Here is a 57,671-nt window from a genome sequence, read left to right on the forward strand (position 1 = left end):
AAGATCATGTAAAAGTCATTACCAGACATGTATGGGAAGAATACATGGAGAAAGCAGAAGATATTCGCCATACAATAGGTAACAAAGAAATATATCAACAACGAAAGGAAACGATTGAGCGACTTTTCGGAACAGCAAAAGAACAACATGGTTTCCGTTACACTCAATACATAGGAAAAGCACGGATGGAAATGAAAGCCGGGCTTACGTTTGCGTGTATGAATTTGAAAAAGCTGGCAAAAATTTTAGAAATCAGGGAATCTAAAATGAAAGAATCTTGGAGTTTTTTAAGATTTTTATTAAAACAGAGGCTATTTACAGAAAAGTGGTGCTGGGGATAACTCCCAGCACCAACTTTGTCTACAGTCTGAAATGACTGCGGTTTTAAAGAAACCGCAGTCATTTTTATATATTCTTATTGATAATCAAATACGTCAATCCATTTCATCAAGAAATCTTTTTCCATCTCATTATTCTTTGTCAGCTGAGCTGCCGCCACGATCGGAAGCCACTGTTCTACATACTGTCTTGCCGTATCACTCTTCTTACAGAACAATTTCAAGTATAAATCAGCTGTCTCCTGATTTTCCAGCGCAAACAACAGATAGGTCTTCGCTGCATCTGCACTTGCATTTCCCTGTGTCGCATGTGCCCAGTCAACGATTGTCATTTTTCCATTCTTTCCAACAATAACGTTACTTGGATTGAAATCTCCGTGACATACTTTATCATGTTTTGGCATACTCTCCAAACGTGTCAGAAGCTCATACCTTGCTGTCGCATCCAAATCTTTCAGACTATTAATCTGTCTTGCCAATTTGTCTTTCAGTTTATTCAATCTAGGTGCTCTCTTGCTGTGCATCTGTAATTGAAGCTCTACAAAGTCTTCCATATACTTCTCTATATTGGCTGGATCTGTCTTCATCATCTCTCCAAGTGTCTTTCCGTCTTTGTATTCAATAACAACCGCCCATTTTCCATCAATCTCTGTTACACTTTTTACCTTAGGAATGTCAAGACCGGCTTCTTCTACTCTTGCCGTATTCAACGCTTCGTTAAACACATCTGCTTTTGAATGCGTTTTCTCAAATACTTTTACAATACCTTCGTCACATTTGTACACTTCTTTATATGCACGTTTCACGATTAAGTTGCTTTGTTCTAATTTCATATGTCCTTACCTCCTATAAGTATTACACCTTTTCTTATTTGATAAGTTTATTATACACCTTATTTGCAATTTTGCAATAGATTTTTGAATATTTTTTAACAAAGTTTTTTACTATATTTTTATTGTCTTTTTCTTAACAAATTTAAAAAAGGGACAGGGGTAATGTCAATTGGGGACGTAGTAAAATTCAATTTTACTACGTCCCCAATTTAATAATTATTTTCCGTAATATACTTTTAAGTACATTTCTTTGATTTCTTTCATCAGTGGATATCTTGGGTTAGCACCCGTACACTGATCATCGAATGCCTGTTCAACCATGTTATCTAATGTATCTAAGAAGTATTTCTCATCTACACCATAATCTTTGATTGTTTTCTTGATTCCTACTCTATCTTTTAATTCTTCGATTTTTACTAAGAATTTTTCAAATGTATCTTTGTCATCTTTTCCTACAACGCCGCAGAATCTAGCACATTCAGCATATCTTTCTAATGCATGCGGATACTGGTATTGTGAGAATGTTCCCATCTTAGTAGGTACATCTGTTGCATTGAATTTCATAATTTCTGTGATTAACAATGCATTGGCAACACCGTGTGGCAAGTGATGGAATGCACCTAATTTATGTGCCATTGAATGGCATACTCCAAGGAATGCATTCGCGAATGCCATACCAGCCATGCAAGAAGCATCTGCCATTTTTTCTCTTGCTTTTGGATCATTTGCTCCGTTTTCATAAGCTGATGGAAGGTATTCAAAAATGTTCTTCATTGCTTTTAATGCAAGACCATCTGTATAATCTGTTGCCATGATTGATGCATATGCCTCTAAAGCATGTGTTAAAGCATCGATACCAGAAGCACTTGTCAGTCCTTTTGGCTGGCTCATCATATTGTCAGCGTCGATGATCGCCATCTTAGGAAGTAATTCATAATCTGCTAACGGATATTTTACTCCTGTTTTTTCATCTGTGATAACTGCGAATGGTGTTACCTCAGAACCTGTTCCTGAAGATGTAGGGATTGCTACAAAGTAAGCTTTCTCTCCCATCTTAGGGAATGTATATACTCTCTTACGGATATCCATGAAACGCATTGCCATATCCATGAAGTCTGCTTCTGGATGTTCGTACATTACCCACATGATCTTTCCGGCATCCATTGCTGAACCACCACCAAGAGCGATGATTACGTCTGGCCCGAATGCTCTCATTGCCTCAGCACCTGCTTTTGCACATTCAAGTGTTGGGTCTGGAGCTACTTCGTAGAAGCATGTGTGCTGGATTCCCATTTCATCTAATTTTTCTTCGATACCTTTTACGTATCCATTGTGATATAAGAAGCTGTCAGTTACGATAAATGCTTTCTTTTTACCCATTACTGTTCCTAATTCATCAAGTGCAACAGGCATACATCCTTTTTTGAAGTAAACCTTTTCAGGTGCTCTAAACCAAAGCATATTCTCTCTCCTCTCAGCAACTGTTTTGATATTGATTAAGTGTTTTACACCAACGTTTTCAGATACAGAGTTTCCACCCCATGAGCCACATCCTAATGTAAGAGATGGTGCTAATTTGAAGTTGTAAAGATCACCGATTCCACCGTGAGAAGAAGGTGTGTTTACTAAGATACGGCATGTTTTCATTGCTGCTGCATGTTTTGCAAGCTTCTCTGTCTCTGCTGGATGAACATAGATAGAAGATGTATGTCCGTATCCACCGTCAGCTACAAGCTGCTCTGCTTTTGCAATTGCTTCATCAAATGTTTTTGCTTTGTACATAGCAAGTACCGGAGATAATTTTTCATGAGCAAATTCTTCAGAAATATCAACAGATTCCACTTCCCCGATTAGAATCTTTGTCTCTTCCGGTACTTTTACTCCTGCCAGTGCTGCGATTGTATGTGCTGACTGACCTACGATTTTAGCGTTTAATGCACCGTTGATGATGATTGTCTTACGAACTTTTTCAATCTCATCTTTTTTCAGGAAATAGCATCCTCTGAGTGCAAATTCATCTTTTACTTCTTTATAAACTTTTTCCAAAACAGTTACAGACTGTTCTGAAGCACAAATCATACCATTGTCAAATGTTTTTGAGTGGATGATTGAGTTAACTGCCATTTTAACATCAGCTGTGTCATCGATGATAACCGGTGTGTTACCTGCACCAACACCAAGCGCCGGTTTTCCTGAAGAGTAAGCTGCTTTAACCATTCCAGGACCACCTGTTGCAAGAATGATGTCTGCGCTCTTCATAACTTCATTTGTAAGTTCCAATGAAGGTACGTCGATCCATCCGATGATTCCTTCTGGTGCTCCAGCTTTTACAGCTGCTTCCAATACAACTTTTGCTGCTGCAATTGTCGCATTTTTTGCACGTGGATGTGGGCTGATGATGATTGCATTTCTTGTCTTTAATGCGAGCAATGTCTTAAAGATTGCTGTCGAAGTTGGATTTGTTGTAGGGATAACCGCTGCGATCAAACCGATTGGCTCTGCAATCTTCTTAATTCCATAAGCTTTATCTTCTTCAATAACTCCACATGTTTTTGTATCTTTATATGCATTGTAAATATATTCTGCTGCGTAATGATTCTTGATTACTTTATCTTCAACGATACCCATACCAGTCTCTTCTACTGCCATCTTTGCCAATGGGATACGTTGTGTATTTGCTGCTACTGCTGCTTCAAAAAAGATCTTATCTACTTGTTCCTGTGTAAATGTAGCAAATACTTTCTGTGCTTCTCTCATTGCTTCCATTTTTGCTACAAGAGCTTCTACGTTATCAATAATTCCTGGTACATTCGTTTCCTTCTTTGACATATCAATATCCTCCGTAAGTGTTGTATTTCTTTACTACGAGGCTTAGTATACTGCCTCGTTAAATATTTGTCAATATATTATCTTCCTTTTTCTCATTTACGACTTTTTACACAACATTTTTTGATTTTTATTCGGTTCATTATGCATTTTATACAGTTTTAAATCCGATAATTTTACTTTAAAAATGCAGAATACGTTGATTCATTGGCTCTTCAGAGATATGACCATTCTTTTCTCCTGTATTTTGTCTATTTTTATTAGTTTAATTGAAGATATATTATCGTTAATATAATAACAATTTTATGCAATAGTAACTACAATCAAATAAATGACTATTCTTTCACACGATTTACAAACTTACAAAATCGCTCTGCATAAGGCATGAATATCTGGGCAACCGGTCCTACCACAAACACACAGATAATGGTTCCAATCCCGAATATTCCGCCTAACAAGAATCCAATCAATACAAAACATCCGTCAGTCACCATACGTATGATTCCAAATGACTTCTTCCATTTATCACTCCAGACAACTGCGACAAGGTCATTCGGACCTGTTCCAGCTTCGGATTTGATCACGATGGTCATTCCCATTGAAAGAATCACGCACCCAATTACAACCATCAACACTCTCCATGGTAGCGGAATACTCTGATTGATATAGTCTCCAATCCAAAAAGTAAACCCGTCAATAATCGGTCCTCCAAGAAACATACAAAGCAACGTACCAATTTTGATGTATCTTTTGTCTACAGACAGAAGCACAAGGATAATTAGAAAGGAAATTAGCATGTGGGTTCTTCCATGAGTCCACGCAAGTCCTTCCGGCCATGGTACACTTCTAAAAATTCCCTGGATCAGCACATTAAACGGATCCGAGCCAAGATTTGACTGAATAAATAACGTCACTCCAAGGTGAGCAACAGAAAGTCCGCAAAGTAATAGAACAATTTGTCTCAATTTCATTTTCATCTTCATTCGTAAATCCCCCTATTTTACAGCTTCAACTTCGCGAATGCATCCGCAAATGCAGTATTCACCGGCTCTTCTTTTTGCTGTTTCAAATACCTCTGCACATCCTTTTTGCTCACGCCTGCGCCTTCTTTTTCCCGTCTCACCTTAAATGCTGACATCTTTTCTTTATGACCGCAAGTATTACATACGAATTGTTCTTCGTCGCCTTTTTTGATAATCTCCATCTTCTTATGACATTGCGGGCATCTTGCATTGGAAATCTTTGCAACTACCTCTTTATGTCCGCACTCTCTGTCCTGACATACAAGCATCCTTGCATTCTTCCCATTTACCGCGAGCATCGGTTTTCCACAATCCGGACACTTTTTATTTGTCATGTTATCATGTCGGAATGTTCCGGTTCCACCTTTGATCTCGTCGATGATCTCCACCGTATATCCTTTGATCTCCTGAAGGAAGGTTTCTTTTCTTAGTTTCCCTTTTGCAATATTGGAAAGCTTCATTTCCCAGTCTGCTGTTAATTCCGGTTTCCGTAAATCTTCCGGCACAAGCTCTAACAACTGTTTTCCCTTCGAAGTAATATAAATCTCTTTTCCGCGCAATTCCATCAGATAAGAATGGAATAGCTTGTCGATAATGTCCGCTCTTGTAGCAACTGTTCCAAGCCCTCCGGTCTCGCCTAATGTTTTGACCGCCTGTTTATCACGGGACTCCATATACTTCACCGGATTTTCCATGGCAGACAATAATGTCGCCTCATTAAATCTTGCCGGCGGCTTTGTCCTTCCACTAGTCATCTGCACCTGTTGTACGGAAAGCGCTGCCCCTTTGTTCACTTCCGGAAGTGACTGTTCTGACAACTGTTCTTCCACATCTGTCTCATCACCGTCTCCCAGTTCATAGACTTCTTTCCACCCCGCATGTTTTACGATTTTTCCTCTCGCAGCAAATCGTTCTCCTACCGCTTTTCCGAGCAGTGTCGTCTGCTCATACTCAAACGGCGGATAGAGAACACTCAAAAATCTGCGGACAACGAGATCATAAATTTTTCGCTCCTCATTTGTCATATGCTCCAGCTGCACAAACTGCTCAGTCGGGATGATCGCATGGTGATCGCTTACTTTCCTGTCATCCACAAATGATTTGTTGACCTTGATCGGCTTCATAATCAGGCTTCCCGCAAGCTTTTTATATGGACCTACACTTACCGCTCGCAGTCTGTCTTTCAAAGTGTCAACCACATCATTTCCGATATATTTGGAATCTGTTCTCGGATAGGTCAATACTTTATGGTTCTCATACAGGCGCTGCATAATATTCAATGTCTCTTTTGCCGAGAAGCCAAATCGTCTGTTGGCATCTCGCTGCAATTCTGTCAGGTCATATAATCCCGGCGCAAATAATTTCTTCGCAGATTTTTCCACCTGTTCCACGACCATAGTTGCCCCATTCAAATCTTCTGCCAGCTTTTCTATTCGTCCTTTTGAAAATGAACGGTAGCTTCCCGACTTTTGATCCTGCCATGTCCACTTGATTTTTCCTGCCTGCACCGTCACACCGTAGTATTCTTTTGGCTGGAATGTGCGAATCTCTTCCTCCCGCTTTGCAATCATCGCAAGTGTCGGTGTCTGTACACGCCCACAAGACAGCTGCGCGTTGTATTTGCACGTTAACGCTCTTGTTGCATTGATTCCTACAAGCCAGTCCGCCTCTGCTCTTGAGACTGCCGCCGCGTACAAGTCATCGTACTTTCTTCCATCCACAAGCTTTGCAAATCCATCTCGGATTGCCTTATCTGTCACGGAAGAGATCCAAAGTCTTTTGATTGGCTTGTGGCAATTTGCTTTTTCCAGAATCCATCTTGCCACAAGTTCTCCTTCACGTCCGGCATCTGTGGCGATAATAATCTCTCCCACATCTTTCCGAAACATCTGTGCTTTCACCGCATTGTACTGTTTTGCCGTTTTCTTAATAACAACCAGTTCCATCTTCTTAGGCATTATCGGAAGCACCTGCATGTTCCACTCCTTGAATTTTTTATCATACCCTTCCGGATCCGCAAGTGTTACAAGATGTCCTAATGCCCATGTAACGATATATTGATTTCCTTCAATTGCCCCGGAAATATTTTTATTACACTTCAGTACTCTGGCAATATCTCTTGCCACAGACGGTTTTTCTGCAATTACTAATGATTTCATTTTGTTCTCCTTTTTCTTCGATCAGCTTTTGACACTATTGCGGTACCCGACATAGGTTGCAGCCAGATATAAAATATACACAAGGAAAAATAGTCCAAGTGATGCACTGATCGTGCTTATCAGCATTCCCGGTCCTGTGTACGCTTGAAAGAGCTGATTGAGGGATAGTGTACAGCAGATACTTAGTGGAATCGGAAGCACCAACGGCATTAGAAAATATACTCCGACCTGCCTTCGTATAATTTTCTCCACTCCCTCTTGGGGCATCCCAAGTTCTGATAAAATCCGGTATCGTTTTCCATGTTTTTCTGATTCGCTCAATTGTTGAACTGCCAACACGGTAAGTGCTGTACAGCAAAAAATGAGCGCAATATAAAACATAGAAAAAGAAATAATCGTAAACATAGTCCGGTTTTCCCCCAGCACTGCTCCTTTTACATTCACATTTCCGACCGGAATGTAATCTTCGCTGTCCATCTCCTCTCCGTCTTCCAATGGTTCTATAATTCTGCACAGATTCTCATAATCTTCCGGTGCTGACTTTTTCTCTGTATCTGCCGCGTACACAGCTTCGTAAATATCCAGTTTCTCAGCATACTCATCCGGCAAAACAAGGATGAGATAAGCCCCCAAATCTCCCTCCAGTGCAAAACCTTCTGTATAGCATGCCTGATAAGAGAGTGTCTCCCCCTCTATCTGAAATTTAGGCTGTTCCTTGTCAAGAACTGTTTTCACACCGCTGACTCCCTGCACAATAAAGTGTCCTTTTTTCAAATCTATTTTTTCATAGCCAAGCTGCTTGCGCATCTTGCAGTAATCACTGTATGCCATGACCGTATCATTTCCCCAAAACGACATTTCAACCGGTGTTCCATCTAAATATTTCCCGACCTGATTTGCTCCGCTATCATAAACCATAAACGAATGTTCCTGAGTTACACCGCCAAGTTTTTCATCAAGATACTCTTTTTCTTTTATAAAAGAAGGATCCCCTTCTCTATCCCACATCATAATTTCATATGGACATACGGAATTGCCCTGCATATCAAAGAAATTTTTAAACAGTGTTGCAATCTGAGAGAACGAAAGCGTCAATGTAAGCAATAACGCAAGTGTCCCAAGCGTCATACTCATCGTATTAATCTTAGACGAAAGATTTCGGACGAGCACAAGTGTACCTGCATTCTTCTGTTTTGCCTTTCGATTCACAAAAAAACGGATCAGTATATGAGAAACAGAGATATAAAAACAATAGATGCAGACGATAAAACAGGTGAAAAAGATTCCGATTGCTCCCATCTGCACATTGTCTCCGTTTTGAAATGTCAATTTACATACAATCGCCCCTGTGATGCCTGTGAGCAAGGCAATTGTCATCAAAATTATATCACCTTTTTGATGTTTTACAAACACAATTTCGTTCTGCTTTTCTGCGTGAAGTAAATCATATATTTTCATCTTCCCGATTTTACGTTTCATGCGCAAAAGAGAAAAACAGTAGATCAATATAATATAAAAAATTGTCAGCGCAAATTCTTTCACAGAAAATACAAGTTTCACTTCATATACTGCCTCAAAAATATGCATGATGATCATTGTGAGCACCTGATATAAAAATGTTCCGAATATCATCCCCAGCAAAAATGAGATTCCACCTATTATGATATTTTCTGCCAGAAACAATCTTGTAATTGCACGATTGCTGATTCCGAGCACCATATATGTGCCGAGTTCTTTGCTCCTTCTGTGCAGCATGAATTTTGTCATATAATGTACAAGCCATCCTATTACGAACACAACAAGAATTGAAATAAATACAACCATATATGCAAATGTGAGCATCATACGATTGAGCATCATGATATCTTCGGAAAATACAATCATATTGAATGCGTACATCAAAGCAAATGCGATTGTAACTGTTATGATATAGATACGATAATCCCGAATGGAACGGAACGCATTTCGAATTGCAAGTTTACCTAACATCAGTCAAGTCACCTCCCAAAAACGTCATCACATCCATGATTTCGTGGAAAAATTCTTTTCGTGTCCGCTCCCCTTTATACAGCTCATTGAACAATTTCCCATCGCGTAAAAATAGAATTCTGCTACAGTAGCTAGCCGAGAAAATATCATGTGTCACCATCAGAATCGTCGTCTTCATAGTACGGTTGACTAACGCAAAACTTTCAAGCAGCATGCTTGCAGATCTGGAATCCAATGCACCCGTCGGCTCATCCGCAAGAAGAAGTTTTGGCTTATTTATCAACGCTCTTGCACATGCACATCTTTGTTTCTGCCCTCCGGATACCTGATATGGAAATTTTTTCAAAACATCTCCAATGTCGAGTCTCTCAGCAATTCCACGCACCTGTTGTTTTACAGCTTTTTCATCCACGCCGGAGATCATCGGCGCTAATGCGATATTCTCTTCCAGCGTCAGCGTGTCTAAAAGATTGAAATCCTGAAAGACAAACCCTAAATTTTCCTGACGAAACACAGCCATCTTCTTATCCTTTAATTCTGTGATATCCGTATCTTCAAGATAAATGTGTCCGCTTGTCACACGGTCAATCGTCGAGATGCAGTTCAGCAGCGTACTTTTTCCACTGCCGGATGCTCCCATGATTCCGAGAAATTCCCCTTTTTGCACCTCAAACGAAATATGGTCTACCGCCTTTGTAATATACGACTTTGAACCATAATATTTCTCAATATCCTGTATCCTTAATAATGTTTCCATAGAACCACTCCTTTTCTTTTTCTAAATTCACTATACCATTTTAAAAGGAGTTTTTTTACTTACAAAACTGTAAGGATACTTTTGTGCCGACACCTTCCTTTGATGTGACCGACAGTCCGATTCCAAGGCGTTCGCACAGTCTTTTTGCCAGATACAGTCCCATTCCAGTTGATTTTTTCTTTGCCCTGTTCCTTCCTGTAAATCCTTTTTCACACACACGTCCAATGTCACTTTGTGCGATTCCGATACCATTATCTTCCACAGTCAGATATTTCTTCCCATCCACTACCTGGCTATAGATATGAATCTTTGCATTATCTTTTCTGGCGTATTTGACCGCATTTGACAAAAGCTGTTTTAAAATAAACTGTATCCACTTTTCATCTGTGTAAACACAAAGCTCCAGATCATCTGCTACAATCTGTACACGGTGTTCCAAAAGCATTGTCCGGTACTCTAAAATAACCGGATACACAATCTCCGACAAACTGATTTCTTTTATAAAATAATCTTTCTCCACCACTTCACTTCGCGCATAATACAATGCCTGTTCGACGAAGCGCTCAATCTCCTGCAGTTCTTTTTGAATTTGCAGAATCTCCTCTGTGGGATGATTTTTACATATGAGATCAATTGCTGTAATCGGTGTCTTCACCTCGTGAATCCATTCTTCGATATATTCTTTGTAGGAACTAAGAGCATTCCTTTTCTCATTCACTTCCTCAACCATGGATTTACTTCCCACCCGCAGCATATTTGTGTATAATTTTTCCATCTGCGTCTCCGGTTTTCCAAGTAGCTCACAGATTAAATATTTTTTGTCCAGTTCCTCAAGCTGTGATTCTATCTCATCATATTTTCTCTTTTGGCTCCAATATTCACGTCCCCCAACAGCAATCAGTATAATGCCCCAAACAATCAAAATCAGGCCTAGCGCTCCACCTTGTATTCCGACTAATTTTAGAAATACAATCAACGCAGTCGCTGCAAACAGATTTACTAGAACCATATTGAGTTTTTCAAACAAAAATTCCCAAAAATTCATCTATCTCTCACTTTCTGTCTCAATTCGGTATCCGTATTTTGGCACCGTCTGAATCAGTGTTTTTAAGCCGATATCTCCAAGTCGTTTTCTAAGTCTTGACAGATTCACATTCAAAATATTTTCATCCACAAGAAATTTATTCTCCCACAAATATTCAATCAGCGCATCTTTTGCAACAGCCTCTCCTCTGCTACGAAAAAGAAAATACAAGATTTTCAACTCATTTTTGGATAATTCCAGCACCTGTTCCCGATAGCAGATCTGTGCCTGCACAATATGCAGATGCACTTCTCCCACCACAATTTCTTCTGCCATACTGTCTGCTCTTTGTAACATACGTTTGACTTTGGCAAGAAGAATTGCAAGGCTGTACGGTTTTCTTATATAATCGTCGCCTCCACATTCCATCGCACACAGTTCATCCACATCACGCTCTCTTGCTGTCACGAACAAAATCGGCGTATCCGACCATTTTCGGATTTCCCTACACACATCAAATCCACTGATCTCTTCCAAATTGATATCAAGCAAAATCAACTTTGGCTCTGCTTTTCTGACTGCTGCAACAACTTGTTCAACTGTTGTAAAGTCTCCCGTCTCCACTGGCGTAAACTCATTTTTCTCAAAAAACACACAAAGTTCTCCTCGGATTGTCCTATTATCCTCGATGATCATAATCTTTTCTTTCATATCTTACTTGCTGTGACAATCAATTCTTTTCTGTTAAAAATCGTAATCATAGTTTTCCTCCTTTGCACTGCCTTTGTATTCTCAACAAGTTCTTCCGAACTTCCTGAAACATATTATCCTCCGGATTTACCTGCAAAATGTAATTCACCTTTCCCATCAGATGCTGAAGGTACCGCTCTTCTCCTTTTTGCAGCCACATTTGCGCCCCAGTTCTCTGTAAATGCTCCTGTACTCCATATTTTCCACAGTAATAGACAGCCTGTCTGACATCTCTCCGATATGTTTTAGACACCTGCGCTTTTTCATTGACAACGATTCCGGTCACAGATTGTCTGTTATATTGTTTCAGCACTTTCGTCTTTTTCAAATTCAATTCAAATCCAAGTACCTGAAGGTAACTTCTTACTTTTTGTTTTACTTCCCGCACATCAAATTTCCCGGAAAACGTCATGTCATCACAATATCTTGTATAACAAATTTCCCGCTCTTCACACCATTTTCCCATATATTGGTCAAAGGAAAACATCACCAGATTTGATATCATCGGTGATGTCGGCGCTCCTTGCGGAAGATAGTCCCTGTAACAGCAAAGTTGGGTCAGCAGTGTACGCACTGTCGGCGGATAGTATTCTCCCGAAAAAACACACTGGTACACCATAATATATGTAATATTTTCAAAAAAATCTTTGATATCCAACTCCAAAATTGTTTCTGCACCGACATGTGCAAACGCATTGTCACGAATCCTTCTCCCCGGACAATAGGCTTTTGCGTACTTTGAAACTTTCTCTTCACTTAATATTGTTCGCAGAATATTTTTCTGCATCGTATGCAAAAGATAATCTGGAACAAGCAGTTTGCGCCTGCCACCTTTCTTTTTCAGAATAAAAACTTCACGATAGTGTTCTTCTATGTGATTACTGACCGCATAGATACATTTCAACGTTTTTTCTTTCGGAACATTTGCCCTTTCCAGTAAGTTCAAAGAAAGAATTGCCTCTTTGTCTTCCTCTTTCGAGCGATGCTGCCATAATCTTTGATTATCCATAATCTATCCTTTTCTCTCTAAAAGTAATCTGTCAATATCGTCAAAAGCATTTTGAAGATGTTCGATATGGTAAATTTCATACATTTCATAAATATAATCTGTTACCCCCAATTCATCCCATTCAGCAATTATCTTCTGTGCATCTGTTCCTTTTTGCTCTGCATACCGTTCAAGCAGATAAATAAAAAATTTTAGCTCTTTGCTCAATTCTATTCTCTCCTTAAATATATAGAATTTCTTGGATTTCCTGTAATTTTCTCATTCTCCCACATTTCAAATATTGCACTTGCTCCAAACTCCCACATCTCCAATTCTGAATCTGTCATCATAGAGTATGTTTCTGACTGTAGATACTCTCGCAACGCTTTCATTTGTTCTAAATTATATTTTTCAGAAATCATTTTTACTACTTCTTCATCATAATAATCTAATATTTCTGCTGACGTTTTTCTCATATTTTTATCACCTCAATCAACTTCAAGATAGACACAGCTTCTTCTGTTTTAAAAACATATTGATCTTTCAATTTCTGTGGCATCAGCCTTTTAATTGCTTCATCTTCATTATAAGCACCTTTCAAATAAAGATTTAACACAGGCATTGTATTATCATTTGCCACGGGTCCTACAACAATATCTCTACGATCATTAAAATTCATACTTTTTCTATTTGAGCTGACATATCTCAACCATTCTACATTCGGACCATCAAATCTCAATATTTTTAACTGATTTAATTTTTCTTCATCCACTTTAAACACTGATACAATCGGACTCCCCTCTCCTCTTCGTTTCACGGTTAAAATTGACCATTTTTTTGCTTGTTCAAAATCCGAAGTAAGATAAAATCCATTTCCAAAGTCTAACGCCCTTGCAGCAGGAAATAATTTCGGTTTCTCTATCCCCTGATTGCTTCCATGATATAATCTCAAATTCATACCTCCCGCATATTACTCTAAATAAAAAAAGCAGGAACAATACAATAAAGTGATTCCGTAAGATGCGTAGACGTACTCGGACCGCAAGGTCCATGCACACGAAGTGTGCAGAAGTACCTCGAAGCAGCTTATCGTTTCATCGTTTCATCTCCTGTACCGGGCAGCGACTCGCTCCCCTGCCAAAACATCTGTCTTGGATATGCTATCGTTCCTGCTGTTATTCAATTATAATACTATTTCTTCTCTTCCGCAAGATATGCCGCACCAAGTGCCCCCGCAAATCTTCCAAATTCTGCCAGCATCACATGTTTTCCCAATCTTTCTGACAAACGTGCCGTAAAGTAAGTGCTGTGGCTTAGGCCCCCTGTCAATATGATTGTATCTGCCAACGCCTGTCTCTGCGCAAGCTGTGCCACCTTTGCCACAACGGATTCAATCACACCGGCCGCAATATCCTCTTTTGCCCGTCCTTCTCCGATATAACTGATCACTTCTGATTCCGCAAACACGGTGCACAAAGAACTAATAGGGATACTCTTTCCTTGTTTTGCCAAGTCAAACAGCTCATCCAGCGTAATACCCAGTCTGTTTGCCATGATCTCTAAAAATTTTCCAGTTCCCGCAGAACATTTATCATTCATAAGGAAATCCATCACCACACCGTTACTTACCTGGATAACTTTTGTATCCTGTCCCCCCACATCGATGATCGTACAGTCTCCACCGGCAAGCTCCCGCCCGCCTCTTGCATGGCAGGTAATTTCTGTTATGACTTTGTCTGCAAAATCAACCGCAACTCTTCCGTAACCGGTTGCTACCACTTTAGTCTCCTGTGCTGTCACATCAACCCCTGCATTTTTCAGACGTTCTCGTATGATGTTTGTCGTCTCCTTACTGCTCCATCCCGTTGGCAGTACAAAATACATCTCATTGTCTCCACGCACTACGACCTTGGATGCAGTAGATCCAATGTCGATTCCTACATAGTTCATACTCTTCCCTCCTCAAGCATACTTTCTATTCATATCGAATCTCTGCCAGTATCAGACCATGTGGAGGTGCCGTCACTCCGGCAGCCTTTCGGTCTTTCGCCTCTAAAATCTCTTTCACCTTTTCCGGCTCATAAAATTCACGTCCGACACGGATCAGTGTTCCCACGATAATACGAACCATGTTGTAGAGAAAACCATTTCCGCTGATTCGGATCGTAATCTCCTCTCCATCTTTCAAAATCTCAAGCTCAGTAACTGTCCGCACCGTGTCTCCCACATCTGTACGCACATTGCAGAAACTGACAAAATCATGTTCTCCAATCAGATATCCTGCCGCCTTTCGCATCTTTTCAACATCCAAATCATAGGATACAAAATAATTTGTAAGCCGTTTTGTCGGAATCGGAATCCTCGTATTTAAAATATGGTACTCGTAAGTCTTACTGCAGTCACAGTACCTGGGATGAAAATCTTCTGCTACCTCTTCTGACTTTACAATAACGATATCCTCCGGCAATCTCTGATTCAATGCATAGGAAATCCGCTCCGGCGGAATCGTCGTATGCGTGTCAAACACCGCAACATTTGCAAGGGCATGCACTCCTGAATCAGTCCGACTTGCCCCAATCACCTGAATATCCTCCCCAGTCAACTTTTTTAATGCCTTGTTTACTACTTCTTCTACCGTAATTCCGTTCGGCTGTACCTGCCAGCCACAATAATTTGTGCCGTCATAGGCAATTGTCAACTTTATTCGCTTCATACTTTAAAATATCCACACTTTAAATGGAACTAACCTCCCTATTACGATCACAGCCACCATATACACAATGGTAATGGCATATGCGATATAGTCTCTGCTTTGATATACAAGCGGTTTCATCTTTGTACGTCCCTCACCGCCGCGATAACATCTTGCTTCCATTGCCATCGCCAGATCATTTGCCCGTCGAAATGCTGACACAAACAAAGGCACCAAAATCGGGATCATGCTTTTTGCTTTTTGAATAATATTTCCGCTTTCCAAATCCGCCCCTCTTGCAATCTGCGCTTTCATGATCTTATCTGTCTCTTCCAAAAGAATCGGAATGAAACGAAGCGCAATTGACATCATCATCGCAATCTCGTGTACCGGCATCTTGATTTTATTGAATGGCCAAAGCAGTTTTTCAATTCCATCAGTCAGTGCATTCGGTGTTGTTGTAAATGTCATAAGCGACGAACCGATGATTAGGTAAATGAGACGCACCGCCATATAAACAGCCGTCCGAAGCCCTTCTTCCGTCACTTGAAAAATCCAGGCTTCAAACAAAACATCTCCACCTTTTGTCAAAAACAAGTTGAACACAACCGTGATCATCAAAAGCATGATGATCGGTTTCAAACCTTTCAGGATAAATTTCAGCGGTACCTTGGAAATACGGATAACTGCTGCCAAAAACACAGTTGCAATCGCATACCCCAAAACACTTTTAAATAAAAACAAAGAAATCAAATAGAATAAAGTACACATTATTTTGACCCGCGGGTCTAAGCGGTGCAATTTACTATTCGCCGGGTAATATTGCCCAATTGTAATATCTCTAATCATTGTTTCTCCAATCTTATATCTCTTTCATAATCTCATCTACTGCTTCTTCAATCGTCGTTACCTCCGTGTTCACATGCATTCCTTTCTCAGAAAGCGCGTGCATAATATAAGTCACCTGCGGTGCTGCAAGCCCTACTTTTTCCAGCTCTTTGTAATGTGCGAACACTTCTTTCGGCTCCCCGTCATACATTTTTCTGCCTTTGTTCATCACGACAATACGATCCACATATTTCGCAATGTCCTCCATACTGTGCGACACAAGAATAACTGTCAGATTCCGTTCTTTTTGAAGATACGCAATCTGATCCAATATCTCATCGCGTCCTTTCGGATCAAGTCCTGCTGTCGGCTCATCTAAGACAAGCACCTTTGGGCGCATAGCAAGCACTCCCGCAATAGCCACACGACGTTTCTGTCCTCCCGATAAATCAAACGGAGAAGTGTCATAATATTTTTCAGAAAGTCCTACAAGTTCCAGTGCCTCAATCGCACGCTTTTTGCATTCTTCCTCCGTAAGTCCCTGATTCTTCGGTCCAAAACAAACATCTGTCAAGACATCGATCTCAAATAACTGATGTTCCGGATACTGGAACACAAGTCCTACATTATTCCGAAGTTGTCGCAGATTATACTTCTCATCATAAATGTTCTCGCCATTATAGTAAAGCGCTCCGCTTGTCGCTTTCATCAGTCCATTCAAATGCTGGATCATCGTCGATTTTCCAGAGCCGGTATGCCCGATTACCCCGACAAATTCACCCTCATAAATGTCAAGATTGATATCCTTCAGCGCTCGCTTTTCATATGCAGTCCCAGAACTGTATACATACTCGATATGCTCAAGTTTTAAGATTGGATTCTCTTTTTTCTCTTTTTTGACAACCGTTTCTGCATGACCAACATATGTCTTCTTTTGATTCTGCCGCCAGTCTCCTGCTTTCTCCAATGCCTCAATCAGCTCGTTTGTCGTCAAAATTCCTTCTTTAATATCTAATTCTCTCTGTTTTAATCCATGTGCCAGCATTGTCACCTGCGGTACATCTAATCTATATTTTTTCAACAGTTCTACTTGGCTGAAAATCTCTCTCGTCGTTCCGTCCATGACAACATGTCCCTGATCCATGACAATGACTCGGTCTGCTCCAATCACTTCCTCCATATAATGCGTGATCAAGATAACCGTCACATGTTCTCTTTTTCTAAGTTCCTCCACTGTGCGAAGCACTTCTTTTCTGCCGTTCGGATCAAGCATCGCCGTAGGTTCATCCAAGACAATACATTTCGGACACATCGCAACAACACCAGCGATAGCTACGCGCTGTTTCTGTCCGCCGGATAATTTATTCGGGGAATGATGACGGTACTCAATCATTCCGACCGCAGACAGGCTCTTCTCGACCCGCTGCCAGATCTCTTCTGTCGGAACACCAAGATTCTCCGGTCCGAACCCGACATCTTCCTCCACAACTGTTCCGATAATCTGGTTGTCCGGATTCTGAAACACCATTCCGGCTGTCTGTCTGACATCCCATAGATTCTCCTCTTCCTTCGTGTCCTTTCCATCCACCCACATTGTGCCTCCGCTTGGCACTAAAATTGCATTCATGTGCTTTGCAAGTGTGGATTTTCCTGATCCATTATGTCCTAAAATCGCAATAAACTGCCCAGGCTCTATGTCAAGATTCACTTCGTCAATGGCACGATGTGTTCCGATTACATTGCCCTCTTCGTCACGTTTCTCATATTCAAATATTAAATTGTCTGTTTTGATCATGCTCATAGACTTTCCTCTTTCCATGTTATTCACTGGGTTTTATTTTACTTCATCTCTTTCTCATTTGCAACAATTCTTTCCCCTGCCGACACTTTATTTACAAGGATGATTCCGGCGCTTACGCAGAGTAAAGCCACCAGATTCTTCAGCGAAAAAATATCCTCTCCCAAAAATACCGCCGACAATCCCGCTCCAAAAATCGGAATGGAAAATCCATAAATCGTAACCTTTCCGACCGGATTATACTTTAATAATGTCGTCCACAGACTGAACGCAACCGCCGACAGCATCGCCATATAAAATACAAGCAAAATTGACTTCACAGTAAATCCACTGATATTTCCATCGAGTAAAAATCCAAAGCCAATCAGAGCAGCGCCTCCCACCATCAACTGGTACGCTGTGATTGCCATTGCACTCCCCTTTTTTGATACAAATTTCATCAACACCGAACTGGTTCCATAGATGATCGTACAGATTGCAACCATCCCTTCCCCTTTCAGTGAAAATCCACTTCCCCACGCTCCCGGTGACAGGTTGATGATGACAACTCCCGCAAATCCGAGAATACATCCGACGCCTTTCTTCCACGTCATCCGTTCTCCTTTCACAAGGAAATGCGCCACGATAATGGACACAAACGCATTCGACGCATTGATGACAGAGCCTTTCACTCCGGTTGTATTAGCCATTCCGATATAAAAAAAGATATACTGCAGAGTCGTCTGAAAAATTCCGATTCCCGCCACATATGGTATTGCTGATTTTTTCAAAGTCAAAACCTTTTTTTCAATAATACATCCCATCAAAAACGTAAGTATTCCTGCTCCGAAAAATCGGTATCCTGCAAACAAAATCTGGCTTCCTGTCGTTTTTATTTGTAACAGCTCATACCCGATCTTCACACATGGGAACGCGCTTCCCCAAAGGGCACAGCAGATCAGCGCCATCACACATATTACAATCGGCTTTTTGAATAATTTTTCCATTTTGGTTCTCCTTTTCCATTTACACTTGACTTTCCTTTTTGACTTGTGATATGTTTTAAACAGTTCTGATTAAAAAGAAAGAGATGGAAAGTCAGCCATCTATTCACTCATTATATCATTCTATTACCACTATATGAAGTGGTATATTTTTGAGTTGCAAGCGTCGCTTTCTTGCAGCTCTTTTTATTTTCTAAAATTTTAAGCAGGGGGGTATTTTACAATGTCCATGATACGAATTGAAAATCTTACTTTTTCATACCCGTCAAGCTATGATGCCATTTTTGATCATACCAGTTTCCAAATTGATACAGACTGGAAACTAGGTTTCGTTGGCAGAAACGGCAGAGGAAAGACAACGTTTTTAAAACTTCTCCTCGGAAAATATGAGTATAGCGGAAAGATCGTCTGTCCTGTGCAGTTCGACTATTTTCCATATGCGGTTTCTGACAAAAAGCAACTGACGGAAAATATTTTGCAGGAAGTCTGCCCGAATGCCGAAAGCTGGGAATTGATGCGTGAACTGTCCTATCTAGATGTGGATGCGGATGTACTATGGCGTCCTTTTGAAACACTTTCCAATGGGGAACAGACGAAGGTACTGCTCGCAGCTCTCTTTCTAAATGAAGGACATTTTCTGCTGATTGACGAGCCGACAAATCATTTGGATACCGCTGCCCGTGAAAAGGTATCTGCCTATTTACAAAAGAAAAAAGGATTTATTTTGGTGTCGCATGACCGATGTTTCTTAGACGGATGTGTCGATCACATTTTATCACTCAACCGGAACAACATCGAAGTACAAAGCGGAAATTTTTCGTCTTTTATGAGAAATTTTGAACAGTAGCAGCAATTTGAGTTATCCCAAAACGAACGGCTCAAAAAAGATATCCATCGCTTACAGCAATCTGCAAAACGCACTGCCGTCTGGTCCGACCGGGTGGAAGCATCAAAAATCGGTGCGGCAGACAAAGGCTTTGTCGGTCACAAAGCAGCTAAAATGATGAAACGCTCTAAATCGACTGAAGCGAGGCAGCAACAGGCAATCGAACAAAAATCCGCATTACTGAAAAATGTGGAAACTGCAGATTTCTTGAAGATTCAGCCACTTACATACCGCACAGACGTACTCGCCTCATTTTCTGATGTATCCGTAATCTACGACGATCGCCCGGTCTTTCAACCGATTTCATTGGAAATCCGGCGCAACGAACGCATCTTTTTGGATGGAAAAAACGGCTGTGGCAAGAGCAGTTTATTAAAACTGCTGTCAGAATACGCCCCGGAACATACAGGTACTGTGACAATCGGCTCCGGTCTTGTCATTTCCTACGTACCGCAAGACACCTCACATTTGGGAGGAACACTGTCTCAATTTGCCGAAAAACATCATTTGGACGAAAGTTTATTCAAAGCAATTTTGCGGAAAATGGATTTCGAACGCGTGCAGTTCGAAAAAGATATCTCTGATTTTTCCGGAGGGCAGAAGAAAAAAGTGCTCATCGCAAAAAGTCTCTGTGAGCAGGCTCATTTATATGTATGGGACGAACCATTGAATTTTATTGATGTGTATTCCCGCATGCAGATTGAACAGCTCATAGAAACATTTTCACCAACTATGCTTTTAGTGGAACACGACAACGCATTCCGGAAAGCAATCGCAACACAGGTGATAAGTCTGTAATACATTGTTTCTATTGCTAGACAAATATATAAATTTTGATGACATACCCATACATATTAAGGATAACTTGTACGAGTCGCACCTGATCCCCTAATGTGCTGTATCATTCATTTATTCTTTTCCCTCTTTCATTTCTTTGCGTATCAAAGATAATGCTGGGAAAAAAAATCCAATATTGCACAATAACGCCATGCGATAAATAATAATCATTAATTTTTCAGCAACAAAAAGAGCGGCGATATAGGAACTAAGATTAATAATAAGCAGCATCGCCAGCATAACAAGCATTTTTTTCATAAGACTCTCTCCTTTCTGTGAATCCTATCGTTGAAGTTTGACTTAATTATAACCCATCACTCAAAAAAATACATTACCAATTGCAGACATTCTGTATGTAATTAATTTCTTTTTCCATCTCAGGTTGACAAACCGATTCCAGACTTATAAAATGTTGTTTACATGGCGTGTAATGAACGACATTGTCACAATATAAAACAACCATATTATATATAATAGAAAGGAAGTATCGATTATGGCAAATCCAATCGTAACATTTGAAATGGAGAACGGTGATGTAATCAAAGCTGAATTATATCCAGAAATCGCTCCAAATACAGTAAACAACTTTATCGCATTAGTGCAAGACGGATTTTACAACGGACTTATTTTTCACCGTGTCATCCGTGACTTTATGATTCAGGGAGGATGCCCTGACGGAACCGGTATGGGCGGTCCTGGATACTCAATCAAAGGTGAATTCTCACAGAACGGTTTCACAAACAATTTGAAACATGAGCCGGGTGTCCTTTCCATGGCGCGCGCAATGCATCCAGACTCTGCCGGATCACAGTTCTTTATTATGCACAAGAATTCTCCGCACTTAGACGGATCCTATGCTGCTTTCGGAAAAGTCATTGAAGGCATGGATATCGTAAATAAAATCGCTGAGACAGCAACTGACTACAGCGACAGACCACTTGAAAAACAGGTAATGAAATCTGTAACCGTGGATACAGACGGAGTAGAATACACTGCACCAGAAAAATTATAATCTGCAAATTGGGGACGTAGTAAAATTGAATTTTACTACGCCCCCAATTGACTTTACTTGATATAATAATCTACTGTATACACTGTCTCCCTACTATTATTTTGAAATTTCACTTCCACTTTTGTTTCTGTATCCACCGGATTCAATACCGGCTGAATTGCATATCCCTGATACACAAGTTTTTCTGCAATCTGTTTGATTTCCTCCGGTTCGGTATATGTGTCTCGCTTCTGTGTCACTTTTGTTCCTTCCCGCAGCTCTGTCACTTCGATTTTTGCAATCTCATATTCACTAATCTTTTTCTTTGCCGGAATCTGATACTTTTCAAGAAGCGTAAGTGTCTTTTCGAAGCTTGGATATAAATATGCACTCGTCTCATTGCCAAACTCTCCGTCCGTCACCAAAAGTTTCCCTACCGGAAGTTCTTTCTCCAAAGTCCTAATATCCAAAGCCGTCAATTCCTCGCTATATGTCTCCATCAGTTTTTTCGTCTCATCAGGAGAAATGTTCAATGTCATATTCTCTACCTGATTGGTCCACGTAAGTTCAAGATTTTCATAATCTGTATAGGAAAGCACGCTGTAGATTCCGTTTTTATAGTCCTTCTTCGTGTAAATTGGATCAAATGCTTCAATCTGACTCACATCAGCAATCGGATAATTTCGATATATTACTTTCCCATTCTCCAAATGATATGCGATTGTCACATCTGTCAACTGCCCATCATTTTTCTGAGTAAGCAATCGCTCTTCAATCCATGTATGCAGTTTCTCAATATCATCCTTTTTTGTCAAACGCACGTTCCGAAGACGCTCCTCCGTAAAAGAGTAGTCTTCTTTTTCATCCACGCCTCTCAGGCTGATTCCCACGGACGCAATTTTCTCTGTCTTCGGCAAATATGTATCATATGAATTCTTTCCTGCAAAAAATCCAAGCACAATTGCCGTCGCTACAATTCCCTCAGCCGCAATCAAGCCCTTCTGCCTGAATCTGACCTTTAACCGCATACGAAACGCCATTTCCAACAGAAGATAAGAACATATACTTCCAGCTACGCACCCTGCAGCACCTGCGATGAGCTGATATGTTCCTGATGCAAACGTAATCAAAAGATTCCCCACTAACAGTCCGACCGAAATATCAATCACTACATGGAGCACTCTCTCGATTCTAAAAAATGCCACCGGCGCTCCCGTACTCTCGGCGGTTCTTTTTTTCTGTAAGATAACACATACTGCCAAAATCAATATATTCCACAACACAATCGTCACAATTTCTGACCATTCTACCGCATAGGCATATTTATTGACTGACATCTTGCGGTATAATCCATTTAGACCACTGTACAGTTCCCATGGAATCCCATATGTTCGCATCCGATTGATCATATCAATCTGATAAAATGTCTCGAAGCACTTTCCACACAGCGGTAACAGAAGATTATCTATCACAATCCGAACACAATATAGTAGCAGCACAAAAATTCCCACTGCTCCAAACATATTCCCAGCCAGATAAATCGCCATAATTGCAAGATGATAGAAGAAAAAGAACGCAAGCACATGGACCAAAATTCCCCAAAGTAAATATCCTGTCAGCTCGTTCCATCCCTCTTTTCCTAACCCACATACCATAAAAAAGCAGATATGCTGACTGATTAACATTGGGATCAGATACACCCAAATCCCATTCAGATAATTTCCCCAGAATAGATAACTTCGCTTGACCGGAAGACTATAGTAAAAATCAACCGTCTTTGCCTGCAGCAAAAATCCATATCCCTGAAATGCGATCATAACCGCCACGGCGAGTGTGATCCACATCATCTTCGTGTTATACAACCCAAAACACATCTCATCGCTGTCCATCAGAACATCCTGCATAAAAAACGTAAAAGTAAACACCGTAAAAATAAGTCCGCTCAATATCCAAAGCCACCCTTTTTGTCTCCGGTTCTCTTTGCAAAACTTAGAAAATAACTTTGCTGATGTCATAATCTACCCCCTCCATATTACACAGAAAAATCTCCTCAATAGACAATGGAATCGTCTCACACCAAACCGGAGTCTTTTCCTGAATCTTTTGCATGATCGCTTCTTTTTCTCCTTTCACTACCATTGTCACAAAGTTTCCTGTTCTCGCATATCGGACAATATGAAGATGTTCTCGCAAAAATGCTTCCTCATCTTGTTCAAACACACACTGTATCTTGTGCATATCGCTTGCTTCTTTTCGAATCTCACTCGAATGCAGCAAGTCTCCTTTATGTATAATTCCTATGGAATCGCAAAAATCTTCCAGCTCCTTTAAGTCATGAGACGCCATAACCAAAGTCATTTTCCGCATCTTTCGTTCCTGTCGAAATAAATCTTTTACCACTTTTGAGACAATCGGATCCAGTCCGTCAAATACCTCATCGCACAAAATATATTTTGCATTGGAACAGATCGCCAGAATAATAAATGCCTGACGCTTCATTCCTTTGGAAAAAGTTCGAATCCGTTTGTTCTCATTCAGGTTAAACTGCCTGATCAACATCTCAAACCCATCCTGATCAAACTGCGGATATAGAGTCTGATAAAATTCTTTCATTGTCTGCAGCGTGGCATTCGAAAAGTAATACGGGGCATCTGACAGATAAAACAAATTCTGTTTTACCTCTGGATTGTCAAAGACAACATCTCCATCCACTAAAATTTCACCAGCATCTTCTTTTAGAATCCCAGCCATCATACGAAGCAGTGTGCTCTTTCCGGCGCCGTTACTTCCAAGCAGTCCAAACACACTCCCATCCGGAATCATAAGCGATATCCCCTCAACCGCCTGTATCTCACCAAATTTCTTACTGATGTTGCTCAACTGTATCATTTTCTTCCCCTCCTTCGCATTTTCCACCATTATAAAATAACAAAATATTTTTCTCAACCGCTCCGACAGCCTTTAAGGAATTCCTAAGTAAATCATAAGAAAAGGATACTACGAAAAATAGTATCCTTCAAAATCATATTTAAACACTCGATAAATAAACTTCTCTTTTTCCATCGTAAATTGTCTGATCAACTGATGTTCCTCATCATACTCTCCAAAAATCCCCGCAAATCCTGAGTCTACAACTGTATTGTGCTCCATGTCCTGTACACTGCTGACATATCCGGAATATGGCACATCAAAAGAATCCACCAGTTCATAAGTACCTGCATTTTCATCCACCAGATATTTATAATACATGGATGTAGTCCCTTCATATGGTTTCGACTGCACATTTTCAATCACTTCTGCCCAATCATACTCTGGTCTTGACTGGCTCACTCCAATATTATTATTGAACATATACAGGTAATATTGTCCGTCCGGCAATCCGGCATCTTCTACATAGGTGACCGCATGCTGACCACCCTGACTTACAAACTCTCCATTCTTTTCCAGCAGCAGTTCCGCATAAGCTGTATCTTTCCAAAAATCTTCAACTCCTATCATGTAATCCACTTTCGGTTCTTCATACAAATCTGTAATTTTTAAAATGGCAGAAGTCTCTCTGGAACTCAATATCACCTCTTCATCTCCAAGCCACTGTATTGTATTGATGTGCATCCAGTCTAATTCACCATCTGTGTTCTCCACACAACTTGCTTTGTAATCTGGAAATAGTTCTCCAAGATCCAATACTTTTTCCACATCTCCTGTAGATATGTTTAATTTTATCACCATATCCTCAACACTATCTCCCTTTGAATCTGACGCAAGGATCAAAAGATCTCCATTATCATCAAACACATAGTCGTGATGAAGTTTATACTGCCCCAAATCATATACATTCGTAACCTGACCAAGTCGATCAACCTGCGCCATCTTGGTCTCCGAGATGCTGTAATACATCTTGTCATCTTCAAACAATAACCTGTGACTGCGATATCCAAGAATCGGCACCTCGCCTCTAAGCACTCCGTTATTGTCATAGTAATACATAAAATCCAACGCTTCACTGTCATTTCCAAGAACTACATAAAGTCCATCTTCCAATGCTTCCTGACTCTCTCCCTCCTCCTGACTAAGCTGTACTTTCTCCGTCCCAAGAATACTTCCCATCTCATAAGAAACTGTTTTTTCTTCCACAGTTCCATCTTCATAGGCAATCGTAAATGTAATCTCATTTTCCAAATCAGGTATCAGTCCAGTCACTTGAAGTTCATGCTGTGTCTGCATCTCCGACTCCTGATAGCATGTTCTTGTGAAATCTTCGATCGAACTATCCGCCACATGAATCGTATACGATATCTGCGCTGGATTCTCAGTCTCAAAGTACACATACAAAGACTGTGTATTGGTTCCAAACGGATTGTATTTTATAAGCATATTATCTTGCGTATAGGTCTGCTCCTGTTTTAACCGTTCCAAATCTTCCTTGATTTCTGCTTGATTCTCTGTATTGTAAACTGCATTTATTTTTTTCTTTTTCTCTGTCTCTTCTTCCGACAGACTACTTTCCTGCACCGCAGAATCATCATGTATCATCCATCTTGCCCCAAGACCAATCCCCATCAAAACAATTACCGCCAATATACCTTTTACTTTTCCGGACATAAAATACCTCACTTTCTTCTATCAATAGTTTATAGAAAAAATGTGAGGTATCTTTGTGTTTTTTATGTTTCTTTTGTGAATTTCTATTTTTTACCGTATTGTTTACATATCTTTACAACAACTCCACTCAGAGCCCACAGGGCAATCGCATTCGGAATAACCATCAAACCGTTAAAGAAGTCTGAAAGAGACCACACAAGCTGTACCTTTAAAGTAGAACCGACGATTACGAACCCGATTACAAGAATCGAATAAAATTTTGCTGCCTTCTCTCCAAACAGATACTTGACATTGACCTCTCCAAAAAAATGCCATCCAAGAATCGTGGAGAATGCGAAAAACAGCAAACACACTGCCACAAAAATATCTCCAAAATTTCCGAACCCTTTTGTGAACGCTGCCTGTGTCAGGGCTGTTCCTTCTTTTCCGCTGTCCAGCACACCGGTTGTCAAAATAGAAAATACCGTTAAGTTCAAAATGATAAATGTGTCAATGAATACACTGATCATCGCCGCAAGTCCCTGTTTATGCGGATTCTCCACTTTTGCTCTCGCATGTGCATGAGGGGTAGATCCCATACCTGCCTCATTCGAGAACAATCCTCTTGCAACACCAAAACGTATTGCTTCCCGCACTGCAATACCTGCACCTGCGCCAACTACCGCCTCCGGATTAAATGCTCCGACAAAAATCATCTTAATTGCTCCCGGAAGCGCCGTAATATTCATGAGAATCAGGACTAAACTTCCCACAATATAAATTCCCGCCATGATCGGAACAATCTTTTCCACCACTGACGCGAGACGATTAACTCCTCCAAGAAAGATAAATCCAATGACCGCTGCCAGAATCAGTCCAAACACAATTGACGGAATCTCAATATTTCTCGCTGAAAACACTTCCGAAAACGCTGCTCCAATGGAGTTGGACTGTACCATATTTCCTGTAAATCCAAGCGCCAGTACGATCAGAATTGCAAAAATTGCCGCCAGCGCTTTTCCAAATGTCCCTTTAAATGCTGCCCGTATGTAGTAAACCGGTCCGCCTGTCACCTCTCCGTCTTTTTGGACTTTGTACTGTTGTGCCAAAGTCGCCTCGGCATAGATTGTGGACATTCCAAAGAAGGCACTTACCCACATCCAGAAAATAGCACCAGGGCCGCCTCCGATCAGCGCTGTCGCCGCCCCCGCCAGATTACCTGTCCCGACCTGAGCCGCAATTGCCGTTGCCAGCGATTGAAATGTTGTCATTTCGCCGTTTTTCCCTTTTTCTCCTTTCAGAGAAATATTTCCAAATACCAGTTTAAACCCTTCACCAAATTTCCTGATCTGGATAAACTTCAATCGGATTGTAAAATAAATCCCGGTTCCGCAAAGCAAAATAATCAAAATGACATTCCACAAATAATCACTCGCCTTACTCACTACTTCTGTTACTGCTTCCATTTAAAAACCTCCTGCTCATTCCATACTCACTCGGATATGTCCTAAACAAAGCGAAAGACCAGTCATTTGACCGGCCTTTGAAATTCATACATTTGCCCTGTCCTTTTGCCTGAGAGATTAACAGACATTTCTATCTGCCGTACACCTTCGGCGCTCTAATATTTGAGACTCTCCAGAGTTTTTTTAATTTTTTATACAACTAAGACTTTAACATATCTTCGTCAAAAATACAACTGTTTTTCTTAGAAAGACAGCTTTGTTATAAATTTATATTTTTCGGTAACACTATATATAAATTTTAAGAAAGGATTATCTCATCATGAATACAAAAAAAACAGCAACTACAACAAATTATAGCTGCTATCATTTTTCCGGAAAGACAGGCAAAATCGCCAAACAACGTCTGTCTGCCATGCAGCACAGCGATAAAAAAGAATTCCGTACTGCTTTTACAAACAAATCAGAGTAAATTTTCCAGCTATTCTTTTTTCAGTAAGGACAACATAAGAACTGCCCCCAATATACCTGCCAGACCAATAAAGTCTACAAATTGAAACGCTGCTCCCATAAACACCACAGTCATAAATGTGGCTGTCACAGGCTCCACAGACGCAAACAGACTTGCCTTAGATGCCCCAATTAATCGAACACCTTCCATATATGTTGTAAAGGACAAAATTGTTCCAACCAAAATTACCGCCGCCGTTGCCAGCACTGTATAGATATCCCACACGCCGATCACATGCCAAGGCTTTATAAATACACATAAAAAGATTCCTCCAATCAGCATTCCCCATCCAATTACATTGAATGTTCCAAACTTTTTCATCAATTCTCCCGGGATCAGATTATAAAGCGCCATTGCCACCGCTGAGGCAAGTCCCCATACTAAAGTCTCCGTAGAGATGGCAAGATTCGTGATATTTCCATGTGTTGCAAGCAGGAATGTTCCTCCGACAGCCAGAACCAGCGCCAGCATCTCAATTCTCTGCGGTACTTTTTTATTGCGAACAGAAACGTACAACATAATAATGATTGGCGCCGTATACTGCAGAACTGTTGCGGTTCCGGCATTTGATGTCTCCACCGCCACATAATAACTCAATTGACAGAATGCCATCCCAAATATTCCAAACATTATAAGCTGAAATACATCTCTTTTTTCGCGCCATATTTCAAACATCTGCTTTTTTTGTTTTGCCCAAACCGTCAGAAGCAATATCAGTCCGGCCAGCACAAGCCGCACACTTACAAGCCACTTTGCGGTCAATCCCCGCTCTTCAAACAAATACTGTCCGCAAACACCTGCAAGTCCCCAAAATATTCCTCCAATAATTGTCAATGCAATTCCTCTTAACTGCTCTCTTCTTTGCATATGATTCATTTTTCTCTTCCCCCATTCTTTTCCACTACAATTCTATCAAAATTTTTGTACGGTCACAACTGCATTGCGCGGAAAATTTTTTCAATATATAATTGTTGGGTTTAAAAATTCATGGTAAAGTAATCCTGACAGACTATCTCAAGGAGGTGAAACTAATTATGGAAATGACAACTTTATGCTACATAGAAAAAGATGACTGCTATCTGATGCTGCACCGTGTTTCCAAGAAAAATGATGTCAATAAAGACAAATGGATTGGTGTGGGAGGGCATTTTGAGAAAGACGAAACACCCGATGAATGTCTTTTACGTGAAGTAAAAGAAGAGACCGGTCTTACTTTGACTTCTTATCAATTCCGGGGAATTGTCACATTCATTTCAGACAAAGTCGGACACGCTGAATATATGTGTCTCTATACTGCTGACGGCTACGAAGGTGAGATAATTTCCTGTGATGAGGGCACTTTAGAATGGGTTCCCAAAAAAGATATCTATCAGCTGAATCTCTGGGAAGGAGATCGGATCTTTCACCGCCTGATCGCTGAAAACACTCCATTTTTTTCACTGAAGCTTCGCTATGAAAGTGACGTTTTAGTTGAGGCAAAATTAAACGGACAGCCTGTATAACGGCTGCCCGGCTCCTCTTACCCTTTTTCTTTTATTGGAACAAAACAATGTTTCCGATAAACGGTAATTCTTCTTTTTTGCTCTTACATGCATTCACAATTCCGATGACTGCAAGTACAACAAGTACCAAATTTACAATACCTAAGAGATCTCCCAAAGAGATAATCCCAACATCCATGAACCATACAAAACGCGATAAAATCCAGTCCAATGCATTCCACAATACACTACAGATAAAAAGCACAAGTCCCTGGTTCGCATGGAATCTGACAAATTCTGATTTACTTCCCGACAAAATCGGCACAAACACCAGCAGTCCCAAATATGCAAGCACTGCCAGCACTCTGTCTGTCCCCTCCTCCTTAACAGTTTGTTCTCTGAAATCGCGCTGCTCTGTCTGATTCTGCGTATATTGACCATTACCGTACTCATATGTATGATGTGTCTCTTCTTTTGGAATCTGTGCACCACATGACGGACAAAAATTCATACTGTCCTCTACCTGTCTTCCGCATTTCACACAATATCTCATAGCATCTTCCTCCTTAGTCAAGTCCTAATATTTCTGCCAGAACATCAATGATGATCTCATTCGTACAAGATTTCACATATCCCAACATATGAAGCGAAATCTCATCCTGCTTCTGTGCTTCCGTCAGATTCTCGTTGTGCTTTGTCTGATCAATCAGCTGTATCAATTGCGGCGTCAGTTCCTCGTATGTCTCAACAGTCGCCTCCGTCACCAGTTTACTGAGTTCTTCCTTTGTTCTTGGTACCATATCTATATCCTCCTAATCCAAATTTCTGATCTTAAAGTCTCTCTGTGCTTCTCTTTGCTGATCTTTCTTTGCAATATCGTTCCGTTTATCATAAAGTTTCTTTCCTTTTGCAAGACCGATCTCGACTTTTACAAGACTTCCTTTAAAGTACACCTTCAGCGGGACAAGCGCCATTCCATTTTCTTTGATCTTTCCTGTAATTTTATTAATCTCTGCTCTGTGAAGCAATAGCTTTCTCACCCGCAGCGGATCTTTATTGAAAATATTTCCTTTTTCATAAGGACTGATATGCATTCCATAGACAAACACTTCCTCGTTTTCAATACGGATAAATGCTTCTTTGATGCTGCATTTTCCCATGCGAAGGGACTTTACTTCAGTCCCATGCAGAGAAATTCCCGCCTCGTATGTGTCCAGTATAAAATAATCATGATACGCTTTTTTGTTATTCGCAATTAGTTTCCCCTGTTCTTTTGCCATAATCCACCTCTTCTTTTTCTACGAATTCAAAATCAATCGTCCGTTGAAGCCGATCTGTCCCTGTTGCCACAATATATACAGTCTGTCCAAGTTTGTAGACTTTCCGTGTATGCTCTCCGACCATCTCAAATCGTTCTTCTATATAATCATAATGATCATCATGCATATTAGTTACATGGACAAGACCTTCAATCGTGTTTGGCAGTTCCACATAGATTCCCCATTTGGTAATGCTGGAAATCACACCCTCGAATACTTCGCCGATATGCTCCTCCATATACTCAACTTTCTTTAACTTGATCGTCTCTCTTTCTGCCTCTTCTGCCAGACGTTCTCTCTCGCTGCACTGTTTCGTCACTTCCGGAAGAATCTTCTCGTAATGCTCACGTCGATTCTCATTCATTCTCCCCCGCAAATCTTCCTTGATGATGCGATGGATCTGCAGATCCGGATACCGCCTGATCGGCGACGTGAAGTGGCAGTAATACGTTGTAGCCAAACCAAAATGTCCAGTGTTTTCCGGTGTATATTTTGCCCGCTTCATAGATCGAAGCGCCAGTCGGCTGATCAATGCCTCCTCGTTCGTCCCCTCTACTTTTACAAGCAGCTTTTGAATCTCTTTTGGACGAACTGCATTGTTTGCAATGTGCATAGAGTGCCCAAAATTATTAATAAAAATCGCCAACTTTTGAATCTTTTCTTCATCCGGCTGTTCATGTGTCCGGTAAACAAACGGAATCTCCTGCCAAAAATAATGTTCTGCCACCGTCTCATTGGCAAGCAGCATAAAGTCTTCAATAATCTTTGTCGCCACGTTCCTGTCATATGGTTTCAGCTCAATCGGTTTACCCTGCTCATCCAGAACCATCTTTGTCTCCGGAAAATCAAAATCAATAGAGCCTCTTTTTTTTCGCTTTTCGCGTAAAATTCCCGCTACTTTCTCCATCATCTGAAACATCGGTACAAATTCTTCATACTTTTTGCATTCTTCCTCATCCTGTTCTTCCAGAATCTTTTTCACGCTCGTATATGTCATTCGGCGGTCGACACAAATAACTGTCTCCGCTATCTTATAGTCTACTACATTTCCCTTGTCATTGATAGTCATAATACAGCTCAATGCCAAACGATCTTCTCCTTCATTCAAAGAACAGATTCCATTAGAAAGTATATGAGGGAGCATCGGAATCACTCTGTCCACAAGATACACACTTGTACCTCTTTTGTAAGCCTCGCGATCCAGCGCGCTTTTTTCCTGTACATAGTTTGTCACATCCGCAATATGCACTCCCAGTTTATAGTTCTCTCCCTCTTTCGTCAGGGAGATCGCATCGTCCAAATCTTTTGCATCTTCTCCGTCAATCGTCACCATCTGCCAGTCACGGATATTCATTCTCCCTGCCATGTCTGCCGTACTGACATCTTTTGCCACACGCTCTGCCTGATTCAACACCTTTTCCGGAAATTCAATTGGAAGATCGTACCCTTTTACAATGGACATAATATCTGTCCCCGGATCATTGACATGCCCGATAATCTCCACAATCTTTCCTTCCGGCTTTTTATTGTCTCCCCCATATTTCGTAAGTTCCACAACTACTTTGTGTCCCGTGACTGCTCCTTTCGAGCGCTCTAACGGCACGAATACGTCCTTGATAAACCTCTGATTGTCCGGAACGACAAAGCCAAAATTTTTATTCTTCTGAAAATATCCAACAAGCCTTGTCGTACCATGCGATAAAATCCGCACAACCTTTCCTTCCCGTCTCTTTCCATCTGGTGCCGATTTGATCGTCACTTCAACCTGATCCCCATGAAAAGCTCCATTTGTATCATCTTCTGATATAAAAATATCATCGTCTTCCCCTTCTACCGCAACAAAGCCAAATCCTCTCGCATGAGCCTGATAAGTCCCTACGATGCGCTTTGCCTCTCCCTTGGTATACTTCCCTTTTTTAGATACATGTACCTTGCCTTCCGCTTCCAGCGAATCCATAATCGCTTTCAGTTCTTTTCTCTGATCCTTCGGTACTTGCAGTAAGACCGCAAGTTCTTTCAGCTTCATCGGCACATAAAATTCATCACAAATAAAATCATAAATTAATTTTTTTCGTTTTTCAAATGTCTGATCCATTCTCTCTCCTTTGTCTTTCTAGTCTAAAGCAACTGCTTCCTTCTGCACAGTGTAAAAAAAACACTCTTATATCAATAAGAGTGTTTCGCAAATCTCATTCGCCCGTATATGATTAAGCAAATACTTTCAAATTCAATACTGCTGCCAATACGATAAATAATACAGCTGCAAACTTCGTAGATTTTACAAGAGCGCCTTCCATAGAACGTCCTTTATTCTGTCCCCAATAGCTTTCTGCAGCACCGCTGATTGTCCCCAGTCCTGCTGACTTTCCCTCTTGAAGTAATACGATCGCAGTCAATACGATACAATCTATTGCAAATAAAATCATCAATACTGTTTTTAAAATATCCATTTTACACACCTCCTGAATAAATAACATACTTATTTTACCATATGTTTGTTCATTCTGCAAGCGTTTCGATTGGATTTCGTATATTTTTTATTAAAAGGTTACTGTTCTGTCACCTTAAAAGCGCTTAAATGGATCTTCGTAACATGACACATTGCCAAGATGTTCTTCTATTCTAAGCAGCTGATTATATTTTGCCACACGCTCCGACCGGCAAGGTGCCCCTGTCTTAATCTGTCCTGACTGAAATGCAACAGCAATATCCGCTATGATGCTGTCCTCTGTCTCTCCCGACCGGTGGGAAATGATTGTCTTATATCCCGCATTTTTCGCCATTTCAATTGCCTCAAATGCCTCTGTCAGTGTCCCAATCTGGTTCACTTTTACAAGAATCGCATTTGCTACCTTCTGTTCAATCCCACGCGAAAGGCGCTTTGTGTTAGTGACAAACAGATCATCTCCAACAAGCTGCACGTCTCTTCCAAGTCTTGTCGTCAAAAGTTCCCATCCTTCCCAGTCTTCTTCATCAAGCGGATCTTCAATAGACATGATTGGAAATTCCATAATCAGTTCCTCATAATAATCAATCATCTCCTCCACGGAACGAATTACCTGACCGCCCCGCATTTTTCCTTCTCCTTCAAATACATATTTTTTAAAATCTTTGTTGTAGAACTCTGTCGCAGCCGCATCCAATGCGATCACAATATCCTTTCTCGGCTCATATCCTGCTTTTCTTACCGCATTTACAATAAACTGTAATGCTTCTTTTGCATCTTTAAAATCAGGTGCAAATCCACCTTCATCTCCCACCGCTGTACTGTACCCCTGCTCTTTTAGCAATGCCTTTAACGCGTGATAAATTTCTGAACACATCCGAAGTGCCTCTCGAAAGCAACACGCACCGACCGGCATGATCATAAATTCTTGAAAATCAATCGTATTATCTGCGTGCCGTCCTCCATTTAAAATATTCATCATCGGAACCGGCATTTTTTTCGCATTGACTCCTCCAAGATAGGCATAAAGCGGAATCCGCAACGCTTTTGCCGCTGTTCTCGCAGCAGCCATCGAAACCCCAAGCAACGCATTCGCTCCCATATTACTCTTGTTTTGTGTCCCATCCGTTTTTAAAAGCACTTGATCCAAATGTGCCTGATCGAATACATTCAGACCAATGACCGCCTGTGCAAGCTTTGTGTTGACATGATCCACCGCCCGTTGTACTCCGAGTCCGCCATACCTCTCCTCTCTATCTCGCAGTTCCACAGCTTCGTATTGTCCGGTAGATGCTCCTGACGGCACTGCTGCCCTCCCCAGGAACTCATCTCCCGCCAAAACTTCTACTTCTATTGTAGGATTCCCTCTGGAATCTAATATTTCTCTTGCGTATACGTCTGTAATCGCCAAATATCTGTTCATTTTTATCTCCCTCCTCTTCTATTTCTATTGTTACCATATTATGCACTCTAATGCGTTGACTTTTCATGTTTCTAGCGTTACAATTCGTATGAATAGAAATAGAATACGGAGAAAACATCAAATGAGAGAAAAATCAAAATCCTTTTTCCTGTTGACTGGAAGTATATTTGTGATGGCAATCGGAATTTACTTTTTCAAATTTGCCAACAATTTCACATTCGGAGGCATTACAGGTCTTGCTGTTTTAGTTGCCAAAACCGGCGTGATGTCCGCCAGTGATTTTACCTTTATTATGAACATGCTCCTTTTACTGATTGGACTTATCGTTCTCGGTAAAACATTTGCACTGACTACTGCTTACTGTAGTATTTTACTCTCAGTGCTTTTATCATTACTGGAGCGTATTTTTCCTATGTCCCATCCGCTGACAGATCAGCCGATGCTGGAACTTGCCTTTGCAATCGCACTTCCCGCATTCAGCTCTGCTGTACTTTTTAACATTGGTTCTTCCAGTGGTGGTACAGATGTCATTGCTGCGATTTTTAAAAAATATACGAGCATCAACATCGGACGAGCATTGCTTTTGACAGATTTGGCATTTACCATTGCCGGTTTCTTTATTTTTGACATTAAAACCGGTCTATATTCTTTGCTTGGATTGTCTATTCGCTCTTTTATGATTGATAACTTTATCGAAAGTTTTAATCTTTCAAAATATTTCAATGTTGTATGCAGCCATCCCGAACCCATTTGTGACTTCATCACACATGATTTGATGAGAAGTGCAACGATTGTGGATGCTCAGGGTGCATTTTCCGGTGAGCACCGCTATATTATTTTTACTGCACTGAACCGCCAACAGGCTATTAAGCTTCGTAATTTTATTAAGCAGCAAGAGCCTGGCGCATTCATTTTGATTTCTAACACAAGTGAGATTATCGGAAAAGGATTTCATAACGTATAATAAATAAAGCAAGGGCGAAAAGCTTGTTTTTCTCAAGTCTTTCGCCCTTCATTATTATAGAATATCTTATTTACAGACTTTTCATCGTCTCAAAAATCTTTCTCAACTTTCATTTTCTTTTACATATAAATAAGTTCCTTTGATTTCCGAAATTGTAATGGCAGTTCCCTTTTTCAAATCTTTCTTTGAACATACCTTGACATCTTTCCCATCTATAGATGCCATTCCATAATTATGCAAATCTGTGAGAAGAACTCCATTTTTCATCAAGTACTTCTCTTCTAATCTTCCACGCTTTTTTCTCCCTAACTCCCTTGCAGCAAACATACAAACAGCAACTACAATCGAAGTGATCAGCCAGCCCCAAAACCACTTTGAAGCAATTCCTATTGCAACAGCTGCGGTAGTGAAACTATTTACCACCCCCAGCCGCTCTGTTTTGCCAGTAACAAAGGGATCTTGATCTCTACTTTCCAAATATGAAACAAAAACAGGCTCAAAGAGTAAAACTACCCACAAAAATATAAATGGAATTTTAAATCTTTCCAAAAACATGTTGCGGAAAAAATATGAAAATATTCCTGAAGCTATAACCACAACAATTAAAATAACAATATCTTTCTTTCTAGCACGTTGTAACTCTTGTTTTTTCATAGTTATCCTCTCCTTTAACCAATGGTTTTCTAAATCTGTTTTTATTTTTTATATTATCACCCAACAAACAATATATCAATATATTAAATATTAATTTGTTATTATGTAGAGATAATTTTAGGGAAAGCAGCTACTTCTATGAATCGCTACTTTCCCTCTTCTGACTTATCCTACAATCAGTCCTTGCTGATGCATTACCTCAACAACCTGATTTACATATTTTTCACACAGTTCATCTGTAGATGCTTCCACCATCACACGAATTACCGGCTCTGTTCCACTTTCACGTACCAAAATACGTCCATCATTTCCAAGTGCCTCCGTCACTGCTTCCACTGCCTTTACGACTTCTGCATTTTCTCTTGCTGTCTTTTTATCAGATACTCTTACATTTTTCAAAAGCTGTGGATAAATCTTCACTTCTTCTGTTAGCTTTGCAAGTGTCTGTTTCTTTTCCAGCATAACTTCCATCAACAGCAACGAAGTTAAGATACCATCACCTGTTGTCGCATATTTGCTGAAAATAATATGTCCTGACTGCTCTCCTCCGAGACAATGGTTGTTCTGCACCATGTTCTCATATACATATTTATCTCCAACTGCAGTCTTTTCATATTTGATTCCAGCTTTATCACATGCTTTATATAATCCCAGGTTTGACATGATTGTCGTCACAATTGTATCATTGTTCAGTCTTCCCTGTTCTTTCAAATATTTTCCGCATACGTAGAGAATAAGATCCCCATCAACTTCATTACCATTTTCATCTACCGCAAGACATCTGTCCGCATCTCCATCGTAAGCAAAACCTACATCTAATTTCTTTTCTTTCACAAACTCCTGCAATACATGAATATGTGTAGAGCCACAGTTTCTATTGATGTTCGTTCCATCCGGCTCGCTGTTGATCACGTATGTCTTAGCTCCCAACGCATCAAATACACTTTTCGCAATAGAAGATGCACTTCCGTTTGAACAATCCAGTCCCACACGTTTATCTTTGAAAGAACGTGTTGCCATCGCGATCAAATGTCCAATATAGCGATTTCTTCCAGCCGAATAGTCTACCGTACGTCCAATCGCATCACGTGTTGCGTATGGAATCTCTCCCCATGTTCCATCAATATATGACTCAATTTTTTCTTCTATTTCTGCTTCCAATTTATGTCCTTTTGCATTGATGACTTTAATTCCATTATCATAGAAAATATTGTGGCTTGCGGAAATCATAATTCCACAATCGAAATCTTCTGTACGTGTCACATATGAAACACTCGGTGTTGTCGTTACATGCAAAAGATACACATCTGCACCGGATGCAGTAAGCCCTGCCGACAGAGCGTCCTCAAACATATAACTGCTTCTTCTTGTATCTTTTCCGATGACAACTCTCGCTTTATGCTCCTGACCATAATACCATCCTAGAAATCTACCTACTTTAAAAGCATGCTCTACTGTCAGAACCACATTTGCTTCTCCGCGAAATCCGTCTGTTCCAAAATATTTTCCCATATTAATTCCCTCCATAAATTTGGCTTATTCACCGCTTTTTTTGCACAATCAGTTTTCCAACCTTTTTTATTATATACTCATGCCATAAAATATACAACTACTTTTTTCAAAAAGGGACAGGGCTAATGTCAATTGGGGACGTAGTAAAATTCAATTTTACTACGTCCCCAATTTAACAATTTAAATTAATGATGGAACAAACGAATTCCTGTAAACGCCATCGCCATATTATATTTGTCACATGTGCTGATTACATTGTCGTCACGAACGGATCCTCCCGGCTGCGCAATATATTTCACACCGCTCTTGTGAGCACGTTCGATATTATCTCCAAATGGGAAGAACGCATCTGAGCCTAATGCTACATCTTCCAGCTTATCTAACCATGCACGTTTTTCTTCTCTTGTAAATACCGGCGGTTTTACTTTGAAGATATTCTGCCATGTTCCTTCTGCAAGTACATCTCCATATTCATCTCCGATATATAAATCAATCGAATTGTCTCTGTCTGCTCTTCCAATGCTGTCTACGAACTGAAGTCCCAGTACCTGTGGAGACTGACGAAGCCACCAGTTATCTGCTTTTTGTCCAGCAAGACGTGTACAGTGGATACGTGACTGCTGCCCGGCACCGATACCAATTGCCTGACCATCTTTTGCATAGCATACAGAATTTGACTGTGTATATTTTAATGTAATTAAAGCAATTGCAAGGTCAATTTTTGCTTGTTCTGTAATTTCTTTATTCTCTGTCACAACATTCGATAATAATTCATCATCAATCACAAGCTCATTTCTTCCCTGTTCAAATGTAATTCCGAACACTTCTTTATGTTCGATTGGAGCCGGCTCGTAATTTGGATCAATCTCAATGATCGCATAATTTCCTTTTTTCTTCTGTTTTAAAACTTCTAACGCTTCCGGTTCATATCCTGGTGCGATGACACCGTCTGATACCTCGCGTTTAATTAATTTTGCGGTTGCAACATCACACACATCTGACAGAGAAATAAAATCTCCGAAAGAAGACATTCTGTCCGCGCCTCTTGCTCTTGCATATGCGCACGCAAGTGGTGAAAGTTCTCCCATGTCGTCTACCCAATAGATTTTTGCCAATGTCTCATCTAATGGAAGTCCAACTGCTGCTCCTGCAGGTGATACGTGTTTGAAAGAAGTTGCCGCCGGAAGTCCGGTTGCCTTCTTCAATTCTCTCACTAACTGCCAGCCGTTAAATGCATCTAAAAAGTTGATATATCCCGGTCTCCCACACAATACTTTGATTGGAAGTTCCCCATTCTCCATATAGATCTTGGATGGTTTCTGATTCGGATTACATCCATATTTTAATTCTAATTCTTTCATCTGTCTCGCTCCTACTTATTCTTGTTTACAATCTTTGTCTCATAGTTTCCTGTTGCAATATCAATATAACGCACAAATAACGAAACTTTGTTGTCTTCATTCAGACTGTTCCAAAGCATCTCCGTAAATGCCTCCATATCGTCTAAAATCCCAACTAATTTTGGCTCACCTTCAAAACTTGGAAGCGGATTGCCGTCGCATTTATATGTATGAATAAAATGTCCTTCTCCTACTACCGGATTCTCATATGCAAATGTATAACGGTTGCATGCATCCGGATTCCCATTATTGCTTTTCAAAATGGACATTGCATAATTGTATGTTCCATTTTCAATGTGCATAATTCCGGAAATACGAGGTGTATAGTTCGGTGCATCAGGCTCAAATTCTCTGTTTCTAAGAGACTGCTCAAACGTCAGCTGCTTGTCCATTCCCTCATAGATGGTATCCGTCTGGTCACCGTTTGTCACAATTGTCTTATTTCCCAACACTCTTACCGGCGCATAAATAATCAAGCTTGGATCTGTTAATTTGGAAGGATCAAATGCCTGCGTGCGGATTCCTTCTCCCTCCTCTACGAATACACGATTTCTACTGTTCTCACTTCTTCCCATAATGAAGTATGCAGTCACTGCTTTCTTTCCGTCCGGCGTCTTTCCAATAATAATTCCACGCCCCGGATAAGCATTTCCCTGTAGCTCTTTTTCGATTGATAACATTTCCATGAACATTCTCCTTTTATCTTGTGATAATCGTTTCTCGACTTCTTCTTTTTTATTATAGCTTATAACTCCTTCTTATTGTAGTACAATTTACTAATAAGTTTTTATAATGCTTATTAATATCAGGGTTTTCTTTCCCAGAAAATCAGTATATAATGTTCAAAGAGTGAAAAAAGGAGGATGATTTTATGATAAAACTAATCGCAAGCGACTTAGATGGCACACTTTTACAAAACGGCGCTCAGGAATTAAACCCTGAAATATACGATCTTATTCTGGCATTAAAAGAACGTGGGATTCATTTCGCAGCCGCCAGCGGAAGACAGTATGCCAGTGAACGTAATCTTTTCAAACCGATTGCAGATGAGATTTCCTATATCGCCGAAAATGGCGCTGTCTGTATTCACAACAATCAGATTATCTCAATAACTGAGATTGACCGCGACCTTGCCTTTCGCATTATCGACGCAATCAAGCAATGCCCGAACTGTAAGCCGCTCGTATCCTGTCTCAATTGCTGCTACATCGAATCCGGGGACGACGAGTATCTCTACCATATCCGTCATGTTGTACATAACAACGTCGATACGGTAGATGACTTTGCATCCATTCAGGAACCGATTTTAAAAATCGCACTGCTTGACACTGTGACACCACAGCAGTCCGCCACTCATCTGCAGGAATTGTTTAAAAATGAGATCAAAGTTGTAACTTCTGGCATGGACTGGATTGATTTTGTACCACTTCATTCAAACAAAGGTACTGCTTTAAAGACTTTACTGGAAACATTACACCTGTCCCCGGAAGAGACTGTCTCATTTGGCGACCAGCAAAACGACATCGAGATGCTGACTCTGACCAAAAAGAGCTACGCGATGGCAACTGCCCCGGAAGATGTAAAAAACTGTGCATATGCCGTGACCGACAGTGTGGAAAAGATTTTAAAGCAAATCATAAAAGAAACTCCGAAAGTATAACGCCCTCGGAGTTTTTCATTTATTCTGTATCATTGGTCAGATGAAATTTATCCAACACATAGAAAATCAAACTCAAGATCATACCTACCACACAGGCAAGCACCATACCTGTCAATTCGATATTTCCAAATTTCACGGCAATCCCGGACAAACCTGTAACGAAGATTACCGATGTGAGTGCAAGATTACGCGATTTCGCATAATCTACATTCGAGTCTACCAAAATACGAATACCGGATGTTCCAATCATACCGTATAGCAGAAATGAAATTCCTCCGATTACCGGGCCCGGAATCGTTTGGATCAAAGTCGATAATTTTCCCACGAAAGAGCAGATAATCGACAAGACCGCCGCACCTGCGATCACATACACACTGTACACACGTGTCACTGCCATCACTCCGATATTTTCGCCGTACGTCGTAGTCGGAACAGATCCGATCAAACCTGAAATCATCGTCGAAAAATTATCTCCAAATAAGGAGCGGTGTAATCCCGGATCTTTCAAAAGATCTCTTCCGACAATCTTACTTGTCACAATCTGATGCCCAATGTGTTCAGATGTAATAACAAGAATCACCGGCAAAATAATCAGAATAGCATCTATGCTGAATTTTGGTGTGGAAAAATTCGGAAAAGCTAAGATCGGCGCCTTTGCAACCTCTGAAAAACCCACGATTCCACATGCTATAGCCGCAATATATCCCGCTATAACTGCAATCAAAATCGGAATCACTGACAAAAATTTACGAAACAGAATCGAGCCAAATACTGCAGTTCCCAATGTCACTAAAAACACAATCACACTACTTGTCTCAATATGATCTCCAATCAGCCCCGCATTGGTTGCTGCTGTTCCCGATAACTCCAAACCGATCAAGGCCACTACCGGTCCCATCGCCGCCGGCGGTAGCACAACGTCAATCCAATCCGAACCGAATTTATAGATGACTGCCGCCAGAATACATCCGCAGAAGCCGACTGCAACAAATCCACCCAACGCATATTCATAACCGAATTTAGAAATAACAATCCCTGCCGGTGCCAAAAATGCAAAACTCGAACCAAGATACGCCGGCGCCTTTCCTTTCGTGACTAAAATAAACAACAATGTTCCTACACCATTCATAAACAATACAATTGCCGGATTGATTCCAAATACAAATGGCACTAGCACAGATGCCCCAAACATGGCAAACATGTGCTGAATACTAAGCGGAATCAGAAGCTTTGCCGGAACTTTTTCTTCCACCTGTATGATTTTACGATTCTCCATCTCATGTCCTCTCTCTCTTTTGTTTTCAAATCTTCCCCATTATATCCTATAATGCCGTTTTCGTCACTATGAAATGTGTTCTTTCCAGAAGATTCTTCCACTAAAAGGAGCAAGCACAATTTTTCCGTTGCATATAATCTCTTTCTTTTTGCACGTTTCCCCGCCATAAATATCCCAATCACTGTTCAGAATTTCAGTGAGTTTCTCGCATTTTAGCAACTTTTCTATGACACATTCCTGCTTTTCTTTAGAAAAATTAAAGGCTGCCACAAGCGTCTTTTTCCCTTTCCCGCGCTCATACACATACACCGACTGTTCCTTCGCATCATCAACAAGCCAGCAAAATCTTTCCCTGTCATACTCTTTTTCATAAAGTATATTTTCTCTGCAATACAACTCATTCAGTGTCCGGACATAATGATAAAATCCATCATGCATTGGAAATTTCAACAATTCCCAATCCTGCTGTCGTCTTTCATCCCACTCACGGAATTGTGCAATTTCATTTCCCATAAAATTCAACTTCTTTCCCGGATGCGTCATCATGTATAGATAGAGCGCACGACACTGTCTGAATTTATCCTCATAGTCTCCCCACATCTTTTGTATGACCGTCGCCTTCCCATGCACAACTTCATCGTGGGATAATGCAAGCAAATACAACTCATTATAAAAATAGTCCATCGAAAACTTCAATTGATAATAGTGCTCTGCCCGTTCCTGCGGCGGTGTCTTAAAATAATTCAAAGTGTCATTCATCCACCCCAAATCCCATTTATAATCAAATCCGAGTCCATCATACTCCACCGGAGCTGTGACCTTCGGAAACGCCGTCGAATCTTCCGCAATCAACATCGCACTCGGATGCAATCTCTGCAATCCCGCATTCATATTTCTGATAAACGAAATGGCACATGGGTTCACTCCTCTTTCCGGCTCTCCCTGCCAATAAATTGCCCGGCTGATCGCATCCATTCTTATTCCATCAAAATGATACTCTTTCAGCCAATAATTTGCCGCCGACTGCAGAAAACAGCACACTTCTCTTCTTGAATAATCAAAATTACGTGTTCCCCACTCACTGTCTGTCACATCACTTTGCACATACTCATACAGCTGTGTTCCGTCATAGTTCGCAAGCCCATAATAATCTGTCGCAAAATGAATCGGAACAAAGTCCATAATCACACCAATTCCCGCCTGATGACATTTGTCTACAAGTTCCATCAGATCCCTTGCCGTTCCATAACGGGACGTCGGACTGAAATATCCCGTATTCTGATATCCCCAAGAGCAGTCCGCCGGATGCTCACTGAGCGGCAGAAATTCAAGATGCGTATACCCGTTCTCTTTCGCATACATAATCAGCTGATCTGCAATCTCATGATAACGGTACCAGCCATTTGCATCCTTCTCATTTGTTCTCCAGGATCCCAAATGCACCTCGTAAATGTTGAGTGGTCTGTTATAATTCTTATCTCTGTTTTTCATCCACTTTTCATCATGAAACCGGTATTCTGACAAATCCACAATATACGATGCGCTGTTTGGTCGAAGTTCCATACCAAATCCATAAGGATCACAATGCTCTACACGCCAGCCCCCTTTTGCATAAATGCAGTATTTGTACATCATTCCGACTTCAGCCTTCGCACTTTTCAATTCATAGACACCACTTTGCCCGTCCTGCTGCATCTCCTCTTCTGTCCAATGATTAAACTCTCCAAACACCGTCACCTTCGCCGCTCCCGGTGCGTATGTCCGAAACATCACCCCGTCTTTCTCTTTGTGTGCACCAAAATACTCATATGCGTCAAACGACTGTCCCTCATAAAATTCCTGAAACTTCATCTCAATTCTCCCTCAAAGCAATCTCATCAATTCTTTTTAACTCTTCCTCCGTAAACGCAGCACTTTCAATCACCTTCAGGTTTTCCAAAATTTGTTCCGGTTTTGATGCTCCGATCAAAACACTTGTCACATCATCATCTTTCCGCACCCATTTCAATGCCATCTGCGCCAGACTTTCTCCTCTCTCTTTTGCAATTTCATTCAACTTGTGGATCTTTTGCAGATTTGTCTCCACCGTCTGCTCCTGCAAAAATCTTCCATCTGTGCAGATTCTGCTGTCCAACGGAATCCCTTTCAAATAACGGTCCGTCAACATTCCCTGAGCAAGAGGACTAAACGCGATAATTCCTTTTCCCTCTTCTCTTGCGGCTGCTTTCAGTCCGTTTTTCTCAATCGTACGGTCAAAAATCGAATATCGGTTTTGATTGATGACAAATGGACACTTCAATTCTTTTAAAATTGCACACGCTTTTTTCATCGTCTCCCCATCATAATTCGAAATCCCGGCATACAATGCCTTTCCACTTTTGACTGCCGTGTCAAGTGCTCCCATTGTCTCCTCAAGCGGTGTCTCCGGATCCATGCGGTGATGATAAAAAATGTCCACATACTCAAGACCCATTCTTTTCAGGCTCTGATCCAGACTCGCCAGCACATATTTTCTGCTTCCCCAGTCCCCATAAGGACCATCCCACATCAGATATCCTGCCTTCGTGCTGATGATCAGTTCATCTCGGTACGCTCCCATCTCTTCTTTCAAAATACGTCCAAGATGTACCTCTGCGCTTCCCGGCTCCGGCCCGTAATTGTTCGCCACATCAAAATGGGTGATTCCATGATCAAATGCCGTAAAACACATCCGTTTCATATTCTCAAAATTTCCAGTGTCCCCGAAATTATGCCACAATCCAAGTGAAACCTCCGGCAATTTTAGTCCACTTTTTCCACATCGGTTATAGTTCATTCCTTCATAACGTTTTTTATCTGCCTGATACATATTGATTACCTGTCTACCTTTCTCTGTAAAATATCTAAAATCGTCTTCTCTGTTCCAATCATTCCCGGTGATGCAATCTCACCCATATTTCGCATAGTCTCCTCCGGTGTCCTTCCGACAATGCCATGTACATGCGCGACACAAACCTCATCCATTGCAAGCTCAGCTGACTGATACGCTGCATCCACCGCCACAATTCCTTTCATTGTACACCCTTGATTTCCACCGTCGCAGATCATCCCGGTAATGCTTCCTGCCATGTTATTGATTGTCTCTTCCATCATCTTAACCGTTCCACCACGCAAATATACAAGCCCACAAGTCATCCCTGTTCCCGCTGCAATCGCACATCCGCAAAACGCAGATAACTTTCCTGAGTATTCCTTGATATACATGCAAATCAGATAACTTAGCGCTGTCGCCCGCAAAAGCCGCTCCTGAGAATAACCGTTTACTTTATAGGCAGCATACAGAGGCATGGTCGCAATGATTCCATGAGCTCCGGATCCGGTAATGCTCATCGCCGGTTTATTAAGCCCCAAAACTCTCGCCTCAATTGCCGCATTGCAAAGCAGCGAAGCTGTCCTCTGTTCATCCTCCGAGAATACTTTACCGCCATTTTTCTTCAACAGATACTTGGCAAATGTCGTCCGCGGACTTTTCATCCCCTCTTCAAACAGTTCTAAATTCACATGATACGCTTCCCACATGAATTCCAACTCTTCTACATCCTCGGAATCCACATATTCATATAACTGTTGAAGTGTATACTGATGAATCTGTTTCCCATCTCTTTCTACATTCTGCTCCTTGTCTTCCTCTGATTTTTCCAGCTTTGTCTCTCCGTTCACTACGATTTTGGTAATATTCGTATGAGCATCCTGAATTGTTACAACCGCCTCGTCAAAAGCAGTTTTCACCTTGACTTCGATAAATATCCTGCTGGAAATATCTTTCAAAATAACCTCTACCTTTTCCTGTTCTATGAGTCTTTTTGCTCTCTTTGTGTCCTCTGGCATTACATCCGAAAGCGCTTCCAATCCCAGTTCATCTTTCCCGGCAATCACACCAAGCGCCGCCGCAAAAGCACTTCCAACCTCCAAGCTATTAGGAATGCCACACGTAAATGCATTCTTGTACATACCGCTGTTAAGCTTCACACCAATATATTCCGCCTCTCCATAAGTGTAACTTTTTGCCTTCGCTGCTGCAAACGCAATCGCCCCAGGCTCTGTCACACCCAGCGCTGGCTTCATATCCTCTAAGATGAGCCTTGTCAATTCGTTCACCTAAAAACACCTCCCTGCTCCTGTCATTTTCTCTATCATACTACAAAAGGGAGGCATTCACCTCCCTTTTTTTGTAAAAAACTATTTTTTCTTCTTGTTTCCGATTACCGCTGCTGCCGAAGCTGCTGTTGCAACCCAAAGCATTGCAGATGCCGGATCTCCTGTCACAGGAGTATTTCCTGACTGATCAGATGCATTTCCTGAATCTGTCTTCTTCACTAGTTTTTTCGCTGCGTCTGCAAGTTTATTGATTGCTGTGTCTATCTCTTCCTGTGTGACACCATCTTTATCCAAAATCGCTTTTGCATCTTTCAATGCTACCTCATATGCTTTCCAACTGTCTGCTGTGTAATCAGACTGTTTGTAGTATCCGATACACTCATCATAGTATTTTTGAAGTTTAGACTTATCTACATCAACGTGAAGTTTCTCAAGCTCTTTTTCTTCTTCCACGCCACATGCAACGCAAGCTCTCTTGGCAAGACCTTCTTCTGTCTGTGTTGCTTCTTTGATTACTTCCCAATCTCCGAACTTGTGTCCAAGTGGATTAATCACTTCACTCTCTTTCACTGTCACACCACAATCCAGACATACTAATTCTCCTGTTGCACCTGGTTCTGTACAAGTTGCCTCTTTTGCACCTTGAACTTCTGTCTTTTCATGCTTGCAGGCTTTGAAAGTTGCTTCAATAGTCACATCTGTTGTAGATTCCACTGTATAACGGCTCACGGCTCCAACTGATTGTCCATTTACTTCTACATCCTCCACTGCATAACCTGCATTTGGTTTTATTGCAAATGTTTTTAATTTTCCAGACTGTATTTTCATTGTCCCATCAGCTTCTAATTTTCCTGTTACTGGTTCAATCGTACCATTTTCTCCAGCTTTTGTCGTAACTGTAATCATAACCGGTTCTACTTTTTCATAAAGTGCGATCTCCCTTGCTGTAGGATGTTCTCCACCAACCATCGTTTTTGCTGTAAAACGAATACGGTTTGTCTTTATACTCTCCGAAAATACCGCTTCCTGAGGATCTGTAGAATTTCCCTGCCGTTTAAATGTTCCTTTGCAAACTTCTTTCCAAGAAACTGCTTCTTTAGCTTCTTTTCCATCTTCTTTAACAACAGCCGCTTCAATCACATATTCACCGATTGTGCCTGTATCACCAGCCTTTGGCAGATAAGATAATTTTGCAATTTCTTTTTCTTCTTTCAATGGAATCTCTACAGAAATTCCTCCTTCATGATTCTCAAGCTTTCCTGATTCTCCCCACTGCGCATGCCAAAAGGTATCCAAGTTATCATCAAATGCGTTTTCAATTCCTTGTTTATGCTCTGCGGTGTTTTCTTCTGAAGTCGCTGTCACTTCACCATATACCTCTTTTGGAAGTTTTTCTGTTGTTACTTCCACAGGCTGACCTTCCTGATCTAAAATTGTAATCTTTGCTTTTGAATTAAATCCAAGAATCAGATTCTCATTCTTTGTGCTCAGCTCCTCTGTAAAGTATTGATCTCCAGTTTCTTTTGTATTACGTCTTGTAATAACAACAACTTCTTTTTCTGTCTCACCGTCCGCAAATGTTACCGTAGTCGTTCCTTCCGTATCAAAATCATCCTGAATCGCTGTTCCAGGGTTCGGTGCTACAGTTACTGTTGCTTCCCCTTTGCTTCCACCTACGCGAACTAATTTTATCTTCATTTCAGAATCTTCTTTCATGGTATAGTCTGCTTTTTCCACACCAATCATTCCAAGTTCATCATTATTGATTACATAGGCCCCTTCAATACCAATTGCCTTGTTATCGTTGTTCGTAACTTCCAGTTTTAATGTGTGCTCTCCATCCGTCAAATCTTCTGAAGTAAAGATAATCTGTCCAACTGATCGCTTAGATGCATTCGTATCAATCTCTGTAGATTTTCCATCTACTGTAACTGTTGCTTTTCCATGCCCAGAGTCTAATGTGCCTACAAGATAAACCTTAGATCCTGTAAATTTCATTTCAAATGAAGCACCTTTCTTTGCCCATGCATTTGTACCGTTCAAATACTGTGATGCATTTTCCTGTGTCCATCCGTCACTGAACTTGAAGGCTTCGTCTCTCTCATCGATTACTTGCATTCCTTCTGGCGCAGATGATGGAGATTCAAAATCTGCTGTTGCCTTATAAACACCAACTTCAGAAATCATCGGTACTCCCTTGCTTGTTGTCACAGTAATACGAAGCTTATCCGCTTTTACCGCACCTTCTCGAGATAATCTCTTTGCACCAATTGTCGTCCCCTCATCAAACACTTTCCAGTCACTTCCATCATTGCTGTATTCCACTTTAAACGCTTTGATTCTCTGTCCAAATTGAATTGCTTCTTCAATAGATACTACATCAAACGTCTTTGTCTCTCCGAGTTCTACAACAAGTTCACCTGTCGTTGTCCCATCATTTACTGTCCAATATGTATCATCTTTTCCATCCAACACATTCTCCGGAGAATAATCTACATCATTGCCACGTACTTCCGATGCTTTCACTGTAGAATAAGCAGCTATATTGGACTTAAATGTATCTTTGATATTCTGTCCAAGCTCCGTTACTCTCTTTAAAATCGCATCATCTACTTTTCCCTGATTATTTGGTGGAATGTTTAACAATAATGGAGAATTATGTCCAACTGAATTAAAATACATTCCCGCAAGGTCTTCCACACTTTTTGGTGTATTTTTAGTCGTTCCCCAGAACCATCCCGATGTGATACGCGCATCGCTTTCCGGTACTGTCCACTGATTTCCATCCTCATAACCAACTGTGTAGCTTCCTACTTTTTTACTGTCAATCGTATTCTTCTCATAATCTACTTTTGATTTAGACCACGTCTCTTCATTGGCATAACCAAGTTCATTTCCAATCCATCTTACAGTTGTGTATGCCTCTGCCCCAAACAGCATACAATCCGATTCAAACCCTGCTCTCTTCCCTTCATACTGTTGGATCGTATCAAACCATTTCTCGAATGTGTATTCCTGATAACCGGCGCCACTTCCTTTTGCTCCATCCATCCATACTTCATTGAAATGTCCATTATTACCATATTTATCGTTACTAAGAATTTCTTTTAACTGATTGTTATAATACTCGTTATAGTCTTTTGCATCCTGCTCAAATACCTGTTCCCAAGTCAATCCTTCAATCGGCTCACTTTTTCCATTTACAAGACGCACTAACGGAGTTCCATCTGCCCTTTTATATCCATAACTATCATCATGTATATCCCACGGAGAAAGATATAACCCCATATCAATATCGTATTTGGTACAGGCTGTTGATAATTCTTCTAAAATATCGCCTTTTCCGCCTTTGTAACTCGTTTCCGCCACATCATACTTTGTATGCTCACTTGCCCAAATACAAAATCCATCATGATGCTTTGCTGTTACAATCAATTTTTTGAAACCTGCATCTTTAATTGTCTTAACAAAAGTATCCTCATCAAACTCTTCTTCTAACTTAAAGATTTCATCCGGAGTTTTATCTCCGTAGTTTTCGCCCCATTCAATTTCATTAAATGTGTTTGGTCCAAAATGACAGAAAGCTGCTAATTCCTGCTTTTGGTACTCATACTGATTTGCATTTGGCACCACATCATCTTTTTTCGGTGCTGCCGTGTTGTTATCCGATAACTGTTCCTTTCCGACCAACGGATTTTCTTCCGCTGAAGCCGTTAATGCCCCCATCGAAAATGTCTGTCCAATCAAAGCACCCGCTAATAAAAGACTAAATATCTTTTTCTTTCTCATAACCTTATCCTTTCCTTTCTTGGAATTTTTTATATAAATCTATTATTCATATTAACATTATACCAACAATTAGCACAATACTTTTTTTATTTTTATCTTTATTTCAACAATATAAACAACTAAAATACTTGTCATTTCTCACACAACTCTATTTTTAGTATATTATGCACAATCCAAAACAAAAAGGAGCTATTGCTCCTCAGATGATTTCTCATCTGCCTCGCAACAACTCCCATTCTTTTTCTTTTCTAATTTCAAATCGTGTTCTGCTTCTTTTGCTTTCATATTTTCCCTTATGATTGCAAATTTATTTTTTATGCGAAACGGAACATACATCATCTTTTGCCCCGTTTTCTTTTTTATGAAGTTCTCAAATTCCTCCTGCTTTCCTTCTACAAAGCATTTTCTCGGAAGCGGGTATAGATTATCCCCTTCAATCCCTATGTAATAATTATTTTCATCCATATACAAAGCAGCTACTTCCTTATAACTCTTCGAAAATCCTTTCGTCTCTCCACTATTTTTAATTCGAATCTCCCCATCCAAAAAAGAAGTATCCACTTCCCAGTCATTCTGATAAATTTCATCATTTCCTTTCAGCTGCATCACGCCGATATGATGTCTTGCAAATGCAAATATACACAACAAAATACCTATTACCAGACACATCCACATCGCCAAAGAGCCTCTCTCCATGCCGGTTCCTATAATCAGAAATCCTACACCGATAACGAACAGACGAAGCGTGGTCTTCGGATGATTTACACGAAATGAAAATTTCACAAATTCTTTTAAAAGCTCTTTTGTATGCTTTGTTTTGACCCTGTATTTTACTGTCATCTTTTCTCTATTCTTTCTGCTCTTTTTGACGCATTTTTAATTTCAATTTGGCAAGTGCCAGTTTGCAGTCACGCTCTGTCATGTTATTTTCGCCTACTACATTTGTCTCTTCACCACTGGCGCTCTTGTTCATATCAACAACCCCGTCCAAATAGTCATTTACTACTACAAATTGCGCTACTGTACCATTAAAAGTAATCCCTGTAACCGGTATTCCTCGTGTGCCGATCTGTTCCATTGTATTTGTATAATCGACATGGCTGTTTCCCCAGCCATCACAGGAAAGAATTACACCATCTGCACGCATACACTCCGCCCAGACCGCTGCCCTTGTTCCTACAAGCATCTTATCTTCATTTCCATCCGGCGATCCGACTAACATCACGCCCATCAAATCCACATCTGTATCTTTTGAAACCACATCCAACAAAGGGTCTCTAAAATGATGTAACGATGTCTCTTTTGTCGAAGGACCAATTCCCATAGTTCACACCTCCTACTGCATAGACCGGATAATGCCATCCCGATATTCATTCGGTGTCAGGATAATCGGCATATTACCCATATCAATAATCGATTTTCCGCCTTCCACTCCCGAAGGCTCCTTTGCAAATAAATGTGTATCATACATCGCACCCTGACCAGCTACCTGCTTAATAATCAGCACGCGTTTCTTTCCCGTTCTCACAATGTCATGATATTCATGACGCTCCGTACACAAATCACCCTTGAATTTCTTCAGTTTGTCGCGATAACTTTGGATAAACTTATCACACGCCCTGTGAGCCGCTGTCGGTCCCGGTCTCTCCTGCCCCATTCCTGCAGCCAATGTCACATCAAATGATATAATCACATCGTTATCGCCAGGTGTTCCCGCACGGTTCAAATATAACATATCTTTCAAGTTACCCTCTGAAGAACCAAATTCATGTGTCTGTTTCCCGTTAACATCCACACCTGTTAAAATTACATACACACCCGTAATTGTATGTGTAATACCTTCTCCAATTTTCCCCAGCACTTTTGTGGAAATCGGAACAATATCCATTATCGTATTTGTCCAACGATCATGTTCGCCCGGCTTGATAATCTGTATGTCGATTTTTTCAATCAACGGTTCCGATTCTACAAGCTCTTCGATCATCTCTTTGCTAACCGTCATCTTCCCATCGACTGTGATGTCATTGTGTTCTCCCCACTCCACTTCATTCATGTGGTAGGCTTTAATCACAAGACGTCTCAAATCTTTTATCTGTTCCTCCATAACTATTACACCTCCTGTTTGATGTATTTATTATATCAAAAAAGCAGATGCATTCGCATCTGCTTTTTTAAAGTTTTATTAAACTTTAGCTACATATTCGAATGGCAATGGAACAATCTTTCCAGGTGTCTGGATTTCTACTAATTGTTCTAATGTTGCTTTTACAATAGCTGTCTGTTGTTCCACATTGTTAGGAGCACCAGCATTAGCACCCATAGGTACCAACGGAGCTACCGCACGTGGTGTACCAGTTTGACGTACAACTGGTGGAAGAGCTGCAATAATAATTGTAGGAATTCCAGCTTCTTCAATCGCTCTCTGCACCAATACTGCAGAGCGGTGGCAAGTACCTCAGCCAGCTGTGAGGACAACTGCATCTACGCCCTCTTCTTTAAACATCTGAGCAATAGCCGGACCAGTCTCATGTTTAAATTTCTCCTGGTTTCCACCACCACCCATGAAACCTGCGTGTACAGGTGCACAAGCTTTGATAAATCCTTCTTTTGCTAATTCATGAATTCTATCAATCGGGAACATACAGTTGATGTCTTTATTAACATCACCATTGTCATATCCACCATGAGAAACCATTAATTCACTTGATTTCATCTGGTCAGTAATTTTTCTCCAAGTAAAGTCACCTGCAAGGTTAAATCTCTTGTCTTCTTTGTGGTGTACACCAGCTGCTGTAGCAAGAGCAATTGTCATGTCTTTTAACTCTTTTGTTACAGGAGTCCATACCATCGGCGGAGTAATCGGAACGAAAATTTCTGATTGCATTCCTTTAACAGTTGTTAAACTCATTTCTTATACCTCCTTGTTATTCTCTTCATTTTTGGCACGCATTTCTTCCTGGCGCCTATTGTAGACATCTAGGTTACTGACATATTTATCATTGGCTTCCGGACCAAGCTGCTCTATAAAACTCATGTTCCATGCAACTTCCTGTCCTACCACAAGCGGATAGTCCGTAATCAGCATTCTCATCGGAATCTTCAAGTATCCAAGACGACCTTTTAAGTCTATTGCAACACAGCCGTCATGAACTTCCACAATTACGCCTTCCATCTTAATTATCTTATCGCCATATTTCATAATTCGTCACCTAGCTTTTAGTCGTATTTTTCTTTTCTCTTTTCACTCATTGGTAATGACTGTTCATTAGCAACTAACTCGATTGGTTTTCCAGTTACGTTAGAGATTAATTCTACGTTTGTAGATTTTACGTTTGGATTCCATTTCTTTTCAGCTTTCTTAACTTCTGTTCCAGCCATAGCATCTTTTAACATTGCAAGAGCTCTGATAGCATCTTCATGGCAAAGTGTGTTACATGCAAGAACTTCGTTTTCGATACCCGATTCAGATTTGTTGTTATCTACCATGTGAGTCATGTATTTGTTACCAACAACAAGTGCTCCCTGAACTGCACAGAATGACATACCAACTACAGGAACGCCTCTCATACCAATTTGTTCATGGTGGCTTGCAAAGTCAATGTGGTTGTTTCCGAAACCTTCTGTTGTAACGAAAGCTCCATCTACGTCCAATGCTTCTACCATCATACCAACACGTTTTGATACATAGAATTTTTCTGCATTGATCTGAGGAGAACCAACAAAGATAACTCCACAAAGGTCAACTTCTTCATCATGAAGTACTTCAAGAACAAGTGGCTCTCTCCAGTAATGTCTTGACATTTCTTTAGAAGCTGGTCCGATACATGTTAATGCATGGATACATCCGTCTAACACTTCCAATGGAGATACCATAACCGGAACGTTTCCTAAGTCAACGTTTGGTTTTCCACCAAGAATACCAACTGGCTCAACTGGCAAGATTAAGTTGTCGTGCATAGCACCTTGTCCCATGATTTCTTTTACGATAACAACTTTTTTCTTTCCTGGTCTTCTTACTTGCTGGAATTCTTCTGTATCTACGATAAGAGATTCATCAAGTTTCTTCAATGCTTCTCTGATCTCCTGAGTGATCACATCTGTTGCTGTATGAGCAGCTAACGGACCTGGTCTTTCCATGTTTGTTCCTTCTTTGATAACCACTTCAGTTTTAATGAAGATTTCACCTTTTTCAGGTGCACCCGGACGTCCCCACATAATGTTTTCGTCTAAGTATCCTTCTGAAGAACCAAACTCACCAATCTGAACACCATTTGCATCTGTACCTGTTACCATCATAACAACGCCGTCAAGCACTCTTGTAGCACCTGAACCGATTTCATCATCGCCGTCTTTTGTAGCGATTGGCTGAACATCCATGATTGTTTCTGAATATGTGTGGTACTGTTCTGGTGTAATAATATCAATCTTTAAGCTGTTAACAAGTTCCTGTGAAGCTACTGCTTCTTCTTCAATTCCTTCACGGATGTAAAGAGTTGTTCCCTCGATCTTTGTCTCTGGTCCTCTCTTAACCTCTGTGATGTTGAAGTGTTTTCTTGTAAGTGTTCTAACAACTTTTACTTCTTCATTGTTTGCTGCTGCCGGAGCTGCTTCAACTGCTGCTACAGCTTCTGCCGGTACTTCTACTGCCTGAGCTGCACCTGTACCGATTCCCATTGGTAACTCGATATCGATATCTTTACCTTCTCCAATATGAATCTTTAATGTTCCACCTGATACTGTTGTTGTAGCTGTTGCTGGAACTGCTGCTACCGGAGCTGCTGTTTCTTCCACAACTTCCTCTACTGGTGCTGCCTCTACCTGCACAGCATCGATAACATCAGCTGTAACCGGTGTAAGAGAATCACAAGTTTTTGTAAGTTTTGCACCTAAGATTTGTTCGATAGTTAAGCAACCATCTAAATTTAATAACCCTGAATCCACCAAATCATCAAAAATTGTTGGATCTTCTAAGTTTTCTGGGCCAATTGTAATACCTGCTTCTGCTCTACAGCATAATACTGCAGGATCCTTTGCATGTTCTTTACATGTTTCGGCTGTAATTGACATAATTTCTTACCTCCTTATTTTGTTTGTCCTCGGGTTTCCCCAGTGTATATATCCCAATCACTCTTCCGTCTCCGCAAAGATGATTCATCTAAGTTCTGGAAAATCGGGGGTTTTCCATGTGATTCGGCTGGTGATAGTTATACCGTTATCTAAATATCTTGTTCTACTTTTTTAGACACTCTTAAGTATCTGTAAAGCGGATGTCCAATTGTTCTCATCACGTGATCTGTCTGATGGAATACTTTCAAGCCCATCTTCGGCGCAGATCCCATAACTGTATTGGAACAGTCAGAGCAGTTACCAATTACTATATATTGGCATTTATCTTTCTTAAACTGCATGCTGTTTTTAACTTGTCCAGGACAATTTCCCGGTCTTTCACATTTCAAAGCGCCGTTCTTCATCTCTGCCGCCTGTTTGCATCTTGCCACAGAAACAACTTTTGCATTCATCTTTTCTGCGATATCACGCATACGCGCTTCGTCTCCACCGCACGCACAGACAAGAAGTCCGATTGTTGCTCCGTGAAGATCAGGGAATTCCATTGTCACGATAATTCCACCTGTTGTCTTTGTAATCGGCGCATCAAATGTAGTTGCTTTTCCTGTAAACGGTCCACCCATGATGATCTCACCATATACTCCATCAATGCCGCCAGCTCTTTCAATAAGCTCTTCCACAGATGTTCCTACCGGAACGTCCATAAATACATGTGGCTGATTTCCACCGTTAAGCTTACCGATCACTGTAAGATTCTTACTGAAGCAAGGCTTTCTTTCGTCAATTGCTTCTGCAACTCTTGCGAGTGTTTCCACATTGATAACGATAGATTTTGCTGCCGAAGGAAGCTGTGTCGGATCAAGTTCGATTCCAAGACACTCTCTTACAACCGCTCTTTCTTCGCCCATCGGATAAATGTCCGGCAGTAAATGAATAGAAATTGCAGGCTCATCCTTCAAAGCTTCTTTCAATGTCTGAACTGCTTTTGTATTTTTCTTTTTAATTGCAAAAATTGCTTTCGCAGCATTCGAAATCTCCATACTGTATTTCACACCGCGGATTACTTTGTCACATTCTTCTTCAATCTGCTGAATGTTGTGGCGAAGTCCCGGTTCACACTCTGCTGCATTAATCAAAATATATCCACCTTCAAGGTCTGTGCCAAGTTTTACTCCTGTTGGGAATCCGGCACCGCCCATACCAACTACTCCGGCAGCTTTCACCATATCAAGCTTGCTTCCTTCTTCAATTGGTACGAATTCATCTTTCTGTTCCTCGTCCGGTTTAATAATGATTCTGTCTTCCGTCACTTCAACAACTTCACCGTATGCACTGGAAAAAATATTAGCGCCAAGCCCTGTTGGTGTTGCAATCAGAGTTCCTTTTTCCACTCTGTCGCCGGCTTTTACAATCGCTTCACAAGGTGCACCTACATGTTGTCTTAGTAGAATCTGTAAATTTCCCATGACAATCTTCTCCTTTATATTTTTAATTTTTATATAAGTAAAAAGCCGAGTACCCTCTGCTCACTTATTTATTGTTATAGGTTTTTTCTATATATCAGACCTCTTTTTCTGTTGGTCTTTTTTTTAACACTTTTTTGGCGGAGGCATGTGGGAATCGAACCCACCCAGGACGCTTTTAACGCCCCACACTGGTTTTGAAGACCAGGAGGCACACCAGTCACCCAACTACCCCCATATCACATTTCGTTGCTCACTAACTTTATCACAATTTTCCGCAGTTTTCAACACTTTTTAGACATTTTTTATTAAATTTATTTTAGCAAAATTTCATTGACTTTTCAAGCCTTTTGGGACATAATAGTGTATATAAACTGAACTAGATACTAGAATATAGTCTAATCGTTAGTTTTTTATCATTTCTTACCTTATTTTAGAGATGTTATGATTCAAAAAATCCGATCAGGCACTCTTTGTCAGATGACAATTTATAGTTATTTTCTATAATTGAATGTAAGCACAGTCACAGACTGCTCAATCGGAGATCAATTAGAGATATGACTAGTATGTGTATTCAGAGCAAGCATTAAACAAAAATAAAAAGAAAGAAGGTTGTATATTATGAAATTACAAGCCAACGTAAATTTTGATCGTTTTGAAGCACAACTTCAAGTAGTAGACGCTCATACTGTGGGAGAATTTTGTAGAGTCGTAATCGGCGGCTTCCCGGAACCCGAAGGAAACACAATGATTGAAAAGAAAAAATGGATGGAACACAACTACGATCACGTTCGTACAGCATTGATGTTCGAGCCAAGAGGACA

Annotated in this window: 52 protein-coding genes, 1 tRNA gene, 2 pseudogenes and 1 riboswitch (1 of these 56 running past the window's edge); of the genes and pseudogenes, 8 read left to right on the plus strand and 47 right to left on the minus strand. The window is 40.6% G+C overall.

The genetic code is table 11. The features are described 5' to 3' along the window. Window positions 1–341: transposase (locus ACTQXY_RS04370; RefSeq protein ID WP_441658449.1), on the plus strand; the 341-nt coding region annotated here is incomplete at its 5' end. A gap of 74 nt (window positions 342–415) precedes the next feature. Here ACTQXY_RS04370 and ACTQXY_RS04375 read toward each other — a convergent pair. The 18 genes and pseudogenes from ACTQXY_RS04375 to ACTQXY_RS04460 form a co-directional block, all read right to left on the minus strand. After that, on the minus strand, window positions 416–1,171 hold the full coding sequence (locus ACTQXY_RS04375; protein WP_441658450.1) for a phosphotransferase: 756 nt from the start codon (window positions 1,169–1,171) through the stop codon (window positions 416–418). Between the two features lie 216 nt (window positions 1,172–1,387). Continuing rightward, window positions 1,388–4,000: a bifunctional acetaldehyde-CoA/alcohol dehydrogenase gene (gene adhE, locus ACTQXY_RS04380; RefSeq protein WP_441658451.1), complete on the minus strand. Its 2,613-nt coding sequence runs from the start codon at window positions 3,998–4,000 to the stop codon at window positions 1,388–1,390. A 332-nt stretch (window positions 4,001–4,332) separates the two neighbouring features. Continuing rightward, the gene (locus ACTQXY_RS04385) at window positions 4,333–4,980 is read right to left on the minus strand and encodes a DUF6198 family protein (protein ID WP_441658452.1); all 648 of its coding nucleotides are present in this window, start codon (window positions 4,978–4,980) and stop codon (window positions 4,333–4,335) included. Window positions 4,981–4,997: 17 nt separating this feature from the next. Then, window positions 4,998–7,178, minus strand: coding sequence for a DNA topoisomerase 3 (locus ACTQXY_RS04390; RefSeq protein WP_441658453.1), 2,181 nt, complete (start codon window positions 7,176–7,178; stop codon window positions 4,998–5,000). 21 nt (window positions 7,179–7,199) lie between these two features. Next, complete coding sequence (locus tag ACTQXY_RS04395; RefSeq protein WP_441658454.1) at window positions 7,200–9,167, minus strand: FtsX-like permease family protein; 1,968 nt, start codon at window positions 9,165–9,167, stop codon at window positions 7,200–7,202. Further along, complete coding sequence (locus tag ACTQXY_RS04400; RefSeq protein WP_441658455.1) at window positions 9,157–9,924, minus strand: ABC transporter ATP-binding protein; 768 nt, start codon at window positions 9,922–9,924, stop codon at window positions 9,157–9,159. Before ACTQXY_RS04400 ends, ACTQXY_RS04395 begins: the two co-directional genes overlap by 11 nt. Before the next feature lie 55 nt (window positions 9,925–9,979). Then, the gene (locus tag ACTQXY_RS04405; RefSeq protein WP_441658456.1) at window positions 9,980–10,969 is read right to left on the minus strand and encodes an ATP-binding protein; all 990 of its coding nucleotides are present in this window, start codon (window positions 10,967–10,969) and stop codon (window positions 9,980–9,982) included. Then, window positions 10,970–11,659 carry a response regulator gene (locus tag ACTQXY_RS04410; RefSeq protein ID WP_441658457.1) on the minus strand — a complete coding sequence of 230 codons (690 nt, stop codon included), beginning with the start codon at window positions 11,657–11,659 and terminating at the stop codon, window positions 10,970–10,972. Window positions 11,660–11,705: 46 nt separating this feature from the next. After that, on the minus strand, window positions 11,706–12,707 hold the full coding sequence (locus tag ACTQXY_RS04415; protein WP_441658458.1) for a reverse transcriptase domain-containing protein: 1,002 nt from the start codon (window positions 12,705–12,707) through the stop codon (window positions 11,706–11,708). 3 nt (window positions 12,708–12,710) lie between these two features. Then, window positions 12,711–12,914, minus strand: a complete 204-nt coding sequence (locus ACTQXY_RS04420; RefSeq protein WP_441658459.1) for a DUF3791 domain-containing protein — start codon at window positions 12,912–12,914, stop codon at window positions 12,711–12,713. Window positions 12,915–12,916: 2 nt separating this feature from the next. Then, complete coding sequence (locus ACTQXY_RS04425) at window positions 12,917–13,162, minus strand: hypothetical protein (protein ID WP_441658460.1); 246 nt, start codon at window positions 13,160–13,162, stop codon at window positions 12,917–12,919. Next, window positions 13,159–13,638, minus strand: coding sequence for a DUF3990 domain-containing protein (locus ACTQXY_RS04430; RefSeq protein WP_441658461.1), 480 nt, complete (start codon window positions 13,636–13,638; stop codon window positions 13,159–13,161). The genes ACTQXY_RS04425 and ACTQXY_RS04430 overlap by 4 nt, the downstream gene beginning before the upstream one ends. Window positions 13,639–13,877: 239 nt before the next feature. After that, the gene (locus ACTQXY_RS04435; protein ID WP_441658462.1) at window positions 13,878–14,636 is read right to left on the minus strand and encodes an acyl-CoA dehydratase activase; all 759 of its coding nucleotides are present in this window, start codon (window positions 14,634–14,636) and stop codon (window positions 13,878–13,880) included. 25 nt (window positions 14,637–14,661) lie between these two features. Then, window positions 14,662–15,399 carry a tRNA pseudouridine(38-40) synthase TruA gene (truA, locus tag ACTQXY_RS04440; protein ID WP_441658463.1) on the minus strand — a complete coding sequence of 246 codons (738 nt, stop codon included), beginning with the start codon at window positions 15,397–15,399 and terminating at the stop codon, window positions 14,662–14,664. A 3-nt stretch (window positions 15,400–15,402) separates the two neighbouring features. Beyond that, window positions 15,403–16,227 (minus strand): energy-coupling factor transporter transmembrane component T family protein, encoded by an 825-nt coding sequence (locus ACTQXY_RS04445; protein ID WP_004614875.1) that lies wholly within the window; start codon window positions 16,225–16,227, stop codon window positions 15,403–15,405. Window positions 16,228–16,240: 13 nt separating this feature from the next. Beyond that, the gene (locus tag ACTQXY_RS04450; protein WP_441658500.1) at window positions 16,241–17,200 is read right to left on the minus strand and encodes an energy-coupling factor transporter ATPase; all 960 of its coding nucleotides are present in this window, start codon (window positions 17,198–17,200) and stop codon (window positions 16,241–16,243) included. After that, window positions 17,183–18,025 (minus strand): annotated as a pseudogene (locus ACTQXY_RS04455) (energy-coupling factor transporter ATPase); the annotation flags it as partial. The gene ACTQXY_RS04450 and the pseudogene ACTQXY_RS04455, both read right to left, overlap by 18 nt. Before the next feature lie 20 nt (window positions 18,026–18,045). Further along, window positions 18,046–18,990: an EamA family transporter gene (locus ACTQXY_RS04460; RefSeq protein ID WP_441658464.1), complete on the minus strand. Its 945-nt coding sequence runs from the start codon at window positions 18,988–18,990 to the stop codon at window positions 18,046–18,048. 220 nt (window positions 18,991–19,210) lie between these two features. On the opposite strand from ACTQXY_RS04460, the pseudogene abc-f reads away from it, so the two are divergent. Beyond that, window positions 19,211–20,671, plus strand: a pseudogene (abc-f, locus tag ACTQXY_RS04465) (ribosomal protection-like ABC-F family protein). A gap of 111 nt (window positions 20,672–20,782) precedes the next feature. On the opposite strand, the gene ACTQXY_RS04470 reads toward abc-f, so the two are convergent. Continuing rightward, complete coding sequence (locus ACTQXY_RS04470; RefSeq protein WP_441658465.1) at window positions 20,783–20,968, minus strand: hypothetical protein; 186 nt, start codon at window positions 20,966–20,968, stop codon at window positions 20,783–20,785. A gap of 235 nt (window positions 20,969–21,203) precedes the next feature. On the opposite strand from ACTQXY_RS04470, the gene ACTQXY_RS04475 reads away from it, so the two are divergent. Further along, window positions 21,204–21,722, plus strand: a complete 519-nt coding sequence (locus ACTQXY_RS04475) for a peptidylprolyl isomerase (protein ID WP_441658466.1) — start codon at window positions 21,204–21,206, stop codon at window positions 21,720–21,722. A 53-nt stretch (window positions 21,723–21,775) separates the two neighbouring features. On the opposite strand, the gene ACTQXY_RS04480 is transcribed toward ACTQXY_RS04475, so the two are convergent. From ACTQXY_RS04480 to ACTQXY_RS04495, 4 genes are all read right to left on the minus strand, one after another. Then, window positions 21,776–23,716: a DUF6449 domain-containing protein gene (locus tag ACTQXY_RS04480; RefSeq protein ID WP_441658467.1), complete on the minus strand. Its 1,941-nt coding sequence runs from the start codon at window positions 23,714–23,716 to the stop codon at window positions 21,776–21,778. After that, window positions 23,691–24,590: an ATP-binding cassette domain-containing protein gene (locus tag ACTQXY_RS04485; protein WP_441658468.1), complete on the minus strand. Its 900-nt coding sequence runs from the start codon at window positions 24,588–24,590 to the stop codon at window positions 23,691–23,693. The genes ACTQXY_RS04480 and ACTQXY_RS04485 overlap by 26 nt, the downstream gene beginning before the upstream one ends. Window positions 24,591–24,698: 108 nt before the next feature. Further along, the gene (locus ACTQXY_RS04490; protein WP_441658469.1) at window positions 24,699–26,303 is read right to left on the minus strand and encodes an aryl-sulfate sulfotransferase; all 1,605 of its coding nucleotides are present in this window, start codon (window positions 26,301–26,303) and stop codon (window positions 24,699–24,701) included. Between the two features lie 83 nt (window positions 26,304–26,386). Next, window positions 26,387–27,748 (minus strand): amino acid carrier protein, encoded by a 1,362-nt coding sequence (locus ACTQXY_RS04495; protein WP_441658470.1) that lies wholly within the window; start codon window positions 27,746–27,748, stop codon window positions 26,387–26,389. Window positions 27,749–27,835: 87 nt separating this feature from the next. Next, window positions 27,836–27,934: riboswitch (glycine riboswitch) on the minus strand. 133 nt (window positions 27,935–28,067) lie between these two features. On the opposite strand from ACTQXY_RS04495, the gene ACTQXY_RS04500 reads away from it, so the two are divergent. Continuing rightward, window positions 28,068–28,217, plus strand: a complete 150-nt coding sequence (locus ACTQXY_RS04500) for a hypothetical protein (RefSeq protein ID WP_441658471.1) — start codon at window positions 28,068–28,070, stop codon at window positions 28,215–28,217. Window positions 28,218–28,226: 9 nt separating this feature from the next. Here ACTQXY_RS04500 and ACTQXY_RS04505 read toward each other — a convergent pair whose 3' ends face one another. Next, complete coding sequence (locus ACTQXY_RS04505) at window positions 28,227–29,132, minus strand: EamA family transporter (protein WP_441658472.1); 906 nt, start codon at window positions 29,130–29,132, stop codon at window positions 28,227–28,229. Window positions 29,133–29,290: 158 nt separating this feature from the next. Between ACTQXY_RS04505 and ACTQXY_RS04510 the strand changes: the two genes are divergently transcribed. Beyond that, the gene (locus ACTQXY_RS04510; RefSeq protein ID WP_441658473.1) at window positions 29,291–29,758 is read left to right on the plus strand and encodes an NUDIX domain-containing protein; all 468 of its coding nucleotides are present in this window, start codon (window positions 29,291–29,293) and stop codon (window positions 29,756–29,758) included. Between the two features lie 31 nt (window positions 29,759–29,789). On the opposite strand, the gene ACTQXY_RS04515 is transcribed toward ACTQXY_RS04510, so the two are convergent. From ACTQXY_RS04515 to eno, 6 genes are all read right to left on the minus strand, one after another. Further along, a complete protein-coding gene (locus ACTQXY_RS04515) occupies window positions 29,790–30,290 on the minus strand; it encodes a zinc-ribbon domain-containing protein (RefSeq protein ID WP_441658474.1) in 501 nt (166 codons plus the stop codon). A 13-nt stretch (window positions 30,291–30,303) separates the two neighbouring features. Beyond that, the gene (locus ACTQXY_RS04520) at window positions 30,304–30,537 is read right to left on the minus strand and encodes a hypothetical protein (RefSeq protein WP_004614891.1); all 234 of its coding nucleotides are present in this window, start codon (window positions 30,535–30,537) and stop codon (window positions 30,304–30,306) included. 12 nt (window positions 30,538–30,549) lie between these two features. Further along, on the minus strand, window positions 30,550–31,017 hold the full coding sequence (gene smpB / locus ACTQXY_RS04525; RefSeq protein ID WP_441658475.1) for an SsrA-binding protein SmpB: 468 nt from the start codon (window positions 31,015–31,017) through the stop codon (window positions 30,550–30,552). Beyond that, window positions 30,983–33,151, minus strand: coding sequence for a ribonuclease R (rnr, locus tag ACTQXY_RS04530; RefSeq protein ID WP_441658476.1), 2,169 nt, complete (start codon window positions 33,149–33,151; stop codon window positions 30,983–30,985). The genes smpB and rnr overlap by 35 nt, the downstream gene beginning before the upstream one ends. Before the next feature lie 112 nt (window positions 33,152–33,263). Further along, window positions 33,264–33,506, minus strand: coding sequence for a preprotein translocase subunit SecG (secG, locus tag ACTQXY_RS04535; protein ID WP_022251032.1), 243 nt, complete (start codon window positions 33,504–33,506; stop codon window positions 33,264–33,266). 114 nt (window positions 33,507–33,620) lie between these two features. Then, a complete protein-coding gene (eno, locus tag ACTQXY_RS04540) occupies window positions 33,621–34,925 on the minus strand; it encodes a phosphopyruvate hydratase (protein WP_441658477.1) in 1,305 nt (434 codons plus the stop codon). Between the two features lie 121 nt (window positions 34,926–35,046). On the opposite strand from eno, the gene ACTQXY_RS04545 reads away from it, so the two are divergent. Then, on the plus strand, window positions 35,047–35,889 hold the full coding sequence (locus ACTQXY_RS04545) for a YitT family protein (protein WP_441658478.1): 843 nt from the start codon (window positions 35,047–35,049) through the stop codon (window positions 35,887–35,889). Window positions 35,890–35,991: 102 nt separating this feature from the next. On the opposite strand, the gene ACTQXY_RS04550 is transcribed toward ACTQXY_RS04545, so the two are convergent. From ACTQXY_RS04550 to ACTQXY_RS04565, 4 genes are all read right to left on the minus strand, one after another. Then, window positions 35,992–36,543, minus strand: coding sequence for a hypothetical protein (locus ACTQXY_RS04550; protein ID WP_441658479.1), 552 nt, complete (start codon window positions 36,541–36,543; stop codon window positions 35,992–35,994). A 165-nt stretch (window positions 36,544–36,708) separates the two neighbouring features. Then, window positions 36,709–38,055, minus strand: a complete 1,347-nt coding sequence (glmM, locus tag ACTQXY_RS04555) for a phosphoglucosamine mutase (RefSeq protein WP_441658480.1) — start codon at window positions 38,053–38,055, stop codon at window positions 36,709–36,711. A 185-nt stretch (window positions 38,056–38,240) separates the two neighbouring features. Next, the gene (locus ACTQXY_RS04560) at window positions 38,241–39,416 is read right to left on the minus strand and encodes a phosphoribosylaminoimidazolecarboxamide formyltransferase (protein WP_441658481.1); all 1,176 of its coding nucleotides are present in this window, start codon (window positions 39,414–39,416) and stop codon (window positions 38,241–38,243) included. An 11-nt stretch (window positions 39,417–39,427) separates the two neighbouring features. Further along, the gene (locus ACTQXY_RS04565; protein WP_441658482.1) at window positions 39,428–40,141 is read right to left on the minus strand and encodes an IMP cyclohydrolase; all 714 of its coding nucleotides are present in this window, start codon (window positions 40,139–40,141) and stop codon (window positions 39,428–39,430) included. A gap of 185 nt (window positions 40,142–40,326) precedes the next feature. Between ACTQXY_RS04565 and ACTQXY_RS04570 the strand changes: the two genes are divergently transcribed. Then, the gene (locus ACTQXY_RS04570; RefSeq protein WP_441658483.1) at window positions 40,327–41,115 is read left to right on the plus strand and encodes a Cof-type HAD-IIB family hydrolase; all 789 of its coding nucleotides are present in this window, start codon (window positions 40,327–40,329) and stop codon (window positions 41,113–41,115) included. 19 nt (window positions 41,116–41,134) lie between these two features. Here the strand turns inward: ACTQXY_RS04570 and uraA are convergent, their stop codons facing one another. The 13 genes from uraA to ACTQXY_RS04635 all read right to left on the minus strand — a co-directional run bounded on the left by uraA (window position 41,135) and on the right by ACTQXY_RS04635 (window position 57,083). Next, window positions 41,135–42,391 (minus strand): uracil permease, encoded by a 1,257-nt coding sequence (gene uraA, locus ACTQXY_RS04575; RefSeq protein WP_441658484.1) that lies wholly within the window; start codon window positions 42,389–42,391, stop codon window positions 41,135–41,137. Window positions 42,392–42,457: 66 nt separating this feature from the next. Further along, window positions 42,458–44,242 (minus strand): 1,4-alpha-glucan branching protein GlgB, encoded by a 1,785-nt coding sequence (gene glgB / locus ACTQXY_RS04580; RefSeq protein ID WP_441658485.1) that lies wholly within the window; start codon window positions 44,240–44,242, stop codon window positions 42,458–42,460. Window position 44,243: 1 nt separating this feature from the next. After that, entirely contained in the window at window positions 44,244–45,239 is a 996-nt protein-coding gene (locus tag ACTQXY_RS04585; RefSeq protein WP_441658486.1) for an aldo/keto reductase, read from the minus strand. 5 nt (window positions 45,240–45,244) lie between these two features. Next, the gene (locus tag ACTQXY_RS04590) at window positions 45,245–46,528 is read right to left on the minus strand and encodes an L-serine ammonia-lyase, iron-sulfur-dependent, subunit alpha (RefSeq protein ID WP_441658487.1); all 1,284 of its coding nucleotides are present in this window, start codon (window positions 46,526–46,528) and stop codon (window positions 45,245–45,247) included. An 81-nt stretch (window positions 46,529–46,609) separates the two neighbouring features. Further along, a complete protein-coding gene (locus tag ACTQXY_RS04595; RefSeq protein WP_441658488.1) occupies window positions 46,610–50,317 on the minus strand; it encodes a discoidin domain-containing protein in 3,708 nt (1,235 codons plus the stop codon). 189 nt (window positions 50,318–50,506) lie between these two features. Beyond that, entirely contained in the window at window positions 50,507–51,157 is a 651-nt protein-coding gene (locus ACTQXY_RS04600) for a YcxB family protein (RefSeq protein WP_441658489.1), read from the minus strand. 7 nt (window positions 51,158–51,164) lie between these two features. Further along, window positions 51,165–51,641, minus strand: a complete 477-nt coding sequence (locus ACTQXY_RS04605) for a glycine/sarcosine/betaine reductase component B subunit (RefSeq protein ID WP_004613599.1) — start codon at window positions 51,639–51,641, stop codon at window positions 51,165–51,167. A gap of 12 nt (window positions 51,642–51,653) precedes the next feature. Continuing rightward, window positions 51,654–52,421: a proline reductase cluster protein PrdD gene (gene prdD / locus ACTQXY_RS04610; protein ID WP_441658490.1), complete on the minus strand. Its 768-nt coding sequence runs from the start codon at window positions 52,419–52,421 to the stop codon at window positions 51,654–51,656. Window positions 52,422–52,499: 78 nt separating this feature from the next. Further along, a complete protein-coding gene (gene prdB / locus ACTQXY_RS04615; RefSeq protein WP_083382861.1) occupies window positions 52,500–53,225 on the minus strand; it encodes a D-proline reductase (dithiol) protein PrdB in 726 nt (241 codons plus the stop codon). A 3-nt stretch (window positions 53,226–53,228) separates the two neighbouring features. Continuing rightward, on the minus strand, window positions 53,229–53,516 hold the full coding sequence (locus tag ACTQXY_RS04620; protein ID WP_004615227.1) for a CBO2463/CBO2479 domain-containing protein: 288 nt from the start codon (window positions 53,514–53,516) through the stop codon (window positions 53,229–53,231). A gap of 17 nt (window positions 53,517–53,533) precedes the next feature. Next, window positions 53,534–55,384 (minus strand): D-proline reductase (dithiol) proprotein PrdA, encoded by a 1,851-nt coding sequence (gene prdA, locus ACTQXY_RS04625; protein ID WP_441658491.1) that lies wholly within the window; start codon window positions 55,382–55,384, stop codon window positions 53,534–53,536. 149 nt (window positions 55,385–55,533) lie between these two features. Continuing rightward, the gene (gene prdC / locus ACTQXY_RS04630; RefSeq protein WP_441658501.1) at window positions 55,534–56,868 is read right to left on the minus strand and encodes a proline reductase-associated electron transfer protein PrdC; all 1,335 of its coding nucleotides are present in this window, start codon (window positions 56,866–56,868) and stop codon (window positions 55,534–55,536) included. A 117-nt stretch (window positions 56,869–56,985) separates the two neighbouring features. Continuing rightward, window positions 56,986–57,083, minus strand: a tRNA-Sec gene (locus ACTQXY_RS04635). A 385-nt stretch (window positions 57,084–57,468) separates the two neighbouring features. Here ACTQXY_RS04635 and ACTQXY_RS04640 point away from each other — a divergent pair. Beyond that, window positions 57,469–57,671, plus strand: partial view of a proline racemase family protein gene (locus ACTQXY_RS04640; RefSeq protein WP_441658492.1) — the 5' end (the start) only. It continues 832 nt past the right edge of the window; 203 of the gene's 1,035 nt are visible here — the first part of the coding sequence; the start codon lies at window positions 57,469–57,471; the stop codon falls past the right edge of the window.

This window comes from Faecalimonas sp. LCP19S3_D12, from assembly GCF_052121495.1.
GTDB lineage: Bacteria > Bacillota > Clostridia > Lachnospirales > Lachnospiraceae > Faecalimonas.

Excerpts from the sequence above, each read along its gene's own strand:
- ACTQXY_RS04375 (WP_441658450.1), bottom strand. The coding sequence starts at position 1,171 with ATGAAATTAGAACAAAGCAACTTAATCGTGAAACGTGCATATAAAGAA.
- adhE (WP_441658451.1), bottom strand. The coding sequence starts at position 4,000 with ATGTCAAAGAAGGAAACGAATGTACCAGGAATTATTGATAACGTAGAA.
- ACTQXY_RS04385 (WP_441658452.1), bottom strand. The coding sequence starts at position 4,980 with ATGAAGATGAAAATGAAATTGAGACAAATTGTTCTATTACTTTGCGGA.
- ACTQXY_RS04390 (WP_441658453.1), bottom strand. The coding sequence starts at position 7,178 with ATGAAATCATTAGTAATTGCAGAAAAACCGTCTGTGGCAAGAGATATT.
- ACTQXY_RS04395 (WP_441658454.1), bottom strand. The coding sequence starts at position 9,167 with ATGTTAGGTAAACTTGCAATTCGAAATGCGTTCCGTTCCATTCGGGAT.
- ACTQXY_RS04400 (WP_441658455.1), bottom strand. The coding sequence starts at position 9,924 with ATGGAAACATTATTAAGGATACAGGATATTGAGAAATATTATGGTTCA.
- ACTQXY_RS04405 (WP_441658456.1), bottom strand. The coding sequence starts at position 10,969 with ATGAATTTTTGGGAATTTTTGTTTGAAAAACTCAATATGGTTCTAGTA.
- ACTQXY_RS04410 (WP_441658457.1), bottom strand. The coding sequence starts at position 11,659 with ATGAAAGAAAAGATTATGATCATCGAGGATAATAGGACAATCCGAGGA.
- ACTQXY_RS04415 (WP_441658458.1), bottom strand. The coding sequence starts at position 12,707 with ATGGATAATCAAAGATTATGGCAGCATCGCTCGAAAGAGGAAGACAAA.
- ACTQXY_RS04425 (WP_441658460.1), bottom strand. The coding sequence starts at position 13,162 with ATGAGAAAAACGTCAGCAGAAATATTAGATTATTATGATGAAGAAGTA.
- ACTQXY_RS04435 (WP_441658462.1), bottom strand. The coding sequence starts at position 14,636 with ATGAACTATGTAGGAATCGACATTGGATCTACTGCATCCAAGGTCGTA.
- truA (WP_441658463.1), bottom strand. The coding sequence starts at position 15,399 with ATGAAGCGAATAAAGTTGACAATTGCCTATGACGGCACAAATTATTGT.
- ACTQXY_RS04445 (WP_004614875.1), bottom strand. The coding sequence starts at position 16,227 with ATGATTAGAGATATTACAATTGGGCAATATTACCCGGCGAATAGTAAA.
- ACTQXY_RS04460 (WP_441658464.1), bottom strand. The coding sequence starts at position 18,990 with ATGGAAAAATTATTCAAAAAGCCGATTGTAATATGTGTGATGGCGCTG.
- ACTQXY_RS04470 (WP_441658465.1), bottom strand. The coding sequence starts at position 20,968 with ATGAAAAAAATGCTTGTTATGCTGGCGATGCTGCTTATTATTAATCTT.
- ACTQXY_RS04475 (WP_441658466.1), top strand. The coding sequence starts at position 21,204 with ATGGCAAATCCAATCGTAACATTTGAAATGGAGAACGGTGATGTAATC.
- ACTQXY_RS04480 (WP_441658467.1), bottom strand. The coding sequence starts at position 23,716 with ATGACATCAGCAAAGTTATTTTCTAAGTTTTGCAAAGAGAACCGGAGA.
- ACTQXY_RS04485 (WP_441658468.1), bottom strand. The coding sequence starts at position 24,590 with ATGATACAGTTGAGCAACATCAGTAAGAAATTTGGTGAGATACAGGCG.
- ACTQXY_RS04490 (WP_441658469.1), bottom strand. The coding sequence starts at position 26,303 with ATGTCCGGAAAAGTAAAAGGTATATTGGCGGTAATTGTTTTGATGGGG.
- ACTQXY_RS04495 (WP_441658470.1), bottom strand. The coding sequence starts at position 27,748 with ATGGAAGCAGTAACAGAAGTAGTGAGTAAGGCGAGTGATTATTTGTGG.
- ACTQXY_RS04500 (WP_441658471.1), top strand. The coding sequence starts at position 28,068 with ATGAATACAAAAAAAACAGCAACTACAACAAATTATAGCTGCTATCAT.
- ACTQXY_RS04505 (WP_441658472.1), bottom strand. The coding sequence starts at position 29,132 with ATGAATCATATGCAAAGAAGAGAGCAGTTAAGAGGAATTGCATTGACA.
- ACTQXY_RS04510 (WP_441658473.1), top strand. The coding sequence starts at position 29,291 with ATGGAAATGACAACTTTATGCTACATAGAAAAAGATGACTGCTATCTG.
- ACTQXY_RS04515 (WP_441658474.1), bottom strand. The coding sequence starts at position 30,290 with ATGAGATATTGTGTGAAATGCGGAAGACAGGTAGAGGACAGTATGAAT.
- ACTQXY_RS04520 (WP_004614891.1), bottom strand. The coding sequence starts at position 30,537 with ATGGTACCAAGAACAAAGGAAGAACTCAGTAAACTGGTGACGGAGGCG.
- smpB (WP_441658475.1), bottom strand. The coding sequence starts at position 31,017 with ATGGCAAAAGAACAGGGGAAACTAATTGCGAATAACAAAAAAGCGTAT.
- rnr (WP_441658476.1), bottom strand. The coding sequence starts at position 33,151 with ATGGATCAGACATTTGAAAAACGAAAAAAATTAATTTATGATTTTATT.
- secG (WP_022251032.1), bottom strand. The coding sequence starts at position 33,506 with ATGGATATTTTAAAAACAGTATTGATGATTTTATTTGCAATAGATTGT.
- eno (WP_441658477.1), bottom strand. The coding sequence starts at position 34,925 with ATGAACAGATATTTGGCGATTACAGACGTATACGCAAGAGAAATATTA.
- ACTQXY_RS04545 (WP_441658478.1), top strand. The coding sequence starts at position 35,047 with ATGAGAGAAAAATCAAAATCCTTTTTCCTGTTGACTGGAAGTATATTT.
- ACTQXY_RS04550 (WP_441658479.1), bottom strand. The coding sequence starts at position 36,543 with ATGAAAAAACAAGAGTTACAACGTGCTAGAAAGAAAGATATTGTTATT.
- glmM (WP_441658480.1), bottom strand. The coding sequence starts at position 38,055 with ATGGGAAAATATTTTGGAACAGACGGATTTCGCGGAGAAGCAAATGTG.
- ACTQXY_RS04560 (WP_441658481.1), bottom strand. The coding sequence starts at position 39,416 with ATGAAAGAATTAGAATTAAAATATGGATGTAATCCGAATCAGAAACCA.
- ACTQXY_RS04565 (WP_441658482.1), bottom strand. The coding sequence starts at position 40,141 with ATGGAAATGTTATCAATCGAAAAAGAGCTACAGGGAAATGCTTATCCG.
- ACTQXY_RS04570 (WP_441658483.1), top strand. The coding sequence starts at position 40,327 with ATGATAAAACTAATCGCAAGCGACTTAGATGGCACACTTTTACAAAAC.
- uraA (WP_441658484.1), bottom strand. The coding sequence starts at position 42,391 with ATGGAGAATCGTAAAATCATACAGGTGGAAGAAAAAGTTCCGGCAAAG.
- glgB (WP_441658485.1), bottom strand. The coding sequence starts at position 44,242 with ATGAAGTTTCAGGAATTTTATGAGGGACAGTCGTTTGACGCATATGAG.
- ACTQXY_RS04585 (WP_441658486.1), bottom strand. The coding sequence starts at position 45,239 with ATGTATCAGGCAGATAAAAAACGTTATGAAGGAATGAACTATAACCGA.
- ACTQXY_RS04595 (WP_441658488.1), bottom strand. The coding sequence starts at position 50,317 with ATGAGAAAGAAAAAGATATTTAGTCTTTTATTAGCGGGTGCTTTGATT.
- ACTQXY_RS04600 (WP_441658489.1), bottom strand. The coding sequence starts at position 51,157 with ATGACAGTAAAATACAGGGTCAAAACAAAGCATACAAAAGAGCTTTTA.
- ACTQXY_RS04605 (WP_004613599.1), bottom strand. The coding sequence starts at position 51,641 with ATGGGAATTGGTCCTTCGACAAAAGAGACATCGTTACATCATTTTAGA.
- prdD (WP_441658490.1), bottom strand. The coding sequence starts at position 52,421 with ATGGAGGAACAGATAAAAGATTTGAGACGTCTTGTGATTAAAGCCTAC.
- ACTQXY_RS04620 (WP_004615227.1), bottom strand. The coding sequence starts at position 53,516 with ATGAAATATGGCGATAAGATAATTAAGATGGAAGGCGTAATTGTGGAA.
- prdA (WP_441658491.1), bottom strand. The coding sequence starts at position 55,384 with ATGTCAATTACAGCCGAAACATGTAAAGAACATGCAAAGGATCCTGCA.